61 protein-coding genes (2 of these 61 only partly in view) are annotated in these 54,496 nt (G+C 65.6%); 31 read left to right on the top strand and 30 right to left on the bottom strand.

The annotated features are described in order from the left end of the window. From M2339_RS10340 to M2339_RS10275, 14 genes are all read left to right on the top strand, one after another. Positions 1-518: the final stretch of a UDP-N-acetylmuramoyl-tripeptide--D-alanyl-D-alanine ligase gene (locus tag M2339_RS10340; RefSeq protein ID WP_264586676.1), read on the top strand. 862 nt of this gene lie to the left of the window's left edge; the window shows 518 of its 1,380 coding nt (coding positions 863-1,380); the start codon falls outside the window, past its left edge; the stop codon is at positions 516-518. Next, on the top strand, positions 518-1,588 hold the full coding sequence (gene mraY / locus M2339_RS10335; RefSeq protein ID WP_264576430.1) for a phospho-N-acetylmuramoyl-pentapeptide-transferase: 1,071 nt from the start codon (positions 518-520) through the stop codon (positions 1,586-1,588). The genes M2339_RS10340 and mraY overlap by 1 nt, the downstream gene beginning before the upstream one ends. Further along, the gene (gene murD, locus M2339_RS10330; protein ID WP_264586677.1) at positions 1,585-2,919 is read left to right on the top strand and encodes a UDP-N-acetylmuramoyl-L-alanine--D-glutamate ligase; all 1,335 of its coding nucleotides are present in this window, start codon (positions 1,585-1,587) and stop codon (positions 2,917-2,919) included. The genes mraY and murD overlap by 4 nt, the downstream gene beginning before the upstream one ends. 113 nt (positions 2,920-3,032) lie before the next feature. Continuing rightward, positions 3,033-4,193: a putative lipid II flippase FtsW gene (ftsW, locus tag M2339_RS10325; RefSeq protein ID WP_264572369.1), complete on the top strand. Its 1,161-nt coding sequence runs from the start codon at positions 3,033-3,035 to the stop codon at positions 4,191-4,193. Then, positions 4,190-5,356, top strand: a complete 1,167-nt coding sequence (gene murG / locus M2339_RS10320) for an undecaprenyldiphospho-muramoylpentapeptide beta-N-acetylglucosaminyltransferase (RefSeq protein ID WP_264586678.1) — start codon at positions 4,190-4,192, stop codon at positions 5,354-5,356. Before ftsW ends, murG begins: the two co-directional genes overlap by 4 nt. After that, positions 5,353-6,780 carry a UDP-N-acetylmuramate--L-alanine ligase gene (gene murC, locus M2339_RS10315; protein WP_264586679.1) on the top strand — a complete coding sequence of 476 codons (1,428 nt, stop codon included), beginning with the start codon at positions 5,353-5,355 and terminating at the stop codon, positions 6,778-6,780. The genes murG and murC overlap by 4 nt, the downstream gene beginning before the upstream one ends. After that, positions 6,780-7,013 (top strand): hypothetical protein, encoded by a 234-nt coding sequence (locus M2339_RS10310; protein ID WP_264586680.1) that lies wholly within the window; start codon positions 6,780-6,782, stop codon positions 7,011-7,013. The genes murC and M2339_RS10310 overlap by 1 nt, the downstream gene beginning before the upstream one ends. After that, positions 7,013-7,957 carry a UDP-N-acetylmuramate dehydrogenase gene (murB, locus tag M2339_RS10305; RefSeq protein WP_264586681.1) on the top strand — a complete coding sequence of 315 codons (945 nt, stop codon included), beginning with the start codon at positions 7,013-7,015 and terminating at the stop codon, positions 7,955-7,957. The genes M2339_RS10310 and murB overlap by 1 nt, the downstream gene beginning before the upstream one ends. Continuing rightward, a complete protein-coding gene (locus tag M2339_RS10300) occupies positions 7,954-8,916 on the top strand; it encodes a D-alanine--D-alanine ligase (protein ID WP_264586682.1) in 963 nt (320 codons plus the stop codon). The genes murB and M2339_RS10300 overlap by 4 nt, the downstream gene beginning before the upstream one ends. Beyond that, positions 8,913-9,875: a cell division protein FtsQ/DivIB gene (locus M2339_RS10295; protein ID WP_264586683.1), complete on the top strand. Its 963-nt coding sequence runs from the start codon at positions 8,913-8,915 to the stop codon at positions 9,873-9,875. Before M2339_RS10300 ends, M2339_RS10295 begins: the two co-directional genes overlap by 4 nt. A gap of 2 nt (positions 9,876-9,877) precedes the next feature. Continuing rightward, entirely contained in the window at positions 9,878-11,137 is a 1,260-nt protein-coding gene (gene ftsA, locus M2339_RS10290) for a cell division protein FtsA (RefSeq protein ID WP_181558870.1), read from the top strand. Between the two features lie 116 nt (positions 11,138-11,253). Further along, entirely contained in the window at positions 11,254-12,756 is a 1,503-nt protein-coding gene (gene ftsZ / locus M2339_RS10285; RefSeq protein ID WP_264586685.1) for a cell division protein FtsZ, read from the top strand. 52 nt (positions 12,757-12,808) lie between these two features. After that, positions 12,809-14,488 carry an SPOR domain-containing protein gene (locus tag M2339_RS10280; RefSeq protein ID WP_264586686.1) on the top strand — a complete coding sequence of 560 codons (1,680 nt, stop codon included), beginning with the start codon at positions 12,809-12,811 and terminating at the stop codon, positions 14,486-14,488. Further along, entirely contained in the window at positions 14,485-15,639 is a 1,155-nt protein-coding gene (locus M2339_RS10275) for a deoxyguanosinetriphosphate triphosphohydrolase (RefSeq protein WP_264606329.1), read from the top strand. The genes M2339_RS10280 and M2339_RS10275 overlap by 4 nt, the downstream gene beginning before the upstream one ends. Before the next feature lie 261 nt (positions 15,640-15,900). On the opposite strand, the gene recF is transcribed toward M2339_RS10275, so the two are convergent. Beyond that, positions 15,901-16,968: a DNA replication/repair protein RecF gene (gene recF / locus M2339_RS10270; RefSeq protein ID WP_264569599.1), complete on the bottom strand. Its 1,068-nt coding sequence runs from the start codon at positions 16,966-16,968 to the stop codon at positions 15,901-15,903. Between the two features lie 87 nt (positions 16,969-17,055). Between recF and M2339_RS10265 the strand changes: the two genes are divergently transcribed. The 3 genes from M2339_RS10265 to M2339_RS10255 all read left to right on the top strand — a co-directional run bounded on the left by M2339_RS10265 (position 17,056) and on the right by M2339_RS10255 (position 19,210). Next, entirely contained in the window at positions 17,056-17,619 is a 564-nt protein-coding gene (locus tag M2339_RS10265; RefSeq protein ID WP_264586688.1) for a peroxiredoxin, read from the top strand. A gap of 116 nt (positions 17,620-17,735) precedes the next feature. Further along, positions 17,736-18,200, top strand: a complete 465-nt coding sequence (locus tag M2339_RS10260) for a thermonuclease family protein (protein ID WP_264569601.1) — start codon at positions 17,736-17,738, stop codon at positions 18,198-18,200. A 143-nt stretch (positions 18,201-18,343) separates the two neighbouring features. After that, positions 18,344-19,210: an SDR family NAD(P)-dependent oxidoreductase gene (locus M2339_RS10255; RefSeq protein WP_264595009.1), complete on the top strand. Its 867-nt coding sequence runs from the start codon at positions 18,344-18,346 to the stop codon at positions 19,208-19,210. 60 nt (positions 19,211-19,270) lie between these two features. On the opposite strand, the gene M2339_RS10250 is transcribed toward M2339_RS10255, so the two are convergent. Both M2339_RS10250 and M2339_RS10245 read right to left on the bottom strand, forming a co-directional pair. Continuing rightward, positions 19,271-19,933, bottom strand: coding sequence for a hypothetical protein (locus M2339_RS10250; protein ID WP_264586690.1), 663 nt, complete (start codon positions 19,931-19,933; stop codon positions 19,271-19,273). A 185-nt stretch (positions 19,934-20,118) separates the two neighbouring features. After that, entirely contained in the window at positions 20,119-20,286 is a 168-nt protein-coding gene (locus tag M2339_RS10245) for a hypothetical protein (RefSeq protein WP_181558878.1), read from the bottom strand. A 209-nt stretch (positions 20,287-20,495) separates the two neighbouring features. On the opposite strand from M2339_RS10245, the gene M2339_RS10240 reads away from it, so the two are divergent. Then, positions 20,496-20,630 carry an entericidin A/B family lipoprotein gene (locus M2339_RS10240; protein ID WP_264586691.1) on the top strand — a complete coding sequence of 45 codons (135 nt, stop codon included), beginning with the start codon at positions 20,496-20,498 and terminating at the stop codon, positions 20,628-20,630. A 102-nt stretch (positions 20,631-20,732) separates the two neighbouring features. Here M2339_RS10240 and M2339_RS10235 read toward each other — a convergent pair whose 3' ends face one another. From M2339_RS10235 to M2339_RS10205, 7 genes are all read right to left on the bottom strand, one after another. Further along, positions 20,733-21,287, bottom strand: a complete 555-nt coding sequence (locus M2339_RS10235; protein ID WP_264586692.1) for a glycine zipper 2TM domain-containing protein — start codon at positions 21,285-21,287, stop codon at positions 20,733-20,735. Positions 21,288-21,483: 196 nt separating this feature from the next. Continuing rightward, entirely contained in the window at positions 21,484-21,864 is a 381-nt protein-coding gene (locus M2339_RS10230) for a hypothetical protein (RefSeq protein WP_264586693.1), read from the bottom strand. Position 21,865: 1 nt separating this feature from the next. Next, positions 21,866-22,384: a hypothetical protein gene (locus M2339_RS10225; protein WP_264586694.1), complete on the bottom strand. Its 519-nt coding sequence runs from the start codon at positions 22,382-22,384 to the stop codon at positions 21,866-21,868. Positions 22,385-22,402: 18 nt separating this feature from the next. Continuing rightward, positions 22,403-23,455, bottom strand: a complete 1,053-nt coding sequence (locus M2339_RS10220; protein WP_181558882.1) for a ribonucleotide-diphosphate reductase subunit beta — start codon at positions 23,453-23,455, stop codon at positions 22,403-22,405. A 164-nt stretch (positions 23,456-23,619) separates the two neighbouring features. Next, a complete protein-coding gene (locus M2339_RS10215; RefSeq protein ID WP_181558883.1) occupies positions 23,620-23,808 on the bottom strand; it encodes a hypothetical protein in 189 nt (62 codons plus the stop codon). Continuing rightward, positions 23,805-24,212: a PepSY domain-containing protein gene (locus tag M2339_RS10210; RefSeq protein WP_264586695.1), complete on the bottom strand. Its 408-nt coding sequence runs from the start codon at positions 24,210-24,212 to the stop codon at positions 23,805-23,807. The genes M2339_RS10215 and M2339_RS10210 overlap by 4 nt, the downstream gene beginning before the upstream one ends. Before the next feature lie 57 nt (positions 24,213-24,269). Beyond that, on the bottom strand, positions 24,270-24,596 hold the full coding sequence (locus tag M2339_RS10205; protein ID WP_264588322.1) for a hypothetical protein: 327 nt from the start codon (positions 24,594-24,596) through the stop codon (positions 24,270-24,272). Positions 24,597-24,843: 247 nt separating this feature from the next. Between M2339_RS10205 and M2339_RS10200 the strand changes: the two genes are divergently transcribed. Beyond that, positions 24,844-25,242, top strand: a complete 399-nt coding sequence (locus M2339_RS10200; RefSeq protein ID WP_264569609.1) for a DUF2171 domain-containing protein — start codon at positions 24,844-24,846, stop codon at positions 25,240-25,242. A 343-nt stretch (positions 25,243-25,585) separates the two neighbouring features. Here M2339_RS10200 and M2339_RS10195 read toward each other — a convergent pair whose 3' ends face one another. Beyond that, positions 25,586-26,557 carry an alpha/beta fold hydrolase gene (locus M2339_RS10195; protein ID WP_264586696.1) on the bottom strand — a complete coding sequence of 324 codons (972 nt, stop codon included), beginning with the start codon at positions 26,555-26,557 and terminating at the stop codon, positions 25,586-25,588. 86 nt (positions 26,558-26,643) lie between these two features. Then, positions 26,644-26,844 (bottom strand): hypothetical protein, encoded by a 201-nt coding sequence (locus M2339_RS10190; protein ID WP_264606328.1) that lies wholly within the window; start codon positions 26,842-26,844, stop codon positions 26,644-26,646. A gap of 238 nt (positions 26,845-27,082) precedes the next feature. Here M2339_RS10190 and M2339_RS10185 point away from each other — a divergent pair, with 238 nt between their 5' ends. Together M2339_RS10185 and M2339_RS10180 are read left to right on the top strand one after the other, a co-directional pair. Beyond that, positions 27,083-27,595: a Panacea domain-containing protein gene (locus M2339_RS10185; protein WP_264576410.1), complete on the top strand. Its 513-nt coding sequence runs from the start codon at positions 27,083-27,085 to the stop codon at positions 27,593-27,595. A gap of 31 nt (positions 27,596-27,626) precedes the next feature. Next, positions 27,627-28,355 (top strand): hypothetical protein, encoded by a 729-nt coding sequence (locus M2339_RS10180; RefSeq protein ID WP_264576409.1) that lies wholly within the window; start codon positions 27,627-27,629, stop codon positions 28,353-28,355. A gap of 102 nt (positions 28,356-28,457) precedes the next feature. Here the strand turns inward: M2339_RS10180 and M2339_RS10175 are convergent, their stop codons facing one another. From M2339_RS10175 to uvrA, 3 genes are all read right to left on the bottom strand, one after another. Beyond that, entirely contained in the window at positions 28,458-28,712 is a 255-nt protein-coding gene (locus M2339_RS10175; RefSeq protein ID WP_264576408.1) for a BrnA antitoxin family protein, read from the bottom strand. Next, the gene (locus M2339_RS10170; protein ID WP_264586699.1) at positions 28,666-28,944 is read right to left on the bottom strand and encodes a BrnT family toxin; all 279 of its coding nucleotides are present in this window, start codon (positions 28,942-28,944) and stop codon (positions 28,666-28,668) included. Before M2339_RS10170 ends, M2339_RS10175 begins: the two co-directional genes overlap by 47 nt. 109 nt (positions 28,945-29,053) lie before the next feature. Next, a complete protein-coding gene (gene uvrA / locus M2339_RS10165; RefSeq protein WP_264586700.1) occupies positions 29,054-32,086 on the bottom strand; it encodes an excinuclease ABC subunit UvrA in 3,033 nt (1,010 codons plus the stop codon). A 200-nt stretch (positions 32,087-32,286) separates the two neighbouring features. Here uvrA and M2339_RS10160 point away from each other — a divergent pair, with 200 nt between their 5' ends. Next, on the top strand, positions 32,287-32,649 hold the full coding sequence (locus M2339_RS10160) for a hypothetical protein (protein ID WP_264586701.1): 363 nt from the start codon (positions 32,287-32,289) through the stop codon (positions 32,647-32,649). A 35-nt stretch (positions 32,650-32,684) separates the two neighbouring features. On the opposite strand, the gene M2339_RS10155 is transcribed toward M2339_RS10160, so the two are convergent. Beyond that, positions 32,685-33,452 (bottom strand): Crp/Fnr family transcriptional regulator, encoded by a 768-nt coding sequence (locus M2339_RS10155; protein WP_264606327.1) that lies wholly within the window; start codon positions 33,450-33,452, stop codon positions 32,685-32,687. Between the two features lie 162 nt (positions 33,453-33,614). On the opposite strand from M2339_RS10155, the gene M2339_RS10150 reads away from it, so the two are divergent. From M2339_RS10150 to M2339_RS10140, 3 genes are all read left to right on the top strand, one after another. Then, a complete protein-coding gene (locus M2339_RS10150) occupies positions 33,615-33,989 on the top strand; it encodes a hypothetical protein (RefSeq protein ID WP_264569615.1) in 375 nt (124 codons plus the stop codon). A 121-nt stretch (positions 33,990-34,110) separates the two neighbouring features. Further along, the gene (locus tag M2339_RS10145; protein ID WP_181558891.1) at positions 34,111-35,028 is read left to right on the top strand and encodes a TauD/TfdA dioxygenase family protein; all 918 of its coding nucleotides are present in this window, start codon (positions 34,111-34,113) and stop codon (positions 35,026-35,028) included. A 379-nt stretch (positions 35,029-35,407) separates the two neighbouring features. Then, positions 35,408-35,959 carry a hypothetical protein gene (locus M2339_RS10140; protein WP_181558892.1) on the top strand — a complete coding sequence of 184 codons (552 nt, stop codon included), beginning with the start codon at positions 35,408-35,410 and terminating at the stop codon, positions 35,957-35,959. Positions 35,960-36,172: 213 nt separating this feature from the next. Here M2339_RS10140 and smc read toward each other — a convergent pair whose 3' ends face one another. The 4 genes from smc to M2339_RS10120 form a co-directional block, all read right to left on the bottom strand. Continuing rightward, the gene (gene smc, locus M2339_RS10135; protein ID WP_264586703.1) at positions 36,173-39,613 is read right to left on the bottom strand and encodes a chromosome segregation protein SMC; all 3,441 of its coding nucleotides are present in this window, start codon (positions 39,611-39,613) and stop codon (positions 36,173-36,175) included. A gap of 99 nt (positions 39,614-39,712) precedes the next feature. Next, positions 39,713-40,450 carry a DsbA family protein gene (locus M2339_RS10130; protein WP_264586704.1) on the bottom strand — a complete coding sequence of 246 codons (738 nt, stop codon included), beginning with the start codon at positions 40,448-40,450 and terminating at the stop codon, positions 39,713-39,715. Positions 40,451-40,508: 58 nt separating this feature from the next. Then, positions 40,509-41,264, bottom strand: a complete 756-nt coding sequence (locus tag M2339_RS10125; RefSeq protein WP_264586705.1) for a DsbA family protein — start codon at positions 41,262-41,264, stop codon at positions 40,509-40,511. A 28-nt stretch (positions 41,265-41,292) separates the two neighbouring features. Then, a complete protein-coding gene (locus M2339_RS10120) occupies positions 41,293-41,889 on the bottom strand; it encodes a DUF721 domain-containing protein (RefSeq protein WP_413714801.1) in 597 nt (198 codons plus the stop codon). A 26-nt stretch (positions 41,890-41,915) separates the two neighbouring features. Here M2339_RS10120 and mutY point away from each other — a divergent pair, with 26 nt between their 5' ends. Then, the gene (mutY, locus tag M2339_RS10115; protein ID WP_264586706.1) at positions 41,916-43,037 is read left to right on the top strand and encodes an A/G-specific adenine glycosylase; all 1,122 of its coding nucleotides are present in this window, start codon (positions 41,916-41,918) and stop codon (positions 43,035-43,037) included. Next, positions 43,024-43,950, top strand: a complete 927-nt coding sequence (gene nudC, locus M2339_RS10110; RefSeq protein WP_264606325.1) for an NAD(+) diphosphatase — start codon at positions 43,024-43,026, stop codon at positions 43,948-43,950. The genes mutY and nudC overlap by 14 nt, the downstream gene beginning before the upstream one ends. On the opposite strand, the gene M2339_RS10105 is transcribed toward nudC, so the two are convergent. Further along, positions 43,947-44,120 (bottom strand): hypothetical protein, encoded by a 174-nt coding sequence (locus M2339_RS10105; RefSeq protein ID WP_264606324.1) that lies wholly within the window; start codon positions 44,118-44,120, stop codon positions 43,947-43,949. The genes nudC and M2339_RS10105 overlap by 4 nt on opposite strands. Positions 44,121-44,153: 33 nt before the next feature. Further along, a complete protein-coding gene (locus M2339_RS10100; RefSeq protein ID WP_181558900.1) occupies positions 44,154-44,666 on the bottom strand; it encodes a hemerythrin domain-containing protein in 513 nt (170 codons plus the stop codon). Positions 44,667-44,865: 199 nt separating this feature from the next. On the opposite strand from M2339_RS10100, the gene M2339_RS10095 reads away from it, so the two are divergent. Then, the gene (locus M2339_RS10095) at positions 44,866-46,209 is read left to right on the top strand and encodes a TldD/PmbA family protein (protein WP_264586709.1); all 1,344 of its coding nucleotides are present in this window, start codon (positions 44,866-44,868) and stop codon (positions 46,207-46,209) included. Then, positions 46,196-47,020 (top strand): 3'(2'),5'-bisphosphate nucleotidase CysQ, encoded by an 825-nt coding sequence (locus M2339_RS10090; RefSeq protein WP_264586710.1) that lies wholly within the window; start codon positions 46,196-46,198, stop codon positions 47,018-47,020. The genes M2339_RS10095 and M2339_RS10090 overlap by 14 nt, the downstream gene beginning before the upstream one ends. Before the next feature lie 25 nt (positions 47,021-47,045). Here the strand turns inward: M2339_RS10090 and M2339_RS10085 are convergent, their stop codons facing one another. From M2339_RS10085 to crtY, 6 genes are read right to left on the bottom strand one after another with little or no spacing between them, the layout of a single operon-like run. Then, a complete protein-coding gene (locus M2339_RS10085) occupies positions 47,046-47,216 on the bottom strand; it encodes a hypothetical protein (protein ID WP_181558903.1) in 171 nt (56 codons plus the stop codon). A gap of 57 nt (positions 47,217-47,273) precedes the next feature. After that, positions 47,274-48,239 (bottom strand): phytoene/squalene synthase family protein, encoded by a 966-nt coding sequence (locus tag M2339_RS10080; protein ID WP_264586711.1) that lies wholly within the window; start codon positions 48,237-48,239, stop codon positions 47,274-47,276. Further along, positions 48,240-48,638: an endonuclease domain-containing protein gene (locus M2339_RS10075; RefSeq protein ID WP_264586713.1), complete on the bottom strand. Its 399-nt coding sequence runs from the start codon at positions 48,636-48,638 to the stop codon at positions 48,240-48,242. A gap of 53 nt (positions 48,639-48,691) precedes the next feature. Beyond that, complete coding sequence (locus M2339_RS10070; RefSeq protein ID WP_264586714.1) at positions 48,692-49,282, bottom strand: TIGR00730 family Rossman fold protein; 591 nt, start codon at positions 49,280-49,282, stop codon at positions 48,692-48,694. Further along, positions 49,279-50,757 carry a phytoene desaturase gene (locus M2339_RS10065; protein ID WP_181558906.1) on the bottom strand — a complete coding sequence of 493 codons (1,479 nt, stop codon included), beginning with the start codon at positions 50,755-50,757 and terminating at the stop codon, positions 49,279-49,281. The genes M2339_RS10070 and M2339_RS10065 overlap by 4 nt, the downstream gene beginning before the upstream one ends. Next, entirely contained in the window at positions 50,754-51,917 is a 1,164-nt protein-coding gene (gene crtY, locus M2339_RS10060; protein WP_264586715.1) for a lycopene beta-cyclase CrtY, read from the bottom strand. Before crtY ends, M2339_RS10065 begins: the two co-directional genes overlap by 4 nt. Positions 51,918-52,081: 164 nt before the next feature. On the opposite strand from crtY, the gene M2339_RS10055 reads away from it, so the two are divergent. Together M2339_RS10055 and M2339_RS10050 are read left to right on the top strand one after the other, a co-directional pair. Then, entirely contained in the window at positions 52,082-52,879 is a 798-nt protein-coding gene (locus tag M2339_RS10055; RefSeq protein WP_264606323.1) for a sterol desaturase family protein, read from the top strand. Beyond that, positions 52,876-53,427, top strand: coding sequence for a DUF2141 domain-containing protein (locus M2339_RS10050; RefSeq protein ID WP_264586717.1), 552 nt, complete (start codon positions 52,876-52,878; stop codon positions 53,425-53,427). Before M2339_RS10055 ends, M2339_RS10050 begins: the two co-directional genes overlap by 4 nt. Before the next feature lie 12 nt (positions 53,428-53,439). On the opposite strand, the gene M2339_RS10045 is transcribed toward M2339_RS10050, so the two are convergent. Together M2339_RS10045 and M2339_RS10040 are read right to left on the bottom strand one after the other, a co-directional pair. Next, on the bottom strand, positions 53,440-54,000 hold the full coding sequence (locus M2339_RS10045) for a hypothetical protein (RefSeq protein WP_264586718.1): 561 nt from the start codon (positions 53,998-54,000) through the stop codon (positions 53,440-53,442). A gap of 14 nt (positions 54,001-54,014) precedes the next feature. Beyond that, positions 54,015-54,496 carry the 3' portion of a demethoxyubiquinone hydroxylase family protein gene (locus tag M2339_RS10040; protein ID WP_264576392.1) on the bottom strand. Its footprint extends 70 nt past the window's final position, so 482 of the gene's 552 nt are visible here — the last part of the coding sequence; its start codon lies off the right edge, out of view; its stop codon occupies positions 54,015-54,017.

Raw genomic sequence — 54,496 nt, 5'->3', positions numbered from 1 at the left:
TGGGCGTACTGGCCGTGGTCGAGGCCGCCGGTGGCGATCTGGCGCAAGCCGGCCTTGCGCTGGCGGAAATGACCGGGCTGCCAGGCCGGGGCGCGCGCCGCCCCATCGCGACCGCGGACGGTGGCGAGGCCTTGATCGTCGATGAAGCCTATAATGCCAATCCCGCCTCCATGGCCGCGACATTGGCGCAGCTTGGCGAGGAGCGGGCGCAGCGGCGGATCGCGATATTGGGCGCGATGAAGGAGCTTGGCGACCAGTCCGCACCGCTTCATGCGGGGCTGGCGCAGGCCATTCGCGATGCGAAGGTGGATGTGGCGCTTCTGGTCGGCGAGGAAATGGCACCGCTCGCCGATGCTTTGGCCGGCGAAATTTCTGTCGAGCATGTCGCTAATGTCGATCAGGCCGTTGAATTCGCACGCTTAATAGTCAAAAGCGGCGATGTGGTGCTGGTCAAGGGGTCCAACAGTGTCGGACTTTCGCGACTTGTCGAACAGCTCGCAGCAAGCGAGGTGGCCTGATGCTTTATTGGCTCGCTGAACAACTGAATTTCCCAGGCATCTTCAACCTGGTCCGCTACCTCACATTCCGGGCCGGCGCCGCGATCATGACGGCGCTGATCATCGGGCTGGTGATCGGTCCCCGCTTCATCGGCTGGCTGCGTGTCCGCCAGGGCAAGGGGCAGCCGATCCGAGAGGATGGGCCGCAGACGCACTTCGTCAAGCGCGGCACGCCGACCATGGGCGGGTTGATGATCCTCACCGCCATGGCGAGCGCCGTGCTGCTGTGGATGAACGTCACCTCGGTCTATATCTGGGCCTGCCTCATCGTCACGCTGGGCTTTGGCGCCATCGGTTTCATGGACGATTATGACAAGGTGACCAAGGCGAGCCACAAGGGCCTCTCCGCCCGGGCGCGCCTGCTGGCGGAATTCGGCATCGCCGGTTTCGCTACCTGGCTGATCGTCAGCCAGAACGGCACCTTGCTGTATCTGCCCTTCTGGAGCGGCGGCGCGCTGGACCTTGGGCCGCTATATTATCTGTTCGGCGCCTTCGTCATCGTCGCCTTCGGTAATGCGGTGAACCTCACCGACGGGCTGGACGGGCTGGCCTCCATGCCGGTGATCGTGGCGTCGATGGCCTTCATGCTCATCGTCTATCTTGTCGGCCGCGCCGACTATGCGGCCTATCTCGGCATTCCCCATGTGCCGGGCGCGGGCGATCTGGTGATCCTGTGCGGCGCGATTGTCGGGGCATGCCTTGCCTTCCTGTGGTTCAATGCGCCGCCGGCGGCGGTGTTCATGGGCGATACCGGCAGCCTCGCGCTGGGCGGCACCATCGGCGTGATCGCCGTGGCGGCGCATCACGAGATCGTGCTGGCGGTCATCGGCGGCATCTTCGTGGTGGAGGCGATGTCGGTCGTCATTCAGGTGTTCTTCTACAAGCGCACCGGCAAAAGGGTGTTCCGCATGGCGCCCATCCATCATCATTTCGAGCAGCTTGGCTGGCCTGAATCCACCGTCGTAATCCGCTTCTGGATCGTCTCCTTCGTCCTCGCGCTCGCGGGCCTAGCGACTTTGAAGCTGCGATGATCATTTCCCCCGCCGTTGCCGGCAAGCGCTATGCCGTTCTGGGGCTGGCCCGCTCCGGCCTCGCCACGGTCGATGCCCTGGCCGCCAGCGGTGCCCATGTCATCGCCTGGGACCAGCGCGAGGATGCGCGGGCACTGGTGGCCGACAAGGCCGAGCTGGGCGATCCGATGGAGATGGATCTGGCCGGGCTGGACGCGCTGGTCGTCTCGCCGGGCGTGCCGCTCAACCGTCACCCGGTGACATGCCGTGCGCGCGCCGCCGGCGTGCCGATCATCGGCGACATCGAGCTGTTCGCGCTGGCACGGTCGAGCCTGCCGGCGCATCGCGTGGTCGGCATCACCGGCACCAATGGCAAGTCCACCACCACGGCGCTGATCGATCACATCGTGCGCACGGCGGGGCTGCCCTCGCGCATGGGCGGGAATATCGGCCTGCCCATTCTCGCGCAGGCCCCGCTGCCGGAGGGCGGCGTCTATGTGCTGGAGCTTTCCAGCTATCAGATCGACCTGACCTTCAGTCTCGATTGCGACGTGGCGGTGCTGCTCAACATCACGCCAGACCATCTCGACCGCTATGATGGCTTTGAGAGCTATGTCGCCTCCAAGCAGCGCCTCTTTGCCATGCAGTCGCCCGATCATCCGGCGATCATCGCGGTGGACGACGCGGTGACGCGGCGCATCGCCGATGCTCTGCCGCAGACCGTGCCCGTGACGGCCCAGTCGATTGCCGCCGAGGACCAGTCGCGCTGGCCGGCCTTGCAGGGGCCGCACAATGCGCAGAATGTCGCGGTCGCCAAGGCCGTGGCAAAGGCGCTGGGCATTGCATCCGAGACGACGGCGCAGGCGCTGGCGAGCTATGTCAGCCTGCCGCACCGCATGCAGCGCGTGGCCGAGATCGACGGCGTGCTGTTCGTCAACGACAGCAAGGCAACCAACGCCGCGTCGACCGCGCCGGCGCTCGCTGCCTGGCCGCCGGTCGACGGACGGCCGCGCATCCACTGGATTCTCGGCGGTCTCGCCAAGTCGGATTCGCTCGATGAGTGCGCGGCGGGCTTCCCCAACATTGCGCGCGGCTACACCATCGGCGAGGCGGGGCCGCTGTTCGCCCGTCTGCTCGGCGAGGCTTCCGTGCCCGTCACCGAATGCGAGCTGATGGTAACGGCGGTGGCCGAGGCTGCCGCGCATGCGCAGCCGGGCGATATCGTTCTGCTTTCGCCGGCCTGCGCGTCGTTCGATCAGTTCCGGGATTTCGAGGCGCGGGGCGATGCCTTTGCGGCCGCCGTGGCCGCGCTTCGCGATAAAGCAGGGGCAGAAACGGGGGCAGGGGCATGAGCGAGCGCGGGGACGAAGGCGTAGTCATGGTCGAAGGCGAGGCGGCGAAGCCGGTTACCGCGCCGCCGCTCGATGTCGCCTTGTCTCCTTTGCGCGCCCGCCCCGGCAAGCCCATGCCGCGCGAGCGGACCGCGCTGGCGATCTGGTTCTGGGAGATCGACCGAGTGCTGCTCGGCCTCATCGTGGTGCTGATCGCGATCGGGCTGGTGGCGGTCGCGGCGGCCTCGCCCGTGGCGGCGGCCAAGCTGTCGACCCATTCGGCCTCGCTCTCGCCCCTCTATTTCTTCTATCGCCAGCTCATGTGGATCGGCCTTGGTCTGCCGCTGATGATCGTGATTTCCATGCTCCCGCGCACCCAGGCGCGCCGCTTGGCGGTCGGTCTGGCGGCGCTGTTCGCGGTGATGCTGGTGCTGGTGCCGATCATCGGGACGAGCGTGAACGGTGCCTCGCGTTGGCTGGGCAGCGGCGCCTTCCGCTTCCAGCCCTCGGAGTTTCTCAAGCCCTTCTTCGTTGTCGCCATTGCCTGGCTGCTGTCGCTGCGCGCGCGTGATCCCTCGCTGCCGGTGATCCCGCTGACGGGCATGTTGACCGGCATCGTCGCCCTCCTGCTCATGCGGCAGCCGGACTTCGGCCAGACGGTCATTTTCGTGGCCTGCTGGGGGGCGCTGCTGCTGGTGGGCGGCGCCTCGATCAAGCTCCTCTCGGGCTTTGCGTGCGGCGGCCTCGGCCTGTTCGTGCTGACTTATCTCTTCTACGACAATGGTCGCGAGCGCATCGATTCCTTCCTTAACCCGGTCGTCGATCCGGCGGCGGGGCCGGATCAGGTGCAGCTGGCCTATGCGACCATCACGCGCGGCGGCCTGACCGGCGTCGGCCCCGGCGGCGGCACCGCCAAGTTCAATCTGCCCGAGGCCCATACCGACTATATCTTTTCGGTGATCGGGGAAGAGTTCGGCCTGATCGCCTGCATCGCCATTGCGCTCGTTTATCTCGCCATCATCGTGCGGGTGCTGCTGCGACTGCTGGATGAGGAAGATCCATTCATCGTCATGGCAACCTCCGGCCTTGTCTTCGTGATGGGCGTGCAGGCGGTTATCAATATGGGCGTGAACATTCACATCTTCCCCTCCAAGGGCATGACGCTGCCGTTCATCAGCTATGGCGGCTCCTCGATGATCGCCTTGTGCTCGGGCATCGGCCTGCTGCTGGCCTTCACTCGGCGGAACCCGTATATGTCGCGCTCCCCCTACGTCGTCACATGGAGCGGGCGATGAGCCTTTTTCGGCATTATGTTCTGGCTGCCGGTGGCACGGGTGGGCACATGATGCCGGCCCATGCCATCGCGCAGGAGCTTATGGCGCGGGGCCACCGCGTCGCCCTGATTACGGACGAGCGCGGCGCCAAGATTCCGGGCCTGTTCGAGGATGTGCAGACGCATGTGCTGCCGGCCGGCCGCATGTCCGGCGGTATTTCCGGCTGGATCAGGGGCTTTAAGGCCATTCTCGAAGGGCGCGCCATGGCCCGGCAGCTTTATTCGACCTTCGAGCCGGCCGCTGTGGTGGGCTTCGGCGGCTATCCCGCGCTGCCGGCGATGCTCGGCGCCTTTGCGGAAGGCATACCGGCGATCGTGCATGAGCAGAACGCGGTGCTCGGCCGCGTCAACCGGCTGGTGGCCCGCAAGGTGGCTGCGATTGCGACCGCTTATCCCGATGTGAAGCGCCTCGCCAAACGCCATGCGGACAAGACCTATCTGGTCGGCAATCCGGTGCGGGAGTCCGTCCTGGCCCTGCGCGACGAGCCGTTCCCGGTCTTCTCCGATGAGAGCGTGCTGCGCCTGCTGGTCACCGGCGGAAGCCAGGGCGCGTCGATCCTCTCGCAAGTCGTGCCGGCCGGGCTTGGCATGTTGCCGATCAGCCTGCGCCGCCGGCTGCAGGTCACGCAGCAATGCCGGCCCGAGGACATCGAGCAGGTCCGCGCGCTCTATGCCGAGATGGAAATTCCCGCCGATCTGGCGACCTATATCGAGGACATGCCGACCAAGCTCGCCTGGTCGCACCTCGTAATCGGGCGCGCCGGCGCCTCGACCATTGCCGAACTCACCGCCGCGGGGCGCCCCGCCATCCTCATACCTTTGCCGAGTGCCATGGATAACCACCAAGCCTATAATGTCCTCGAGATGGTGAAGGCGGGCGGCGCCCGCGCGATCGACCAGAGCAAGTTCACGCCCGCCGAGCTGGCCCGCCAGATGCAGAAACTGGCGATGGAACCGGGTGCGCTTCAAAACGCTGCCAAGCGCGCGCATCGTTGCGGCCGCCCGGATGCGGTGAAGGACATGTGCGATCTCATCGAGAGCTTCGGCCCCGCGCCGCAGACCATCGACACCGTGCGGGCCGCAGAAGCGCCGCGCATGGCTGGCCTCGCGGGAGCGGGCGCATGAAGGGCGTCGGCACGGATATCGGCACGATCCACTTCATCGGCATCGGCGGCATCGGCATGTCCGGCATCGCCGAGGTGATGCACAATATGGGCTACAGCGTGCAGGGCAGCGACATGTCGGAAGGCTATGTCATCCAGCATCTGCGCGATCTCGGCATCAAAGTGATGATCGGCCACAAGGCCGAGAATCTGGGTGATGCCGCCGTGGTGGTGACCTCCACCGCGATCAAGCGCGGCAATCCCGAGGTGGAACTGGCGCTGGAGAACCGCGTGCCGGTCATCCGCCGCGCCGAAATGCTGGCCGAACTGATGCGGCTCAAATCCACCGTCGCGGTGGCGGGCACGCACGGCAAGACCACGACCACCTCGATGATCGCGGCGCTGCTGGATGCCGGCGGCATCGACCCCACCGTCATCAACGGCGGCATCATCAACAGCTACGGTTCCAACGCGCGCCTCGGCAACAGCGACTGGATGGTGGTCGAGGCCGATGAGAGCGATGGCAGCTTCCTGCGGCTGGACGGCACCTATGCCGTCGTCACCAACATCGATCCCGAGCATCTCGATCATTATGGCTCGTTCGATGCGGTGAAGGATGCGTTCGTCGAGTTTGTCGAGAATGTGCCCTTCTATGGCGCGGCCATGCTCTGCCTGGATCACCCGGAGGTGCAGGCGATCCTGCCGCGCGTGCAGGATCGGCGGATCGTGACCTATGGCTTTTCCGCGCAGGCCGACCTGCGCGGCGAGAATGTCCGGCCCGTTCCCGGTGGCAATATGTTCGACGTGCAGATCCGCGAGCGTGATGGCTCGACGCGACGCATTGCCGACATCACCATGCCGATGCCGGGCCGGCACAATGTGCTGAATGCCATGGCCGCCATTGGCGTCGCCCTGCAGATGGGCATTGAGGATGCGACCATCCAGACCGGCTTCGCCAGCTTCGGCGGCGTCAAGCGGCGCTTCACCAAGGTGGGCGAGATCGAGACGGGCGGCGGCAGGGCCGTCGTCATCGATGATTATGGCCACCATCCGGTCGAAATCCGCGCGGTTCTCGCGGCGGCCCGCGAGGGCGCGCAGGGCCGGGTGATCGCCGTGGTGCAGCCGCACCGCTTCACGCGGCTGCGCGATCTGATGGACGAGTTCCAGCAATCCTTCAATGATGCCGACATGGTCTATGTCTCGCCCGTCTATCCGGCCGGCGAGCAACCGATCGAGGGCGTGGATGCCGATGCGCTGGTCGCCGGCCTCAAGCGTCGCGGCCATCGCGCGGCGCAGACCATCGGCGATGCCGATGCGCTCGCCGATGCGCTCGCCGCGGATCTGAAGGCCGATGACATGATCGTCTGCCTCGGCGCGGGCGACATCACCAAATGGGCGGCCGGTCTGGCGCCGGCCATCGCGGCATCGGGCGAGGGGCGCGGCTGATGTGGGAGCTGATGCGCATTGGCCTGGAGATGCAGGAGCGCATGATCGAGGTGCATGGCAAGAGCCTCGACATGGCGCGCGAGATGATCGACGCCGTCGAGAGCCATGCCGCCATGGGGCCGAAGGGCATGGGGCAGGCCGCGCTCGACATGGGTGAAGCTATGAACCGCGCCGGCAAGGCCCAGGCCGACTTGATCGGGCGTTGGTCCGGCTGGTGGAGCGGTCGCTCCTGATGAATCCTGCCGCTTCCGTGAATGTCGATCGACACCTGAACCCCGACGGTATTGCCGTGCGGGGCAAGCTGACGCGCGGTGCGCCGCTCGCGCCGTTGGTGTGGTTCAAGGCAGGCGGTGCGGCGGATTGGTTGTTCGAGCCGGCGGATGCGGATGACCTCGCGCAGTTCCTCTCGGCGCTGGATCTCTCGGTGCCGGTGATGGCGCTGGGCCTTGGATCCAACATGATCGTTCGCGATGGCGGCGTGCCCGGCGTGGTGGTGCGGCTCGGCAAAGCCTTCGCGCGCGTCGAGGAGAGCGCGCCGCAGACGCTGCGGTGCGGCGGGGGCGCCTCCGGCATTCTGGTCTCCTCCACCGCCCGCGATGCGGGTATTGGCGGACTTGAGTTCCTGCGTTCCATTCCCGGCACGGTCGGCGGCTTCGTGCGCATGAATGGCGGCGCTTATGGACGCGAGGTGAAGGACATTCTGGTCGAGGCCGAGGTCATCCTGCGCTCCGGCGAGCGTGTCGTGCTGCCGCTGGATGCGCTCGGCTTCACCTATCGACATTCGACGCTACCCGAAGGTGCGGTGGTGATTGCCGCCACCTTCCGCGGCGTGCCGGCTGAGCCGGCGACCATTCAGGCGGAAATGGACCGGATCGCGACCGCGCGGGAGGAATCGCAGCCGCTGCGCAGCAAGACGGGCGGATCGACCTTCAAGAACCCGCCGGGCGAAAAGGCCTGGGCGCTGGTCGACCGGGCCGGCTGCCGGGGCCTCAGTCTTGGTGGGGCGCAAGTGAGCGAGAAGCACACCAATTTCCTCATCAACACCGGCGGCGCGACCAGTGCGGACATCGAGTCCCTTGGCGAGGAAGTGCGCCGGCGCGTGCAGGCAGAAAGTGGCACAACCCTCGAATGGGAGATTCAGCGCGTGGGCCGTTCGGCGCAGGAGCAGGGGCAATGAGCATGAAGCGTCTCAAGGTCGCTGTCCTCATGGGTGGCTGGGCCGCCGAGCGGCATGTCTCGCTGTCGAGCGCGAAAGGCATCATCCAGGCGCTGGAAGCGCGCGGCCATGAGGTCGTGCCCATCGATCTGGGCGCGACCCGGGCGGAGGGCCGCGATTTTCCGGCCAAGCTCATCGCGGCCAATCCCGACATCGTGTTCAATGCCCTGCATGGCGTGCCGGGCGAAGACGGCACCGTGCAGGGGCTGATGGACATCATGGGGTTCGCCTACACCCATAGCGGTCTGGCAACCTCGGTCATCGCCATCGACAAGCAGCTCACCAAGCAGCATCTCGTGCCCCATGGCATCCCGATGCCCGGCGGCCATATCGTCGAATGCGAGAGCCTGTTCGCAGGCGATCCCCTGCCGCGCCCCTATGTGCTCAAGCCGGTCAATGAAGGCTCGTCGGTCGGCGTCGCCATCGTCACGGAAGAGGGCAATTACGGCAACCCGATCGCGCGCGATGCGGTGGGGCCGTGGCAGGATTTCGACCAACTGCTGGCCGAGCCGTTCATTCGCGGCCGTGAACTGACCGTCGCGGTGCTGGGTGACCGGGCGCTGGCGGTGACGGAGCTGCGTCCCAAGAGCGGCTTCTACGATTATGACGCAAAATATACCGACGGCCTGACCGACCATATCTGCCCGGCGCCCGTGCCGCCCGAGATGGCCGCCGCGATGATGGACATCGCGCTGCGGGCGCATCGTCTGCTGGGCTGCAAGGGCACGTCGCGCTCGGACTTCCGCTGGGATGACGAGCGCGGGCTCGATGGCCTGTATCTGCTGGAAGTGAACACCCAGCCCGGCATGACGGCGTTGAGCCTGGTGCCCGAGCAGGCGAAATATTTGGGCATGAGCTATGGTGAGCTGGTAGAGAGCATCATCGCCGAGGCTCTGGCGGACCGTGGGGGGAAGCAATGAACAGCGCGACGATTAAGCGCGGCTCGGCGAGCGGCGCGCGCGGCGGCCGGGCCGGCCGCAAGCCGCGGCGGGCGAGGAGCAATCTGGACAAGCTGCTCGACTATGTTCCGCTCAGTCCGGCGCAGATCAATCGGTTGATGACCTGGGGGATCGGCCTGGTCCTCTTCATCCTGCTGTGGGTCACCGCCAGCTTCATGGGCTTGCCGGCGATGCTGCGCGCCGAGGTGAACGATCTCGCCGGGCGCGCCGGCTTTGCCGTTGCCAAGATCGAGGTGCGCGGGCTCGAGCGCATGGACGAGATGCAGGTCTCCGACATCGCCGTGAAATATGTCGAGCGCTCGATGCTTGCTGTCGATCTCGACAATCTGCGCAACGAGGTCATGCGGCTGGGCTGGGTGAAGGAGGCGCGGATTTCCCGCCGTCTGCCCGATGCGCTGATCGTCGATGTGGTCGAGCGGCAACCGGCTGCGGTCTGGCAGAATGGCGGGCAATTGATGTTGGTGGACGCCGCCGGTGTCGCGCTCGGCCCGGTCGAGGCCAATGCCTTGCCCGATCTGCCGCTGGTGGTGGGGCCGGATGCCAACAAGCGGACCAAGGCGCTGGCCGAACTGATGAACGCCGCGCCAGCCCTCAAGCCGATGCTCGCCGGCGCGACCTGGGTTGGCGGCCGCCGCTGGGATCTGCGCTTTCAGTCGGGTGAGCAACTGATGCTCCCCGAGGGCGATGCGGATGCTGCGGCCGCACTGGTCAACTTCGCGCGCATGGATGGCGTGGACCGGCTGCTGGGGCGCGGTGTGCTGCGGTTCGACATGCGCGATCCCGCACGGTTCGTGCTGCGCCTGCCGCCGGGCAAGAAAGAGGATGAAGCGCCGGCGGTGACGTCGGCGAAGAATTCGGCGGTCGTGACGTCCGGGGAGAAGGATCGATCGACGACCTCTGCATCGGGTGGGGAGGGCTAAGCATGGCAGCGCGCAATGATGGGCTGATTACCGCGATCGACATCGGCACCTGGAAGGTGTCGGCGCTGATCGCGCGCAAGCAGGAGGATGGCACGCTGGCGGTGCTGGGCACCGGTCAGCGCGAGAGCCGGGGCGTGCGTCGGGGCTTCGTGGTCGACATGGAGCGCACCGAACTGGCCGTGCGCGAGACCGTCGAGCAGGCCGAGAAGGTCGCCGGCACCAATATCGAGAAGGTCATTCTGAGCTTCTCCGGCGGCAGCATCGAGAGCAAGGTCGAGCCAGTAGAAATCAATGTCGGCGGTCGGCGGATCGAGCAGGCCGATATCGAGAGCCTGTACGATCAGGCGCGCGAGCGGATCGACCCGGGTGGCCGGGTCATCCTGCAGGCGCAGCCGACGCTCTACACCATCGATGGCATGCGCGGCGTCGCGCGGCCGATGGGGCTTCATGCCGATCAGCTCGGTGTGGATATTCATGTGGTGCTGGCCGATGGCGCGCCACTGCGCAATCTCGAAACAAGCGTGCGCGGGGCCTATCTCGATGTGCAGAGCATCATCGCTGCGCCGGTCGCCACCGCGGCGGCCTGCCTCTCCGACGAAGAGCGCGATCTCGGCGTTGCGCTGGTCGAGCTCGGGGCGGGCGTCACCAATGTCTCGCTGCACATCGGCGGCATGCTGGTGGGCTTCAAATCCATTCCCATCGGCGCGGCCGACGTGACTGACGATATCGCCTCGGCCTTCGGCATTCGCCGCAGCCAGGCCGAGCGCATGAAGTGCTTTTACGGCTCGGCCATGCAGTCGCGCCGGGACTTTCGCGAGATCATCGAAATCGCGCCCGCCGCCAGCAGCGCTGAGCAGACCGAAGCGCGCCGCGTGACTCGCGCCGAATTGGTCGGCGTCATCTGCGAGCGGCTGAACCGGCTGATGGCTGAGGTCAACAAGGCGCTGGGCGAGATGGGCTTCCACTCGCCGGTCGGGCGTCAGGTGGTGCTGACCGGCGGTGGCGCGGAGCTCAAGGGCATGGCGGACTACGCCCAGACCGCGCTCGGTCGCGCCGTTCGGATCGGCCGCCCCAAGCTGCTTGATGCCATGCCCGAGGCGCATCGTGGCCCGGCTTTCGCGACGCTCGCCGGCCTCGCGCTCTATGCGTCGAAGGAGCGGCAGGATCTGCTGCAGCGGCCTTTGCGCGAGCAGCGCGTCCACACGACGCGCGGCGGAGCGGTCGTCCAGCGGCTGATCGCGGCGTTGCGCGCAGGCTATTAGGGTCAGGCCGCAACATATTGTGGATGAGCGGTTAAAAAGAACGTGAATTGGCGGCTCATCTGGTGCATGAATCCCGACAAGGTGACGGTGCGGTTTGCACCCGGAGGAGATAGTTGATGAGCATTGAAATCGGTCCGCCCCATGTGGACGAGCTGAAGCCGCGGATTACCGTTATCGGCGTCGGCGGGGCGGGCGGAAATGCGATTGCCAACATGATTGGCGCGTCCGTGGATGGGGTCGACTTCATTGTCGCCAACACGGATGCTCAAGCGCTCAATGCCTCTCCCGCGGAACGCCGCATCCAGCTCGGCCCGCGCATTACCGAGGGTCTCGGCGCCGGTTCGCGCCCCGATATCGGCCGCGCCGCCGCAGAAGAAACCATTGCGGAAGTGCAGGAGGCGCTTGAGGGCGTCCACATGTGCTTCATCGCTGCCGGCATGGGCGGCGGCACGGGCACCGGCGCGGCGCCGGTCATCGCCAAGGCCGCGCGTGAAAAGGGCATTCTCACGGTCGGCGTGGTCACCAAGCCGTTCACCTTTGAAGGCTCGCGCCGGATGCGCTCGGCAGACTCGGGCATCGAGGAGCTGCAGAAGCACGTCGATACGCTGATCGTCATTCCGAACCAGAATCTGTTCCTGATCGCCAATCCGAACACGACCTTCAAGGAAGCGTTCGAGATGGCCGACGAAGTGCTCCAGCAGGGCGTGCGCGGCATCACCGATCTCATGGTCATGCCTGGCCTCATCAACCTCGACTTTGCTGACGTCCGTTCCGTGATGGAAGAGATGGGCAAGGCGATGATGGGCACCGGCGAGGCCGAAGGCGACGGGCGCGCGCTCGAAGCCGCCGAGAAGGCGATCGCCAACCCGCTGCTGGATGGCGTCTCGATGCGTGGCGCCAAGGGCGTCATCGTCTCCATCGTGGGCGGCGAGGACATGCGCCTGATGGAAGTCGACGAGGCGGCCAACCACATCCGCGAGCTGGTCGATCCCGATGCGAACATCATCTGGGGTTCGGCATTCAACGAGCAGTTGAACGGCAAGATCCGGGTCTCCGTCGTCGCGACGGGCATCGACAATGAAGCGAGCGCCGCGGCGCAGGCCCGCAGCCAGCCGTTCAAGCTGGGCGATGTGGGTGTCGCTGCCGCGCCGCGTCAGGCCGCTCCTGCCGTGTCGGCGCCGGCCAATCTCGTGCGCCCGGAGGCTGCCCCCGCGCCGCGCTATGACGAAGGGCTGGACCTTGGCGGCGTCGCACCCGCGCGCAACGAGTCGTTCAACCCGGCCCCGACCAGCGAGGCACCTGCCAGCTTCCAGGCGCCCAAGCCGGAAGAGCCCAAGCCCGCCCCGCGTTTCGCGGCGTCGACCTTCGACGACATCACCGGCGAGGATGAGCTGGTGCTCGACAACAGCGTCTCGCCCGAGCCGCCGCTTCGGGTAGAGCCGCCGCAGCCCGCCGAGGAGCCGGCCAGCAAGGGTACGAGCGGCGGCACGCTGTTCGAGCGCATGTCGCAGCTGGCCCGTGGGCAGGCACGGCAGGGCAATGCCGAGGAGAGCGAGAGCGAGCGGGATCGCACCGAATTTGAGGTGCCACGCTTCCTCAATCGCCAGAACAACCAGTAAAACTGTGCACGGCGGGACGCGACCCGTCCCGCCGGACAGAAGAGGTGTATCCGTGAAGTCGACCAGCTGCATTCTGGCCCTCTCTCTGGCCATCGCAGCGCCTGTGTTCGCGCAAAGCGGCGGGATGGTTCAGGCCACGCCACCAGCCGAGGCGGTAGCCGCGCTCAACCGCCATCTCGCCTCACTGTCCCGTAATCCTCAGGATGTGAATGCCCTGTTGGGCGCCGGCCAGGCCGCGCTCGATCTGGGGGACATTCAGGCGGCCAATGGCTTCTTCACGCGCGCCAATATGGTCGACGGGCGCAACGGCCGCGCCCGGCTGGGTCTGGCGGTCGTGCAGATTGCCCTCAAGCAGCCCGCCGATGCCGCCGCGAACTTCGATGCTGCCTCGGCCTTGGGTGTCAGCGCCCAAGCGCATCTGCCCGAGCGCGCGCTGGCTTATGATCTCACGGGGCAGCAGGCCAAGGCGCAACAGGATTATCGCGCCGTCCTGCAGGCCAATCCCAATGATAACACCGCGCGGCTTAATTATGCGGTCTCGCTGGGCGTCTCCGGCAATCTCGCGGAATCCGAGCAGCAGCTGAAGCCCGCCCTGACCAGCGGCGACCGTGAGGCGTGGCGTATCCGCGCCTTCGTCCTGGCGATGAACGGCCAGATGGCCGAGGCGCGCTCCATTGCGCAGACGACGCTGCCGAAGGGCCTTGCCGACGCGCTCGAACCCTATCTGCAGCGCCTGCCGCTGCTGACCGCGAGCCAGAAGGTCTCCGCGGTCCATTATGGCGAGTATCCGGCGGATGTCCTCCGCTTGGCTGCACCCGAGCCGGCGCGGAACCGCGATACGCAGGTTGCCGCTACCACCGAGCGCGAGCGGGGCGGCCGGCGTCAGACGGCGGCAGAACGACGGGCCGCGCAGCAGGCCGCGCGCCGCGCGTCGCAGGCTCAGGCTCAGCAACCAGCACCCACGGCGGCAGCGGCCCAGCCGCTTCCACCGCCGCCACCGCCTGCTCCGGCAGCATCCCCACCGCCGCAACAGCCGGTGCAGACCGCCGCGCGCGCCCCCGCGCCGCAGTCGACGCGCCCGGCTCCATCATCCGCTCCCGCCACACAGCCGGCCAGTCGCGTAACCAATCCTGCGCCGACGACGGTCGCTGCCGTGGCGCCGGCGGCACCCAGCACGCCGGCCCCGGTGGCGTCTGCGCCGACACCGGCACCCGCACCTGCGCCCGTGCCGCAGCCGGTGCGATCGCTTGGCGACACGCTGCAGGCGCTCGAAGTGCCGGAAGGCGAGCGCCGACAGGTCGCCGTCGCGGATCTGAGCGCTGTCGCGCGGATTCAGGAGCAGCGCCGGGTCGCGGCAGCCGCGCAGCAGGCCAAGGCCAAAGCGGATGCCGAGGCGCGCGCCAAGGCGGAGGCCGAACGCAAGGCCGAGGCCGAGCGCAAGGCCAAGCTGGCGGCCAATCCCTCGCGCAACTGGGTGCAATTGGCGGCAGGTCGTGACCCGGCTGCGCTGGCCTTCGATCTGCGCCGTTTGCGCCGGACCTATGGCGATACGATTGCCGGGCAGGATGGCTGGACGGCCACCTGGGGCGAGACGCGCCGCCTGCTGATCGGCCCCTTCCGTCGCCCCGAGGATGCGCGGGCGGTGGTCACCGAATTGCGCAAGGCGGGTGGCGATGCGTTCTTCTGGCAAAGCGAAGCCGGCGAGGAAGTCAGCAAGATCGGCACGCAGTGAGCGTGCTCGCCCCCTATGCCTGTGACCCGGCGCGCAGCCGGGGTCGTCAACATGCCGAGCCGGGTGGCGAGGCGCGCGGACCACGCGACATTTTCCAGCGCGACCGCGACCGGATCATTCACTCGATCAGCTTTCGTCGCCTGCGCCACAAGACGCAGGTGTTCGTCGCACCCGATGGCGACCATTATCGCGTCCGCCTGACGCACAGCCTTGAGGTCGCGCAGATCGGGCGGACGATCGCACGGGTGCTGGGCCTCAATGAGGATCTGACCGAGGCGCTCTGCCTCGCTCACGATATCGGCCATCCCCCGTTCGGCCATGCCGGGGAGGATGCGCTGGAAGAGGCGCTGGCCGGGCAGGGCGGCTTCGATCATAACGCCCATTGCCTGCGCACGCTGGCTTTGCTGGAAAATGCCTATCCCCGCTTCCCCGGCCTCAATCTGAGCTGGGAGATGATGGAGGGGCTGGCCAAGCATAACGGCCCGGTGCTGGCCCCCAACTGGGCAATGCAGCAGATCGATGCCGCCTTTCCGCTGGAACTCGAAAGCTGGCCGTCGCTGGAAGCGCAGGTCGCGGCCCTTGCCGACGATATCGCCTATGACAATCATGATATCGACGATGGCCTGCGCGCCGGCATTCTAACGCTCGAACAGCTTCTGGAAGCGCCGTTCGTCCGCCGCTGCTGGGAGCAGGTCACCGCGCGCTATCCCGATCTGCCGGCCGAGCAGCTGTTGCGGGAACTGATCCGCGACCAGATTGGCATCATGGTCAACGATCTCATCATGACCACGCGCGAAAACCTGCGCCTGCATGGGCTGGAGCAGGCCGATGTCTCAGCCGTGCGGGGCGCCGGACAGGCCATGGTCGCCTTCTCGGATGCGATGCGGGAGGACGAGCGCCAGCTCAAGCGCTTCATGTACGCCAATCTCTATCATCATCCGACGCAGTTTGCCGCCGCCGGGCGGGCGCGGGTGATCGTCACCGACCTGTTTCGCGCCTATCAGGCCGATCCTGCGCTGATGGGGACCGCCTGGGATGCCAGTTGCGGCGCCGCCGAGCCCGAGCGCAGCCGCCATATCGCGGACTATATCGCTGGCATGACCGATCGCTTCGCCGAGCGTGCGCATCAGGAGATTTTCGGGGTCTCCTAAACGAGGACAGAGTTCGCGAGGGCGTTGTCCACTATCGACTTGGTCAGAGCGCACGACCATCGGCTCATGTGGGGGGAAGCCGACTTCGCCACCCTCCACCGTATCGAAGCATCTCAGTCATGGACTGCACCTTCGATACGCCGCTTCGACAGGCTCAGCAGCTACTCAGGACGAACGGAGGGCGGTCAGCAATGATGCCGTGTCTGAAAAGTCCGCTTGCGGGAAAAGGCGTAATAGCCGCGCTTCGCCCACGCCGCTTGATCACCCCGGAATGACCTGCCCCGCCTCCACCCGCAAATAGGTCGCCTGTTCCAGCCCGTTGAACAGATCGGCCTCCGTCCCGGTCATCCACACCTGCCCGCCGCTGGCGCGCAACCGCTCGAACAGGGCATGGCGGCGCGTCGGATCGAGATGGGCGGCCACCTCGTCCAGCAGGATGATGAGCGGTCGCCCGCTCTGTGTACCGACCAATTGGGCGTGGGCCAGCATGATGCTGAGCAGCAGCGCCTTTTGCTCCCCTGTCGAGCACAGCGCCGCATCCTGCTGCTTGGCTTCATGCGTGACCAGCAGATCGGCGCGATGCGGGCCGACAAGTGTCCGCCCCGCTGCCCGGTCTCCCGTCCGCGCCGAGCGCAGCCGAGCGGCAAGGGCGCCCTCCTCGAATGGCTCGCCGGTCAGCCTCAAGGTCGGCCGGGCGAAGAGATGCTGCGCGCTGCGGGCGATCTCTTCTTCCAGTTCGGCGATCAGCGCCCGCCGCGCGGCATCGATCACGGCGCCATGCTCCGCCATGCGGGCTTCCAGCGCGGCGAGCCAGTCCGGGTCGGCCGGCCCGTCTTCTCCCAGCAGGGCATTGCGCGCGCGCATCGCGGCCTCGTAGCGTGCGCTGTGATGGGCGTGCGATGGCGCCTGGGCCAGCACCAGCCGGTCCAGGAACCGGCGGCGTCCACCGGGGCTGTCCAGAAACAGGCGGTCCATCGCCGGCGTCAGCCAGCTCAGCGCCACGCGGGTCGAGAGCGCATTGGCCGGTGAGGCGCGCCCGTCGATCCGCACTTGCCGCTTGTCCGGCGCATCAGGGTCGGTGCCGGTCCCCAAGGCGGCATCGCCCAATCGCGCGGCGACCGCGAAGCCGCCCGGCCCGCTCTGCCGCGCCATGTCGCGCAGGGCCGCGCCGCGCAGGCCGCGCCCCGGCGCCAGCAGCGAAATCGCCTCGAGGATGTTGGTCTTCCCCGCGCCATTCTCGCCGGTCAGGACGATCATCGGCGCGGCGGGCACAATCAGGGCGTCGGCATGATTGCGGAAATTGGTGAGGGCAAGGCGGTCGATCGCCATGGCTGCTCGTAACCGGTGAGGGCTGGCACGCCAAGGGCTTCTATGGCAGATTGTGCGGATCGTGAGTCAGCAGACGGGAATGGGCATATGTTCGGCAAAGCATCGAAGGCAGTCATGGTTGCGATGCTGGGCGGCGCCCTGCTCGGCAGCGGCGCGCAGGCGGCGCTGCCGGTCGGCGCCAAGGCGCCGGATTTCGAGACGCGCGGTGCGCTCGCCGGCAAGGTGTTCAGCGTCAAGCTTTCTGATGCGCTGAAGAAAGGCCCGGTCGTGCTCTACTTCTTCCCCGCAGCCTTCACCAAGGGCTGCACGGCGGAAACCAAGGAGTTTGCCGATCAGGCGGATGCGTTCAAGAAGGCCGGCGCCACGGTGATCGGCATGTCCGCCGACCCGGTCGACGTTCTGCAGCGTTTCTCCACAGAGGCGTGCGGGAGCAAGTTCGCGGTGGCCTCGGCCGGGCCGCGTCTCATCACCAATTACGACGTGGCGCTCAAGGCGGACAATCCCGCCTTTGCGGGCAAGACGGACCGCACCTCCTATGTTATCAGCCCGGCGGGCCGGATCGTCTATGTGCATAGCGCACTCGACTATCGCGACCATGTGAAGAACACGCTGGCCGCCGTGCAGTCCATGGCCAGCGATCACAAGCACTGATCATCCGCACCAGACCTGCCCGACGGCGCAGGGGTTTCCAGGGATTAGCCGGCAGGCCGGGCCGACGATGGCTTGCGCGGCTTGGTTCGCTGGCTCTTCTGGCGTTTCTGCTGATCGTGCTGGCCCTGCTCCGTGCGCCGCCCGAATGGATCGAGGCCGCCGATGGCACGCGCGTGCATGTGATGGATGGCGATAGCCTGCGGATCGGCCCGCGGATCGTGCGCATCGCGGACATTGACGCGGTCGAACTGAACCAGCGTTGCCAGGATGCGGCCGGCCAGCCCTGGGACTGTGGCACGCAGGCGCGCGACGCGCTGCTGGCGCTGGTGCGCGGCGGTGGGCTCAGCTGCGAGTCCCGGACGACGGACCAATATGGCCGCGCCGTGGCGACCTGCGCCACCACCCGGATCGCGGACATCGGCGTGATCATGGTGGCGCGTGGCTGGGCGATCAGCAACCTCGGGCGCGGCCCCGGCACCTATCGGCAGGAAGAGGAGGCTGCCCGTTCCGCCCGGCGCGGCATCTGGCGTGGCACGTTCGAGACGCCCTCGGTCTGGCGCGCCGCGCATCCGCGATCCTGACCGGCCAGCGACCCCGCAGGCGACGGCCACTGTTGACTCTGTCCGGATTTGCTGGATGAGATTGGAGGAGCGGCCGGGCGCAGCATCGGCCGATGGATCAGTTTGAGCAAGCCGGCGAGGCGCCGGGTTTGGAGAGGAAAGCCATGGAGATTGCGGGCACGACGGCGTTCATCACGGGCGGAGCGAGCGGGATCGGCTTCGGCATTGCCCAGCAGCTGCTCGCCAATGGCGCCAGGCTGGTGCTGGCCGATATCCGCCAGGACCATCTCGATGAAGCCAAGGCATTTTTCGAGGAACGCCAGCAGGGCCGCAATGTCCACACCATGCGGCTCGACGTGTCCGACCGCGACCAGATGCGCGAGGCCGCCAAGGAATGCGAGGCCGTGATGGGCGGACCGGAAATCCTGATCAACAATGCCGGCATCGATCCGTCCGGCCCGTTCGATCAGGCCACCTATGCCGATTGGGACTATGGCATCGGCGTCAATCTCATGGGGCCGATCAACGGCATCATGGAATTTACGCCCGGCATGCGCCGGCGGGGCAAGGGTGGCCACATCGTCAACACCGCGTCGCTGGCCGGGCTGACGCCGATGCCGAGCTTCATGGCCATTTATGCGGTGGCGAAGGCGGGGGTCATCACCCTGTCTGAATCGATCCGCGACAGCATGGCGCAGGACAATATCGGCGTGACCGTGCTGATGCCCGGCCCGATCAAGAGCCGCATCCATGAATCCGGCCAGAACCGGCCGGAGCGTTTCCGCTCGGGCAGCGGCCTCGCGCAGACGGAGGATCAGCTCGCCAAGCGCGTCGTGTCCGACACCTGGATGGAACCGACGGAAGTGGGCGACATGATCGTCGACGCGATCCGCAACAATACGCTGTACGTGGCGACGCACGGTAATTGGAAAGACAATGTGGAAGAGCGCTTCAAGGCCCTGATGGCCGCGATGCCGGAGGCCAAGCCGTTCGATTTCGGCGCGACCCTGGCCGTACCGGACGAAGACTGAGGATAGATCGGACCCGGAGCGCGCCTGCCTCTTACGCAGGCCGCGCGTCCGGGGCGCCGCTTAGCGCTGCGTGGTCGTCTGGCTGGTCGTCGCCTGGACGGTCTGCACCAGACCCGGCGTGCTGTTCGCGGCGGCAGCGCGCGCGAGCGATCCGTCCGGATCGGGCAGGCTGGCGGCCTTGTTCAGCTCCCACAGCAGGAACGTCGCCTTCTCGCTGAACGCAATGGGGGTCTGGTTCGCGACTTCGGCGAGCTGCGCCTTGGCCTTGGCGCAGAACTTGTCGCGCGTCGATGTGTTGGAATAGCGATTGTAGAGCTTGGTCATATGGTCGTCATGGGCATCCTGCCACTTGCGACCGCCCTTGGCCTTGAACAGATCGACCTGCATCTGCGCGGCTTCCGAGAGCAGGCCCTTATGCACCGAGAGCATCCGGTTGTAGTCGGAGACCATCGCGGCATTGTCCGGCCCCTGGCAGAGCAGCACGGCGACGTTGAGGCCCGAGCGCAGGTGCCACATGTCCTGCCCCTTGTTCTCACCGATCAGAATCGGCGGCGGCGGCGGCACTTCGATCAGCGGAACATTCTGGGGAATGGGAACGGGAATGTTCTGCAGCGGCGCTTCGGCAACCTGCTTGGCGGTGCATCCGGCCAAGGCCAGCAGCGGCAGAGCGGACAGTGCGACTGCGGCCTTGATCCGCCGGCCCCCGATCATGCTCAGTGCCATAACATTCTTCCTCCCGAGGGGGCGCCATGGGTGGCGGCCCTGTTCCCATCAAGAGGCGCTTATCCTCCTCTGATTCCACCAAGGCAAGACCCTTATGGACTCGATTCGTCGCACCGGTGGGAACCCGCGACTCGCCGAGATTCAGAGCTTTGCGGCGATGCGGTTCATCGCCGTTGAAAGTGGAATCAATGTCGGGTGCCGGGGTGGGTGCGGGCTGCCTGTGCGCCGACCATATGCTGCAACACGATCACGCGCTGCCGCTCACGGTGCCAGTCGCGCGAGGGGTTGGCCTGAATTTGCGCAAGCAGGCTCTGCAGCTCCTGACGGCGATGCTCGATGGTGACCGGATCCATGCGGAAATCTCCTTCGATTGTACCGCTAGGAATACGTGCGCGCTCGCGACCGGTTCCCGCTCTGAAGCGCCTTCCGGCAGCAATGCATCGCACATGTGCGCCTTTTCATCCGGGCCGGGATCACCAGCAGGCGGATTGCGCCGGATCGCATTTTTTCGGATAGTCGAGGGCGTTGGAAAACATCCGATAATCGGAAAGGGATCGAGGACATGAAAACAAGAAGGTCGGCGCTGCTTTTCGCGGTCGTGAGCGCATCCCTGCTCCTGTCTGCTTGCGCGACGGTGAAGGGCCTTGGCCGGGACATCGAGTCCGTGGGGCAGGCAGGTCAGGACGCGATCAACTGATGCTTGGCAACTGATCCCTGGCAACTGACCCTTGGCTGACAAAAGCCCGGCCCGCTGAGGTCAGCGCGCCGGGCTAATGCTGCAGATCTGTGTCGGCCGGGCTTAGCGGCAGACGACATCGCCCCGATCGATCGACCGTCCGATCATCGCCCCGGCACCCGCGCCCAGCACGGCCCCCAGGATCGAGGAACGGCCGCGATCGAGCTGATCGCCAAGCAAGCCGCCCAGCGCCGCACCGACGATCAGGCCGGTGGTGCCGTCCGACCGGCGGCAATAATAGCGATCGTCATAGCCCCGATACACGCGGGTATCGCGGTAGACGCGCACCGGCGCATAGCCGCCGCGATAGTATCGGTCCGCATAATAGCCGCGATAGCGCGGGTCCGGCCGGTTATAGTCATAGGCATAGACGACACGCGGGGCAGGGCGCACGACAGGGCGGCGATCGATCACCACAACCCGGTCACGGCCCCGGCGGTCGTCCCGGTCCCAACGGCGATTGTCATGACGGTAATCGCGCCGGTCGTCGCGATCGCGCTGCCAATGCCGGTCATGCCCGCGACCCGGGTCGGCAAAAGCGGGGGTGGCGGCCAGACCGCCCATGGTCACCGCACCAAGCGCCAGCGCCGCGATGCTGTTCTTCAGAGCCTTGTACATCTGTCTCACTCCGATCCTTATTCTGTCTCTCCCGGCAGCGGGAGATCGGATCGGACTGTATCGCGAGTCGCCTGAACGGGTGGCGACGGGCGGTTCATTTGAGGGAAAGGGTCTTTGAGGTGAGATGCATTGTGCAAATCGACGGCTGTACCGCCGGTTGAACAATCCTAAGTGGCTAGGGCGTTAATCTTTTCTCTTAAAAATCCTGATCATTATTCAAATTTCTAAGGATATTCTCGATTGCCTCATCCGACTTTTTTGACTTGCGATGAGCCAAATGATGAATACGCTTCATTAGAAGCCAATAGTTATCATATCCATCGACTCCGGTTTCTTCGCCAGACAACTCGTTATCGTTGAATGAGTCTACGATTTGATTTGACGCGTTTAGAATATAAATTATTTCAACTGGCGTTCCGTCCGATTCTTCTCCCGTATCAATTTCGACTCTATAGTTTCCAATATTTACTGATAGCCTATTGGTCCAAGGACTATTTTTCCAATCCAAAGACTTAGATATACTCTTATTGTATAAGAGATTAACTAAATTTCTATAGCGATCAACTTCGTCGGACATTTTAAGCGCTCTCACTCAAAAATTTTCTCAGCGAAATCAGAATGGTGTAATTATTCCGAATTGCTGCATTTAGTTTTTGAGAATCGGGAAATGCTGCTTGATTCGAAATAGCTTTCTCAATTCGACCACACATATTAACGATCTGCGCCGCCATTTTCTTAAGTTCATCGACCTTGTCGAAATCCGATGCCTCTAAAAAAACTACGATCCGAACCACCGCTCTCTGAGCGTCGTCATAACTGTCGACGACATCTTTCCAAGCTGTGTTGCGAAGATGCTTTCGTGCTTGATTTAGTGCATACTCCGCTTCTGCAATATCGCGAGCTGCATCATGTCTGTCGATGCGAAACCGGAAGTCCTTTACTGCTTGAGTGGCTGCGGCGGCAGCTGAGCTAGCTTTCTTAGCTTGCAGGTATGTAATTAAAAGTCCCACAAGCGTAAGCGCTGTTCCTACAACAGATGTCGCTAATCCGATTCCGCCGACTACTGACGAGTTGGCAGGGTCAGTCAGCCAATTCATCGTCTGTAGTCCTTCAATTTACTCCGCCGCCACGCCTGCCCGCGAGAACATGTCCTCGCCGCTGTCGCTTTCGGCCTCGCCGTCATTGGCGCGCATTTTCTTGCGGCGGTCGAAGCTGTCCCACACTTCGTTCCAGTTGCCGCGCGTGGCGCCCTTGGAATATTCGGTGGCGCGCGTTTCGAAGAAGTTGGCGTGCTCCACGCCGTTGAGCAGCGGGGTGAGCCAGGGGAGCGGGTGCTCCTCGATCATGTAGATCGGCTGGAAGCCGAGCTGGCCCAGCCGCCAGTCGGCGATGTAGCGGATGTAGCGCTTGATCTCCTTGGCGGTCATGCCGGGCACCGGGCCTTGCTCGAAGGCGAGGTCGATGAAGGCATCCTCCAGCCGCACGGTCTTCTGGCAGCAGTCGATAATGTCTTCCTTCACCGCCTTGGTCAGGCAGTCGCGCTCCTTCACGAACTCGTGGAACAGGCGCACGATGCCCTCGCAGTGCAGGCTCTCGTCGCGCACCGACCAGGTGACGATCTGGCCCATGCCCTTCATCTTGTTGAAGCGCGGGAAGTTCATCAGCATCGCGAAGCTGGCGAAGAGCTGCATGCCCTCGGTAAAGCCGCCGAACATGGCGAGGGTGCGGGCAATGTCCTCATCGCTGTCCACGCCGAACTGCTGCATGTAATCATGCTTGGCGCGCATCTCGTCATATTCGAGGAACATCGAATATTCGCTCTCGGGCATGCCGATGGTGTCGAGCAGGTGCGAGTAGGCCGCGATGTGGATCGTCTCCATGTTGCTGAACGCGGTCAGCATCATCTTGATCTCGGTCGGCTTGAACACGCGGCCATATTTGTCGTGGTAGCAATCCTGCACTTCCACGTCCGCCTGGGTGAAGAAGCGGAAGATCTGCGTCAGCAGGTTGCGCTCATGGTCGGAGAGCTTCTGCGCCCAGTCGCGGCAATCCTCGCCCAGAGGCACTTCCTCGGGCATCCAGTGGACCTGCTGCTGGCGCTTCCAATAGTCATAGGCCCAGGGATATTCGAAGGGCTTGTAGACCTTGGAGGCTTGGAGAAGCGACATTTTTCCGGGCTCCGCAATTGGGATGGCTGTAGCGCACAAATAACTAGATGAAGGGGGATGCTAGTCCAATCCACCACAATGTCTAGCGGTGTTGTGGCGTTCATCCACAGTAAATTTTGTGTCCCCGGCCTTGACTTTCGCCAGCGCCGCAGGCCGCCGTCGGTTCAGCCGGCCATGCGCTCCAGCCCCCAGGCGAACAGGGCGAGGATGAGCGCGAAGGAGAGCGCCATGGTGCCGGCGATGCGCTTGCCATAGACACCCTGCGGGGTCCGCGCCTTGCGCGCGAGGATGAGCGCACCGCAGAGCGCCGCAGTGCCCGAGACGCCGGCCATGATGAGCGCCGGGAGGGTCATTTCCAGAAGATGTCGCGCCGTCCCCGGCTGAGGCGGTTGCGGAACATCTGCACATACATCCACATGCCGGAAATCGCGAAGAAGACGAGCGCGAAGCCGGAGAGCAGGGAGATGATCACGCCGACGGGACCGAAAAACTCGCCCGAATGGAGATGATGAAACAGGCCGACCAACTTGCGGGCGGGGTTCGGCGCGGCTTGCTGGGCGGCGGGCGCACCCGCAGACGGGCCAGCCTTCTGTACCGCGGCCGGCGTCTGCGCGGCCGGCGGGGCACCGCGCTCCTCGGTCTCGAACACGCTCCCCCGCGCGACCATCGCGGCGAAATGGCTGCCGAGGCCGGTCAGGGCGATGAACAACATGAACAGGCCGATGAAGACGGTGGTCCAGCGATGCCATTTACGCATGGGTGCATCCTTTCTTGCGGAAGGCAGGTGCAGCAGCGGAAGGATGGGCGCTCGTCATCACCGGCCGCGCCACCGATCGACATAGACGGTCACCGTCTTGGTCTTGCGCGCGCCCACGCCGAAGACGACGATGCCGAGGAAATAGCCGAAATCATACCATCCGCCATTATTGGGCACGGCATAGACGGCGACATCGTCCGCGATCAGCGAGAGCGCCCAGGCGAAGGGAAAGATGAAGCCGTGCCACAGGCCGAGCAGGAAGCCGGGCGTATCCGGCGCGCTGCTCACCGCCGCGGCGCTCTGCCGGGCGCATCCGCCAAGGATCAGCAGCAGGCCCGCCGGCAAGGCGAGCGCGGCGCCGGTGCCGGCGGAGGGGCGGGGCATGGGGTGCTTGGTCATCGCGTCGGTCATCCGCTGCTGTGTGACCGCTCAGGCGGCCGGACGCATTGACCCGTATCAAAAGCGGCGCGCGCCGTCTCGCGCCGGATTGCGCTCGGCGCCGGCTGTGAACGGCCCAGTCGTGGCTGCGATGCGCTGGATGGGGCGGGGTTTTCGGAACGCTCCGCCGCCTCGGCCGTTCTCTCTTCAATACCATCTAGTTCATTGTATCTGCAGAGAAAAGGAGTGAGCCATGTTCGAGAAGTGGCGCATCAAGGAGCATATGGAAGTCGCGGACGCGAGCGGCCGCCATGTCGGCACCGTCGACAAGGTGGACGGCGATCTGCTGGTCCTCACCCGCACGGATTCGGCGGACAGCCGCCATCACCAGATCAACCTCGATTATGTCGACAGCATCCATGACGATCGCGTCACGCTCAAGCCCGATACGCCGATGCCCGAGGGCCTGACGATTGGCGGCGGCTATGCCGATGGCACGCGCCCCGGCGTCCAGTCCGGCGGCGTGAAGACGGACAGCTATGCCGGCAGCGCGGCGACCACCAGCACGACCGGCACCAACGAGAATTCGCAGATCTTCGGCACCAGCGGCCTTGGCACCGGCATGGGCGGCTCCGGCACGCCCTCGACCTGAGGCACATTCGCCCGAACAAGTCCGGTGGCCGGGTCCCTCCCGCCCGGCCACCAACATATGGCTGCGACGAAAGAGCGCCTGCACGCGTCCGTCCGATGCAGCGGGACGGCCCAACGTGCGTCAGGCGCGATTGATCGCGCAGCCCTTGTTCCCTGGCCTGTCGACCCTATCTGATAGGGAGCAGGTTCAGTGAATGCTGCACCCAAAGGGGTAGAAAGTCGCTTCGGCGGTGATCTCCCACACACAGCCGAGCGGCTGAAAAGGGTCCGGTCTCCCATCCCCCCACCCCCCGGGAGGCCGGACTTCTTTTCCGCTCACATCTTCCGAAAAATTGGTCCCGAGATCAGTCGCGCAGGAAGGCCTGCAGCGCCGTGAGCGTCCCCTGCGGGTCACTTTCCTGCAGATTGTGCGTGGCATTGGGCAGCGCATGGCCTCGCACGTCCGTCGCCTCGGCCTGCCACACGCCCAATATGTCATCGAACAGGCGCGGATAGAGCCCCTTGCCGGCCCAGATGGCGAGCAGCGGGCAGGTGATCTTCTTGCCTGCGGCCAGATCGGCATGGTCCAGATCCAGATCGACCGAGGCCGAGGCACGATAATCCTCGCACATCGCATGGAGCATGGCCGGGTCGAGCCGGTGGCGATCATATTCCCGTTCGATCTCGCTGGACGCCTCGCCCGCTCGCGCCTGGTAGCGCGCCAGCGTCTCCTCCTCCGGAATGGGCGCGGGGCGCAGGAAGCTGAACCAGTGATAATAGCCGCGCACGAAGCCGAGCGTGACATGGCTGTAGAGATAATGCTCCGGCAAGATGTCCAGCACGGCGAGCTTGCGGACCTTCTCGGGATGATCCAGCGCCATCCGCCGCCCGACCCGCGCGCCGCGATCATGCCCGACGAGCAGAAAGCGCTCATGGCCCAGCTGCGCCATCACCTCCACGCCATCCTGCGCCATCGCCCGCTTGGAATAAGCCGAATGATCCGCGCCGCCCTCCGGCTTGCTGCTATCCCCATAACCGCGCAGATCGGCCAGCACGACGGTATAATCCCGCGCCAGTGCCGGGGCGACCAGATGCCAGGTGACAAGCGATTCCGGCGCGCCATGGAGCATGAGCAACGGCGGCCCCGATCCGCCCGTGACAACATTGATCTCCGCGCCACTGGTCTTGATCCGCAGGTTGCGAAAGCCGGGGTAGAGCTTCTGCCAGAGCGGCGGGGCAGGGGACTGCGCCTGCGCGGCGGCGGGCGCGATATTGGGGGCGAGGCTTGCGGCGCCGACGGCGGCGGTTTGCTTGATGAAGTCGCGTCGGCTGTTCATGGGGCGGGCCTCTCCGGTTTTGCTGCGAACTATGCGCGCTCTCAGAGTGAGGGGCCGGCGGGAGGCGGTCAAGCGTGTCGGCGGCCTTACCAGTTGCCCCCAACGTCCCTGATGGCCTTGAGCAATGCCTTCTTGCTGTCCGTGCGGCGGGCGCCGCTGTTGCGGGGGATGTCGGCGTCCGTAATGCCGAGTTCCGCGCGGCGGCGGGCAATGCGCGCGCCGAGTTCTTCGAGCGGGATCGGCTCAGTCTTGGAGATCTTCGACGCCATAATCACCTGCCGTTTCATAGCGGATGCGCTTTTTCATATACGGCAGATCAAGCCCTTCTGAAAGGCGATAGAGCGCGCGGGCCTGTGAATTTAGCGGGGTTTGTCGTTCCAAGATAGGGAACGGGCTATTCTTGCATTCGCCGTTTGTTCGCTATATGTTCTTGCGATAGACTCCTTCCGAAGGTGCCTGCAATTCTATAGACGCATTGACCACTACCGGATTGAGCGCATCCTTTAGAAAAAACGGCGGATTTGTTTGTCTAAGAACGTCCATGTTGATGCCAAAGAGTTGGCCAATCTTCTCTTAGATTGGGCAGATGAAATGAATGTGCCGGTTACTCCAATGAAGCTTCAAAAACTTCTTTACTATTGCCATTCTGATTTTCTTCTCCTGACGGGAGGTGAGTTGCTCTCAGAAGAATTCGAAGCTTGGCAATATGGTCCGGTATTGGGTGAGGTATTTCAAGAGTTTAAGATTTTTTCTTCTCATCCTATCACTAAACGTGCCTCACGCTTTGACCCAATTTCCGCCACGAGGGTACAGTCAAAGGCTGCTGACCTCGGGCCAAACCGTGACGTTGTTAAGGCAATATTTCACTCGTATGCTCACCTTTCGGCGTCTGCCTTGTCGAGAATGTCCCACATCGAAAGCGGGCCGTGGCAGGAAGCTCTTAATCTGTTCGAGCGCGGCCGTAATATGGGTAAGCGAATAGGCAACGATTTGATCCGCTCCCATCATCGCCTAGAGAGAATTTCGATCGCACATTGACTTTGTGATCACGTTCTGTTCCATTTTGAGAATGGTTAATCAGATTCGATCCAATGCGCCCCTCGCTCTTTCTGTCGCTTCAATGACAGTACCCGGCAACGTGCTTGCAACGGTTTCAAATATAATGGAATTCGATGGCGCGAGCATCGGGTTCACGCATCATAAGACGTGGGAAGCACTCCCTGTTGCACTCAGAGGGGTTATCAGGCCCGAGTCTTCAAACATTGTCTTCCCCGGGACTCATCCACGGGTGGAAGCTTGCGTGATGGCTTTATTTCGGCTGGGACAGCAGAACCCAGTCGAAACGCGTCGATTTGTTGATTTTCCTGATGCAAAGTTAAAAACAGTCAATGATATTGAATGGGGCCCCAACATATTCATCAAGGTAAAGGGTGTCTGCTGGTACGTGCGGGATGGGAATGCAGTGATTCCACTGTTGCAACCCAGAAAGAAGCCTCTACCGGAAAGTGGAATGGCATTTTATGCCAGTCTTGGTCGCCAAGCTTTCTGTAAAGGTGATTGGCGAGAGGCAGTGATAGATTTGATCGATCTATCAGGTGACGATGATGAAGTCGTAGCGCAACCAATCTATCAATCCGATCTCTCAAAGCTTGATGATCGAATGATTGCGCAATACGTGACTACATTTATGGCAGCCAAGGAACGTGCAGACGCCTTGCGTGCTAGTAAGACTAAAAATCCACCTAAGTCAAAGCAAAGAGGGCTTTTCGATCCTCCTGAGCCTAATAGTCCAGAGTAGTTAAGCGGTGATTGGGCTCTCAGTCCTTCTTACGAGAAACCTGAAACCAGATCCCGCCGGCATGGCAGGGCGTATCGTTCACAACTTATGCGAAGGTTCACTTTACAACCCTGCAGCCTTCCGCAGTGCCTCATTGATCCGCGACTGCCAGCCCGGCCCATCGGCGCGGAAGCGGTCGATGACGGCTTCGTCGAGGCGCAGGGAGACGAGGCGTTTGGTTGAGCCGGCGGGGCGGCCGCGACGGATGAGTTTTTCGCCGATGCGGATTTCGGCGCGGTCCCACTGATCCTGCGTCCATTCGGGCGCGTCGTCAGGGTCTACCCAATTGCTCTGCGAACCTGTTTTGCTCTCGCTCATTGCACTTCCTCATCGATATCACGTGCCGGCCCTCGCCGCGCTGCGTCCAGACCAGCATCACCAGGCGATCATCAAGCAGCCCGTAGGTCTGAAAGCGATCCTCGCCATAGTCCTGGCGCAGATCGGGCAGCGTGAACGTCGGTCCAGCGAAGACTTGGCCGGCATCAGCAAAGTCGAGGCCGCGTTCGGCGAGCGTTTTATCGCGCTTTGCCGGATCGAAGCTGATCTTCACGGATTTATGTAGCTACAGAAAATGCATTGGTCAAGATCCACTGCGCTACATCCCCCATGGGTTGCCCTCAAGCTCATACGCCGCGCGGCGGCCCCGATATGCGAGGGGGTTACTCCGCCGCCTCGCTCACCGCATTCTTCCCCAGCAACGGCGCCAGATACCGCCCCGTATAGCTCCGCTTCTCCTTCACCACCTGCTCGGGCGTGCCGGTCGCGACGATTTCGCCGCCCTTCACGCCGCCTTCCGGCCCCAGGTCGATGATCCAGTCGGCGGTCTTGATGACATCGAGATTATGCTCGATCACCACGACGCTGTTGCCCTGCTCGACCAGCGCGTGGAGCACTTCGAGCAGTTTGCGCACATCCTCGAAATGCAGCCCGGTGGTGGGCTCATCGAGAATGTAGAGCGTGTTGCCGGTGGCGCGGCGGCTCAGCTCCTTGGCAAGCTTCACGCGCTGGGCCTCGCCGCCTGAAAGCGTCGTCGCCTGCTGGCCGACCTTCACATAGCCCAGGCCCACTTCCGCGAGCATGGCCATGCGGTCGCGGATCGGCGGCACGGCCTTGAAGAACTCGACGGCGTCTTCCACCGTCATGTCCAGCACGTCGGCGATGCTGTGGCCCTTGAACTTCACCTCCAGCGTCTCGCGATTGTAGCGCTTGCCGTGGCATTCCTCGCAGGTGACGTAGACGTCCGGCAGGAAGTGCATCTCGATCTTGATGACGCCATCGCCCTGGCAGGCCTCGCAGCGGCCGCCCTTCACGTTGAAGGAGAAGCGGCCGGGCTTGTAGCCGCGCGCCTGGCTTTCCGGCAGGCCGGCGAACCAGTCGCGGATGTTAGTGAAGGCGCCGGTATAGGTCGCCGGGTTTGAGCGCGGGGTGCGGCCGATGGGCGACTGATCGATGTCGATCACCTTGTCGAGATGCTCCAGCCCCTCGATCTTGTCATGCGCGCCGGCGATGACGCGGGCGCCATTCAGCGCGCGGGCGCTGGCGGCATAGAGCGTATCGATGGTGAAGCTCGACTTGCCCGAGCCGGAGACGCCGGTGATGCAGGTGAAGGTGCCGAGCGGGATGGACGCGCTGACGCCCTTGAGATTGTTCGCGCGGGCATTCTTGACGGTCAGCTTCTTGCCGCTGCCCTTGCGGCGCTTGGCGGCGACGGGGATTTCGCGCGTGCCGTTGAGATAATCGGCGGTGAGCGAGCCCTGCGTCGCCAGCACATCGGCCAGGGTGCCCTGCGCGACGATCTCGCCGCCATGCACGCCGGCGCCCGGCCCCATGTCCACGATATGGTCGGCGGCGCGGATCGCGTCCTCATCATGCTCCACGACGATGACGGTGTTGCCGAGATCGCGCAGGCGCTTGAGCGTCACGAGCAGCATATCGTTGTCGCGCTGGTGGAGGCCGATGCTCGGCTCATCCAGCACATAGAGCACGCCGGAGAGGCCCGAGCCGATCTGGCTGGCGAGGCGGATGCGCTGGCTCTCGCCGCCCGACAGGGTGCCGCTGGTGCGGTCCAGATTGAGATAATCGAGGCCGACATTGTTGAGGAAGCCGAGGCGCTCGATGATCTCTTTGAGGATGGCCTTGGCGATCTGGTTCTGCTGGTCCGTCAGCTGCTGGGGCAGGGCAGTGAACCAGGCCAGCGCATCGACCACGCTCATGCGAGTGGGGGTGGCGATGTCCTGCATCGCGACCTTCACGGCCAGCGCCTCGGGCTTGAGGCGCGCGCCGCCGCAGGTCTCGCAGGGCTGCGCGGTCTGGAACTTGCCCAGCTCCTCGCGCATCCAGGCGCTGTCCGTCTGCAGCATCCGGCGGTTGAGATTGCCGATCACGCCCTCGAACGGCTTGGAGACGCTGTAGCTCTTGCGCCCATCCTGGAAGGTGAGGGTGACCGGCTTGCCGCCCGTGCCGTGCAGGATGATGAGGCGCACCTCGCCCGGCAGCTCGCTCCACGGCGTCTCCAGGCTGAAGCCGAAGGCCTTTGCGAGGGAGGCGAGCACCTGCATGTAATAAGGGCTCGGCGGATTGGACTTGGCCCAGGGCACGATCGCGCCCTTTTTGAGGGTCAGCGCCTCATTGGGGACGACGAGCTGCTCGTCGAACTCCAGCTTCTCGCCCAGGCCATCGCAGGCCGGGCAGGCGCCCTGCGGCGCGTTGAACGAGAACAGGCGCGGCTCGATCTCCTGAATGGTGAAGCCGCTGACCGGGCATGCGAATTTTTCGCTGAAGATGATGCGGTTGGCCGGGATGCCGGCGTTTTTCATACCTTTTTTCAGCCCCTCCCCTTCAGGGGAGGGGTTGGGGTGGGGCTGCTGCGTCGCGCCCGTGACTTCCGATGACGGCATTGAGCCGCCATCTCCAGCACCCACCCCTTGCCCCTCCCTTGAAAGGGAGGGGTTAAGGAGAGACGCCACCGTCCCCTCAGCCAAATCCACATAAGCCAGCCCCTCGGCCAGCTTGAGCGCCGTCTCGAAGCTCTCAGCGAGCCGCTGCGCCATATCCTCGCGGACCACCACGCGGTCCACCACCACCTCGATGTCGTGCTTGTACTTCTTGTCGAGCGCGGGGGCTTCCTCGATGGGGTAGAATTCGCCATCGATGCGCACGCGGGTGAAGCCGGCCCGCTGCCATTCGGCCAGTTCCTTGCGATACTCGCCCTTGCGGCCCCGCACGACCGGGGCGAGCAGATAGACCCGCGTCCCCTCCGGCAGCGCCAGTACGCGGTCGACCATCTGGCTGACCGTCTGCGCGCTGATCGGTAGGCCGGTGGCGGGGGAGTAAGGCACGCCCACGCGCGCCCAAAGGAGCCGCATATAGTCGTAGATCTCGGTCACGGTCGCGACCGTGGAGCGCGGGTTGCGGCTCGTGGTCTTCTGCTCGATCGAGATGGCCGGCGAGAGGCCGTCGATATGCTCGACATCCGGCTTCTGCATCATCTCCAGGAACTGGCGCGCATAAGCGGAGAGGGACTCCACATAGCGCCGCTGCCCCTCGGCATAGATGGTGTCGAAGGCGAGGCTCGACTTGCCGCTGCCCGAGAGGCCCGTGATGACGACCAGCGCATCGCGCGGCAGATCCACGTCAATGCCCTTGAGATTGTGCTCGCGCGCGCCGCGCACCGAAATATGGGTAAGGCTCATGGGCGGTGTTCTATCTCTGTTCCTGAAGGGAATCCAGCGGCAAGGTTCAGCCAGAGGCACAGATAGGATCGCCCGAGGCCAGATGCGAGATGGCCCGACGGACATTCGCGCGATTGCGCGTGCATCGAGTCTTGATCTTAATCATTGTACCAGCAGGCCGTGGCGTGGAATGCCCGGCCTGACAGACGACGGAGAACGACATGACCCTGGCACGTTACGCACGACTGGCGACCCTTGCAGGCACCATGATGGTCTCAGCCACCGTCGCGCTGGCGCAGGACACGCCGCAGGAGCAGGAAGAGCGGCGTGTGCTCCATGCCGAGCAGGCAAAGCTGGCTGCGCAGCAGATGAGCGATTTCGAAGCGCAGAAGAAAGCCATTGCCGACGAGCAGGCCGCGCGGGAACAGACCTATCGCGACGCGCTGGCGGCGCGGGATGCAGAAATCGCCGCCGAACAGGCGCAGGCCGCCGAGGCGCGGGCGAAGTGGGAAGCGGATGTCGCGGCCTGTCTGGCCGGCGACAAGACCAAATGCGCGCCACTTCCGCCGAAGACCAGAAAGTAGGAGGCCATCTCCTGCGCGACAGCTCCTGGCAAACGTTAGGGGCTGACGTTGTGGACCAGATGCTCAAGCTCGGCGGGGTCTGGATAGACGCCCGCCAGCACGTGATCGAAATGGGTGCGCACCATGTCGTTGCATGAACAGGCGCGCTGACGCAGCCGATCCGCATCCAGCACGACGAGCGAGCCGCGCCGGGTCTGGACGAGCCCGTCGGTCTTGAAACTCTTGATCAGGCGGCTGGCATAGCTGCGCGCAATGCCGAGAAGGGACCCGAATTCCTCCTGCGTCATCATCACTTGATTGTTGCCAGTGCGATCGACAGCGGCCGTCAGCCATTTGGCCGCCCGCATCTCCAGGCTGTGGACCGCGTTACACGCGACCGACTGGAAAATCTGGGCGAGCAGACAGTCCGCATAGCGGCTGAGCAGATCGCGAATGGCGGGAGAACTCGCTTTCAGCGTCTCCAGCGTCGCAGAATCGAACCGGGCGAAATAGCCGCCATGCATCACGCATGACCGGGAGTAAGCCGCCAGCCGCCCACTGCTGACGATGCCGCCCACAGCGCCCTCACGGCCGACCATCGCGATCTCGACCGACGAACCGTCGTCCATCAGCACGTGGAAAGTCGCGACCCCATCGCCAAGGGGGAAATAAGCGGCCACCACGGTATCGCCGGGGTCGTAAAGGGTCGTGCCCGTGGGGAGGCGCACGACGCGCGCCACTTTGGCCATCAGCGCCAGATCGGCAGGGTTCAGCGCTGCCACCAGATTGTTATGATCGATGCCGGGCGAGACAATGTCGTGCATGCGATGCATAACGATCAGCCCCCGCCGCAGTTCCCATCTATGTTCAAAAGTGAACAGACATCCATCAACTCACCGCGCATAGAGGCACCGCAGAGCCGCGTTCATGATAGTAAACGGGCCGCAAAGGGTCAGTAGCAGGGGCAGGCCGGCGCCTCTCGTTGAATGTTCGAGGAACCGGGGATGCTGAATGTTCTTTTGCTTGAAGATGAAATGCTTATCGCGCTCGACCTTGAGTTGACGTTGCGCGAATTGGGGGCGGATGAAGTCTATCCCGTCGCCACAGTGAGCCAGGCGATTACAGCTCTGGAAAGCGGCAATATCACCGGCGCGATTGTCGATTATAATCTGGGCGGCGAAACCTCGGAGCCGGTTTTGATGGAACTGGAGGCGCGCAAAATCCCGTTCGTGGTGATGAGCGGCTATCCGGACAGCAGCTATCTGGGCGATGGCACCAGGGATTGGCCAATGCTTCCCAAGCCGGCGGGGCTGAGCGCCCTGCGCGAGGTTCTCGCCAGCATGAAAGCCTCGAAAAGCTAGGCGGAACGCGCTATCGCCGTGACGCGAGGCTGGCGAAGCAGGGCGCATTCCGAGCGTGGCGAATACTTGACCATGCTAATGATTGTGCTACTATCGGCCTCCTCAGGAGCAGGATAGACTGATGACGATCACGGCCACACCCATCACCCCCCGTTTCGGCGCCGAAATTTCCGGCGTGGACATCAGCAAGCCGCTGGATGCGGATACGATCGCCGAGCTGATCGCTCAGCAGGATCGCTGGGGCGTGACCGTCTACCGGAACACCGGGCTGGACGATGAGGGGCAGATCGCCTTCGCACGCAATTTCGGCCATCTGGAGAGCCTGCCGCCCCGCGAGGGCCGGCCGCGCATCTTCCTGTTCAACGCCGGCAATCTGAATGCGCAGGGCGAGATCAATTGGGATCCGGGCGCCACGACCTATCGCAAGGGCGACCAGATCTGGCACACGGACAGCAGCTTCATGGATCTGCGCACGTCCTATTCCATGCTCCGCGCCGTGGAAGTGCCGCCGTCGGGCGGGCCGACCTGGTTTGCCGATGCACGCTCGGCTTATGACGACCTGCCGCAGGACGTGAAGGACAAGATCGAAAATCTGGAATGCGAGCACAGCCTCTGGTGGTCGCGCAAGCAGGGCGGCGCCGAAATCAGCCGCGAGGATATCGAGGCGCGTCACCGGCCAGTCCACAAGCTGGTGCATGTTCACAAGGGTTCGGGTCGCAAGATGATCTACGCCGGCGCGCATTGCTATCGCGTCGTCGGCTGGGGCTGGGAAGAGAGCCGCGAGCTGATCGATTATCTCAACAATTTCGCGACGCAGGACCAATATGCGATCAGCGTCGACTATGCCGTCGGCGACATGGTGATCTGGGACAATCTCGCCGTGTTCCATAAGGGCGGCCAGTTCGACTGGAACGAGCGTCGCGACATGCGCCGCGCCACCGTGCGGGAAGCGCCGGCACCGGAGGTCGAGGACGATCCGTTCGGCGAGCTGTTCCGGACTGCGCCCCCGATTTCGCCGAAGGGCGCCGCAGCGGCCTGATCTCCATTTGCGGGCCTTCCCGCAGCCGTGGGCATTCGTTGCACGCGTCGGTCTGCTTGCCTTGTGGCGCCAAGCGGCTACTATCGGGGGAACGAGGGCAAAGAAACACAGGCCGGTGGCTGGCGGGGGCCGCGACCGGACTCTAGCTTCTTCGTTTCATGTTGCGATGCAACATCATTTGTTCCGCCGATGCTTCGCGAAATAGATACAGAATTACAACGGATTTCCGAATTTTTCGGCAAACTGAATGCCGCTGCGGAAAAATCCTGTTGCGTCGCACAAGATAATCTGATTCCATGTGAACGTTGCACAACGGAGGCTTAAGCTGCCGGTAACCAGGCAGGGCATAGTCTCCGAAACGTAAATGATGGAGGCAGCATTGGGTCAGCATTCCAAGCCGACTGACGGGGCCGTAACCCTCGCGGAACTGCGCGAGTTCGCCTCCTTCCCGGCTGCAACGCAGCGTTACATCCGCCGCTCTCTCGATGTCGCCTTCCATCGCGGCGCGCCCATGGAAACCTGGGGGCGCGACGTTGTCGAGGCCGCGAGCATCAAGGCACAGAGCCGCCTCTATGGCCGGCTGGACGAGATCAAGGCGCGGGTGCCCGATGATAGCGGGCTGGATCAGGTCGAGCCGTTCATGGCACCGCTGGTCACCGTCTCCGCTTTCGACCTTGGCCAAAACCGGCTGAACAGTTTCTCGGCCTATCGCTTCCTCTACGAGCGTCTCATCGGCGCAGGGTCACGCCCCTGGCTGCCCGGCGCCTTCTGCGCCGCCGCCAGCCTGCCGCACCTCCACCCCGAACGTCGGCGGGCCCTGCTCCAGTCGATCAGCGAAGCCGCCGCCACGGCTGCGGGCTGGTCGAGCCGCGAGCCGAGCTTCTACCCGGAATGGGTGGAAAAGGTGGATGTGAGCAAGGAGCCGCATTGAGGGCTGGCGTGCCGCTGGTTCAGGCGACCTGACGGTGCATTCAAAAACGTCGTCACCCCGGACTTGATCCGGGGTCCCGCTCCCTTCTGGACTTAAGGCGGCAAATGCGTTCTGGCAGTCCCAACCCACGTATCACAAGAAGCTGGACCCCGGATCAAGTCCGGGGTGACGAAGTGGGGGGCGGCCTTCTTCACCGACGTGGGCAGTGTCCTCTCACTCCGCCGCCAGCAAATCCTCAGCCGCCTGCAAGTCCACCGACACCAGCCGGCTCACACCCTGCTCGATCATCGTCACCCCGAAAAGCCGGTGCATCCGGCTCATGGTAACGGCATTGTGCGTCACGATCAGATAGCGGGTCGCAGTATCCTGCACCATCCGCTCCAACAGTCCGCAGAAGCGCTCGATATTGGCGTCATCCAGCGGTGCATCGACCTCGTCGAGCACGCAAATCGGTGCCGGATTGGTTAGAAAGAGTCCGAAAATAAGCGCGACTGCGGTGAGAGCCTGCTCGCCACCCGAAAGCAGGGTAAGCGTCGTCAGCCGCTTGCCCGGCGGCTGCGCCAAGATTTCAAGGCCAGCCTCCAGCGGGTCATCGCTCTCGATCAATTCCAGATGCGCGCTGCCGCCCTGGAAGAGCGTGCTGAACAGCCGCTGGAAATGACCGTTCACGGCCTCGAAGGCCGCGAGCAGCCGTTGCCGTCCCTCGCGATTGAGATGGCCGATGGAGCCGCGCAGCTGGTTGATCGCGGTGGTCAGTTCCTCGCTTTCGGCGCGACTTCTGGTCTGCGTCTCCTCCAGCTCGGCCAGTTCCGAGGCGGCGACGAGATTGACTGGGCCGATCCGCTCGCGGTCCAGCACCAGCTTGTCATAGCGGGCCTGCTCTTCGGATGCGGTGACGACCTCCTCGCTCGCGAAGCCGAGTTTGCTCGGCAGCACGGGCGGCGGGCAGGAGAAGCGCTCGCCGCAGGCCTGGCCGATTTCGCGGCGGCGCGCGACGGCATGTTCGGCGCGCGCCTGCGCTCCGGCTCGCGCTTCGCGGGCGGTGGAGAGAGCCTCATTGGCATTGGCGAGCGCCTTCTCGGCGGTGGCCAATGTGGCCTCGGCGGCGGCTTCCTCGCTGCGGCTCTGCTCGACAGCGGCCTGATGGTCGCGAGCGGCCTGCGTCAGGGCGTCGAGTTCCGTCGCCAGCGCTGATGGCCGATCGCGCAGCCCGTCCAGTTCGCTGGCCTGTGCTTCGGCGCGGGTCTTCATCTCGGCGACGCGGCGCACGGCATCGCCAGCGCGCGCCTTCCAGCCCGCCACGTCGCTGCGGATCGCCTTCACGCGCTCCTCATCGGCAGCCAATGCTCGCTCGGCCATGGCCCGCTCGGCCTGCACCTGGCCGATTGCGGCCCGGCACCGTTCCGCGCCGGACTTGAGCAGATCGACGCGCGCAGCGGTGTCGTCACCGGCCGGGAGCGCATCATGGGCGGCCTGCGCGCTCTCCAGCTCGCGCTCGGCGGTGGTGAGATCGGCAGAGGCTTCCTGGTGGCGCCGGTCGAGGTCCGCCCGTTGTCCGGCAAGGCGCTCCAATGCGGTCGCCACTTCGCCGAGCGTGCGCTCCGCCCCGCGCAGGGCCGTGTCGGCTGCGCTCATCGCCTCGCGGGCAGCGCGCTCGTCGGTGCCGGCCGCGCGCAGCGATGCCTCGGCGGTCCCCAAGGCCTGCTCGGCAGCGCTGACCGTGGCGGCGACGGCAGGCCGCTCCTGCTCGATGGCGGCAAGGCGGTTGATGCGGATCAGCCGCTCGGCTGCCGCGCCGCCGCCCTCCTGCGCCACGAAGCCGTCCCAGCGGCGCAATTGTCCGTCGCGTGTCACAAGGCGCTGGCCCACCGCAAGCGGCTGGCCGTCATCCTGCTCGACCACGGCGATCTGCGCGAGACGGCGCGCCAGCGCCTCGGGCGCGCGGACATGGGCAGCGAGCGGCGCGCATCCATCCGGCAAAGCGGGATCGCGCGCATCGATAGCGGCGCCGCTCCAGCGAGCCAGACCTTGCGCCCCGAGCGCGGCCTGCAGATCATCGCCCAGCGCGGCGGCGAGCGCGTGCTCATAGCCGGGGTCGACGCGCAGGGCATCGATGGCGCGATCACCGCTGCCCTGCGTCTCCAGCCCGCGGGCCAGTGCCTTGGCTTCGCTATCCAGCGCGGCGACGGTGGCGCGGGCGGCGGCGAGCGCGCGCTGTTGCTCGGCGACCGCCTGCGTATGCGTCTCGCGCGCCTGCGCAGCGGCGGCGATGCGCGCCTCGGCATCGGTGCGCCGGGTGAGGGCATCGGCCTTGGCTTGCTCGGCCGCGCGCTGGCGGGTGGCGAGCGGCGCGGCATCGGGCAGGGCGGTGAGGGCAGAGGCGATCCGCTCCGCTTCGCTGCGGGCGCGGGCGAGCTTCTGCCGCGCGGCATTCAGCCCAGCCTCGGCAACCCGGCGCTCGGCCTGCTCACCGGCCAGTCGCGCCATGGCCTGCGCCAGCGCCACCTCGGCATCGCGGCTGGCCGTCTCGGCCTCCGCGAGGCGCGTGACGAAGGCCGGCAGTGTCGTCTTGGCCGCCTTGATCCGCTCGGCAAGCGTCGCATCCTCGCCCTGCAGCGCCTCGATGGCATTGGCGGCATCCGCGGCAAGCGCACCCTCACGTTGCTGGTCTTCGCTCACGCGGGCGAGCTGGCTTTCCAGCTCGGCGATCCGGCGCAGCAGGGTATCGCGTTCGCCTGTCAGCCGCTCCAGCGCGAAGCGGGCCTCGGTCGCGGCCTCCCGGGCCTCGTTGGCGGCCGTGCGTGCGCGCGCCAGTGTCTCGATGGCGGACTGCTGATGAGCGGCGGCGCCCAGCTGCGCCTCCTGCGCCACCCGCACCAGCGCCTCGGCCTTCTCCGCATCCTGCGCGGCACGGTCGGCTTCGGTCGCGGCCTCGCGATGGCGGGCGAAGAACACGCGGCCCTCGGCCAGTACGATCTTTTCGCTCAATTCCGTATAGCGCTCGGCGGCCCGCGCTTGTCGACGAAGCGCATTGGCGCGGACGTCCATTTCGGCAAGGATTTCATCCAGCCGGGCGAGATTGGCCGCGCTCGCGCGCAATTTCTGCTCGGCATCCTTGCGGCGCACATGCAGGCCGGCGATGCCCGCCGCTTCCTCCAGCATCGCGCGGCGTTCGGCTGGCTTGGCGGCGATGACCGCGGCGATCTTGCCCTGGCTGACCAGCGCAGGACTGTGCGGACCGGTCGCAGCATCGGCGAAGAGCAATGCGACATCCTTGGCGCGCACGTCCCGCCCGTTGGCGCGATAGGCGCTGCCCGCGCCGCGCTCGATGCGCCGCATGACTTCCAGCTCGCCATCGCTGCCCATGTCGATCGCCGGCAACACAGTGCCAGGCGGCACGCTGGCGAACAGGCCGACTTCCGCGAAATCGCGCGCCGGACGGGTGGCAGTTCCGGCGAAGATCACATCGTCCATGCCGCCGCCGCGCATGGATTTGGGGCTGGATTCGCCCATCACCCAGCGGATTGCCTCCAGCAGATTGGATTTGCCGCAGCCATTCGGCCCGACAATGCCGGTCAGCCCCGGCTCGATCCGCAACTCGGTCGGCTCGACGAAGCTCTTGAAGCCGGTCAGCTTGAGGCGGCGAATCTGCATGGCTTAGCGGGCAGGGCGGCCCAACCGGACTGACCCAGCCCGCGAGGCGCTGCGCCGTCCGACGCCTCCCCCGATGCTATGGCCCCCCAGCCTCGCCAATCAGGCGCCTGCGTTCTTCAGCTGCTCGACGAGCTGCGGCCAGGTCGACACATTGTCGAGCTTGCTGCCGTTCATGATGAAGCTCGGCGTGCCGGTGATGGAATATTGCGCCGTGTCGCGCTCCACATTGGCGGCGAGCGTTTCGGCCGTCTTGGGGTCGGCCAGGCACTGGCGGGCCTTGGCCTCGGGCACGCCGCGCTCCATGGCGAACTCGATCAGCCCGGCCGCCTCGGCCATGCGCTGGAAGCGCTGATCCGGCGCGGCCGACATCGCGTTCTTATACGCATCCTCGCCGGCGGACTGGAGCTTCTCGATGATCGCCTGCTGATTGGTGAAGAACTGGTGGGTCAGCGGGAAGAAGGCTTCCGGCCCGGTGCAGCGGGCCAACATGGCCATGCTGATGTCCAGCGGGTTCATCACGAAGTTGCGGAACTCGAAGCTGACCTTGCCCGTGTTCACATAATCGCGCTCGAGCACATCCTTGGATTCCTCGGAGAAGTGCGCGCAGTGCGGGCAGGTGTTGGATGCGAACTCGATGATCTTGATCGGCGCATCCGGGTTGCCCATGCGGATGCCGCCCTCGGGCGTCGCGACGACCTGCTGCGCCCATGTGGTCCCCGCCGGGGCGGCCTTGCCCTCCACCTTGCCGATGGGCGCGCTCGAATTGCCATCTTGGGAGCCGCAGGCAGCGAGAGCAAGCAGAGCGAGGGCGAGCGGGGCGGTAGCAAGGCGTTTCATGGGACGGATGGGCCTCATCGATCGGGGGACGGAAAGTGGCTGTGCAGGCCGGTCTAGCTCACTTGCCGGACGCGGGCAATGGCGGCAGCAGGGGGCGCAGCGCGTCCCATGTATGCACATTCTCCAGCGGTTTGCCGTTGAGCAGGAAGAAGGGCGTGCCGGTGAATTCCTTGAAGGTGCCGGCGCTGGAGGTCAGCCCGAGCACGGTCTTGAGCATCGCCTCGTCGGCCAGGCATTTGCCCTGGCCCGCCGGCGTCAGGCCGCGCTTGGCGAGCAGCGGGCCGAGCCCGGTGCCGTCGGCAATGGCGGTCAGCTGCGCGGCGCGATTGGCGGCCGGCGGCTTGCCTTCCTGCGCCTGGGCAAAGCTCTGCGCGCGAGTCATCCAGGCCTGATAATCGGCGAACATCGCCTCATGATTGCCAACGAACCGCGTCGCGCCGCCGCAGCGCGCGAGCAGCGCCGCCGTCAGGTCGAAGGGATCGCGCACGAAATTGCGCAGCTCCAGCGAGACCAGGCCGCGCCGGATCCACTGGGCCTTGAGCGCGGGCGTTCCGGTCGCCTGAAAATCCGCGCAATGCGAGCAGGTGTAGCTCAGATATTCGACCAGCTTGGTGGGCGCCGCCGGATTGCCGACCACGAAGGCGCCGTTTGCACCCAGCGTCACCGTCTGGCTCCAGTCGCGCGCCGCGCTGCGCTGCGCACTGGCGGGGGCTGGCAGCAGCAGGGCGAGGGCAAGCGTCAGGGCCGCAAGGCACAGGGCACCCAATGCGGCGATCTGTCGGGAGACGGACGAAGCGGACGAGATGACGGTCATGGGCATGGTCCCGTGGTGGAAATTTGGCTTAGCTGATCTTGGGGGGGCGCACAGGGTTGGAGAAGCTGCGCGCCATCGATTCGAGCACGGTGCGCAGTTCCGGGTCGCTCACTTCGCGCAGGCCCTCGCCCAGCTCCTGGGGGATCGGGCGCAGCATGGTGGGCGGCGGGCGATGCACCGGCTCGCGCGGGATGACCTGGCCCTGCTTGATGGCGACGCGGGAGACGGCCTCATAGCCGAAGAAGCGGTTCACCCGCTCGATGATCTCCGGCACGATATGCTGGACCATCGGCGCATGGCCGCTGGCGACGGTCAGCTGCAGTGTCCCGCCCGAGCGCTTGCCGGTGGGGAAGCGGATCGAGTCGGGGCTGGTCAGCTCCGCATAGCGCTTGCCGACAATCTCGGCCCAGCGCGTGACGATGCTCGATTGGATGAAGCCGAATTTGCGGAAGGCGGCCCGGCCAATGTCCGGCATGAGATCGGAAATCGCGCGGGGCGCGTTGATTCGCGGCCGTTCCTGCGGCGGCATCTCGGCCTTGCCGGCCCCATTGGCCTTGCGCGCGGCCGGGCGTTTGGCCCGGCTGGCCTTTGTGGGCGCCTGCGCATCTGGGGTGGCTTCTGTCATGGCTGCGTCCATGCCATAGGCACGCCATGGCCGTCGATGGATTAATCGCAACGCGGGGGATGGAAGAGGCGGTCGCGCCGGCGTTGCTGGCCCATTATCGCCGCCATGCGCGCGCGCTGCCCTGGCGCAGCCCGCCCGGCGCGCCGCCGCCGGACCCGTACCGCGTCTGGCTCTCCGAAATCATGCTCCAGCAGACGACGGTGGCGGCCGTCGCGCCTTATTATGAGCGCTTTCTGGCGCGCTGGCCCACGGTCGAGGCGCTGGCGGCTGCCGAGGATGGCGATCTGATGGCCGCTTGGGCAGGTCTTGGCTATTATGCCCGCGCCCGCAATCTGCTGGCCTGCGCGCGCTATGTCGCAGGGGCGCTGGGCGGGCGTTTCCCCTCGGACGAAGCGGGATTGCGTGCGCTGCCGGGAGTCGGGGCCTATACGGCGGCGGCCGTCGCTGCCATTGCCTTCGAGCAGCGCGCCGTCGTGGTGGATGGCAATGTCGAGCGCGTGGTGAGCCGGCTGTTCGCGGTGGAGACGGCTCTGCCGGCCGCAAAGCCGATCCTGCGCGCGCTGGCCGACCGCATCACGCCACAGGATCATGCCGGCGATTTCGCGCAGGCCATGATGGATCTGGGCGCCACGGTCTGCACCCCGCGCAATCCCGCCTGCCTCGCCTGTCCGCTCCCGGAGCTTTGTGCCGCGCGGGCGACGGGCGATCCGGCGCGCTATCCGCTCAAGGCCGCGAAGAAGGCGCGCCCGACGCGCAGCGGCACCGCCTGGTGGGTGGAGGCCGGCGATGCGGTCTGGCTCGTCCGGCGGCCGGACAAGGGCCTGCTCGGCGGAATGCTCGCGCTGCCGACCAGCGATTGGAGCGAGGCGCCAGAGGCTCTCCCGCATGCGCCGCTGGCGGGCGGGTGGCGCGTGCTCAACCAGCCGGTGCGCCATGTGTTCACCCATTTCGCGCTCGATCTGCGCGTGGCCATGCTGCGGATCGAGAATGGGGCCGATCCCGCCGTGCTTGCCAGCGCCCTGGGGCCGGGCCAATTGTGGCCCCTCGACACGCTGGCCGATGCGGGGCTGCCCACCGTCTTTGCCCGGGCGGCGCAAGCGGCACTGGACGCCAGAGAGCAGGAGAATGCGCATCATGACCCGGCCTGATCTGCCCGCACGGCAGGCAATCACCTTCACCGGCGGCACGCTCGACCGCGCCGATCAGCTGCGCGTGCACCCCGACCGGCTGGCCGGGGCCTGGGCCGATCCGCGCGCGCGCATCGTGCAACTCGATGGGCTGGACCCGGTGATCGAGGCAGACGGCACGCTCGCCAGCGAGCTGGTGCCGCCCGGTGCTGTGCTGGCCGACCACGCCCTGCTCGGGCTGCGCGAGGATGGCACGCCGGTCTTTGTGTCGCTGCTCGTCGAGCACAGCGTCGAGCCCCCGAGCTTTCCCGCGAAAGTGTGGGACATCATCCCGCAGCTCACCATGGCCGAAGCCGCGCATTATGCGGCGGCGCGCAGCCTGGTCGACTGGCATGATCGCCACCGTTTCTGCGCACGCTGCGGCGGCGATACCCATCCGATCAAGGCAGGCTGGGCGCGCCAGTGCAGCCGGTGCAGCGCGGAGCATTTTCCGCGCACCGATCCGGTGGTCATCATGCTGGCCGAATATCGCGGCAAGGTGCTGATCGGGCGCAATCCGCGCTTTCCGGCCGGCCGCTTTTCCGCACTGGCCGGCTTTGTCGAGCCGGGCGAAACCATCGAGGAAGCCGTGCGGCGGGAGCTGTGGGAAGAATGCGGCGTGCGCACCGGGCAGGTCGACTATCTGTTCAGCCAACCCTGGCCGTTCCCCTCCCAGCTCATGGTCGCCTGCATCGCGCAGGCCGATGATGACGCGTTGACGCTTGACGAGGAAGAAATCGCCGAAGCCGTCTGGGTGAGCGTCGATGAGGTCCGCGCCGCTCTGGCCGGGGAGGAGGGCGCTAGGTTCCTGCCGCCGTCCCCCATCGCGGTCGCCCATCACATGCTGCGCTACTGGTTGGAGAGCAGGCAGACGGAACAGCCGCCCGCTGCCTAATCGCGGTGCCGAAGCATCCAGTCGCCGGATTGCTCGCTTTGCGCCTGTCGCAAGGCCGCGTCTCGGCCCAATCCGCCAAAGCGCGGCAAAATGATGCCGAGGCGGGTGCGCTCGGCATCATTGCGGTGCTGCGCCGGCGCGGCGGCGTCCTTATCGGAAGATTCGAACAATGAAAACGCCGCCGACATGCCGTCTTGTCCGGGTCAGACGGCCGAAACGCTGAGCGTGCGCGGCTCTGCCGGGGGCAGGCCTTCGCTCTTCGCCTGCGCCAGCAGCTCTTTCTTGCGGGCGAGCATCCGGTCGCGCAGTTCCACCAGGTCGACGTCGGTCTTGCGGCACTGGGCGAACATGCCCTTGGAGGGCTGTTCCTCCTCCTTCACGTGATGCTCGATCTCTTCCGAGAGCACCTTCACCTTGGCATCGTAGAAATCTTCCTGCGGAGAGCCGGCTTCGATCTCGTTGATCAGCACCTTGGCGCCGTCATGCTCGACATAGGCCTCGTCCATGAGATCATCTTCGATCTTGCCGCGAAAGGCCGGATAGAAGATCTCTTCTTCCAGCATGGTGTGGATCTTGAGTTCGGTGCAGATTTCCCGGGCCAGCGATTCCTTGCGGCCAGCCGCATTGGCCTTCTCGAACTTCTCGAACAGATCCTCGACCGTGCGATGATCCGCTTTGAGCAGGGCAATCGCGTCGGTGAATGTTTCAGTCGCCATGAGATGCTCCTGTGGGTTGATGTTATCAACAAAAGGATCGGCGAGGCCTGGTGGTTCCCTATAAAAAATGTTGCTGTCCTCGGTTCGTCGCAAAGCGGGGCGGCTGGTCGGAAGGCACCTGACGCAGCCGCATTGCGTCGCCTCGCCGCGGGAGCTAAAGCGCGGCCTTTCATCAGACATCATTCGGACCGCGTCTTTCATGCTCAGCCTTAACGAAGCTCTCGATCGCGCCCGGTCGCTGGTCACCGCGGCCCGCAAGGCGGGCGCGGATGCGGCCGACGCCGTCTATGGCTGCGATGCCTCGTCCGGCGTGACGGTGCGGCTGGGCGCGCTGGAGGATGTCGAGCAATCCGAGTCCGAGCATTTCGGCCTGCGCGTGTTTGTCGGCCAACGCTCGGCCAGCGTCTCTTCATCGGACCTGACGCCCCGCACGCTCGAAACGCTGGTCGAGCGCGCCGTCGCCATGGCCCGCGAGGCGCCGGAAGATGCCTATGCGGGTCTCGCGCCCGAGCAGATGCTGATGCGGCGCCGCCTGCCCTCGCTCGATATCGAGGATGATGAGGAGCCGACGCCGGCCCAACTGCGCGAGAGGGCGCTGGCGGCGGAGGATTCGGCGCGCAGCGTGCTGGGCGTCACCAACAGCGAAGGCGCCGGCGCAGGCTTCTCCCGCGCGCAGGCGGCTCTGGCCACCAGCCACGGTTTTTCGGGCGCTTATGCCGGGACCAGCCATTCGCTCTACGCCAGCGTGCTGGCGGGCGAGGGCGCCACGATGCAGCGCGACTTTGCCAGCCACAGTGCCCGGCATCTCGATGATCTGGAAGGGCCGGACAGCATCGGCCAGCGCGCCGGCGCGCGCGCGGTCTCGCGGCTCAACGCGCGCCGGGTGCCGAGCGGTACGATGCCGGTGATCTTCGATCCGCGCGTGGGTAACAGCCTGATCGGGCATCTGCTCGGCGCCATCGCCGGGCCATCCGTCACCCGCAAGGCGACATTCCTGCTCGACAGCCTTGGCCAGCGCATTCTGCCCGAGGGGCTGAGCGTCATTGATGATCCGCTGCGCGAGCGGGGCCTGCGCTCGCGGCCGTTCGACGGCGAAGGGCTGCCAACTGGGCGGCGGCGCCTCATTGATGACGGCGTGCTGACCGGCTGGATGCTCGACAGCGCCTCGGCCCGCCAGCTCGGGCTCGATCCCACCGGCCATGCCACGCGGGGCGGCGGCTCGCCGGGCGTGGGTGCGAGCAATGTGCATCTGGAAGGCGGCACGGCCAGCGTGCGCGATCTGTTCGCGGACGTGAAGCGCGGCGTGTTCATCACGGAACTGATCGGCCAGGGCGTCAACGGCGTCACCGGCGATTACAGTCGGGGCGCCTCCGGCTTCCTGATCGAGAACGGCACGGTGAGCCACGCCGTGTCTGAAATCACCATCGCGGGCAATCTCAAGGAGATGTTCGGGCGGATCATCGCTGCGAACGATCTCACCTTCCGCCGCGCGATTAACGTGCCCACCCTGCGCATCGACGGGATGACCGTTGCCGGGGAGTGAGCCCCCCTCTCTGGATCTTCTGGCCGATATTCTGGCCATAGCCGACGCTGCCGGCCTGCTGGCCATGCGTTTCTGGGAAGCCGGCGCACCCATGCACGGCCATTGGGAGAAGCGGCCCGGCGAGCCGGTGAGCGAGGCCGATCTCGCCGCCGATGCGCTGCTGCGCACACAGCTTGGCGCGCTTCTGCCGGATGCCGCCTGGCTCTCCGAGGAAAGCGCGGAGACGGCCGGACGCGCTGAGGCTCGGCGAGCGTGGATCATCGACCCCATCGACGGCACCCGCGATTTCGTGCGGGGCCGGGCCGGGTGGGCGGTTTCGGTCGCGCTGGTCGAGGATGGCGTCCCGACTGTCGCGGTGCTGAGCGCGCCGGCGCGTAACGAGCGCTGGTGGGCGGTGCGGGGCGCTGGTGCGTGGCGGGAGCGCACGGGGGCACAGCCGGAGCGGCTCGCCGTGGGCGACCACGCCACGCTCTCGGGCGCCCGCGTGCCGCTCGATCATCTGGGCGGCATCGATATCGACTACCGCATGGTCGCCAAGCCCAACAGCATTGCCCTGCGCATGGCGATGGTAGCCGCGAATGAAGCCGATCTTGTGGCCGGCCTGCGACGCGGGGCGGAATGGGATCTGGCGGCCGCGACCCTCATCGCGCAGGAAGCCGGCGCCCGCGTTACCGATGCGCTGGGCGAACCCATCATCTTCAACAAGCCCGACCCCTATGTGACGGGGATGCTCTGCGCCGTTCCCGCCTTGCACGATGCGGGCCTTGGGCGGCTGCGCGCGCGGGCGCTCAGGCTGCTCAAGCAGGGATGATCGGCTTGTCTGGGCGCGGCTGCGCTCAGGCCTTGAGCCGGACGACCTGCCGCAGCCGCGATTCGCGCGCCAGACCCAGATAGGCCTCCACCAGACGATCGTGCATCAGGCGCTGTGCGGGTTCCGCGGCGACTTGCGCCAGACGGCGATGTTCATTGGCGCGGTTGCGATAATAAGCGTGACGTGACGGAATCATGCATGTCCTCCCGCCTGCCTCTTCAGCAGATCGCGCCCATGCAGAAATTGATCGGGATCAAGCCTCCGAAATGCGCGCGCCTTGGCGAGGCCGGTTCCAGAGCGATGGATCACGCGGCGCTGGCGGGTAGAGGCTGGTGCGCCGACCAGCCTGTGTGCCGGCGCGCAGCAGCCAGCCCAGCTTCTCCGCCTTGCGGGTGAACAGGCGCCGACGCAGCGCCTCCTGCGGGTCGGCGGCGACCTTCCGGGCAATGCCGCCATAGATGCCCGCGGCAGCCAGCACCGCCCATGCCGAGCGGAACGGCAGCTTTGGGGTGCCATGCCGGGCGCTGTCCTCATAGCGCGCCGCCATCGCCGCCACGCGCCCCGTGACCGCCGCGAGGGCTGGGCGCTGCTCCGCCGCCATAGGGTCGGCCGGGTCGATGCCAGCCTCGATGAGCCAGTCCGCGGGTAGATAGCAGCGCCCGCCTGCCGCATCCTCGGCGACATCGCGGGAGATATTGGCGAGCTGGAAGGCCAGCCCCAGATCGCAGGCGCGGTCCAGCGTCGCCTCGTCATCGGGCGCGACGCCCATCACAATGGCCATCATGCAGCCGACCGCGCCCGCGACATGATAGCAATAGCGCAGCAGATCGTCCTCGGTCTGCGGTCGCCAGCCCTGCGCATCGAGCGCGAAGCCTTCGATGAGATCGTCCATATAGCGGCGCGGAATGGCACATTCGGCCGCGACCAGCGCCCCGCCGGCAAAGGCAGGATCGTCCAGCCCGGCCCGCCCCGCGAGAGCGCGCTCGGTTCGCGCGCGAATGTCCGCCAGCCGGGCCATGGGGTCGCCGGTCGCCTGCATGGTCCCGCCATGATCCTGCCCGTCGGCAATGTCATCGCAGGCGCGGCACCAACCATAGAGCAACCACGCCCGCTCGCGCGTCTCCCGGTCGAACAGCCGCGAGGCCGTGCGAAAACTCTTCGACCCGCGCGCAATGCTCTCCTGCGCGAGACCGACAAGGGCAGGGCGTTGCTCCAGCATCTAGCCCCTCCCCTTCAGGGGAGGGGATGGGGTGGGGGACGGCGCTGCCCAACGGGCTGGTGCTGAATTCAAACGCGTCAGTATTGCCTCCAGAACCTCGGTGAGATTGGTGCGCACATCTTCGTTAGTGAACCGCAGAACGTAATGACCTTCCGCGGTTAACGCAGCATCCCTGCGCGCATCTTCTTTCGGATCATGCGTATCGCCATCCACCTCGACGATCAGCTTTTTGGCGGGGCAGAAGAAATCCACAATGAACGGCCCCAGCACATGCTGCCGACGAAATTTGTGCCCGCCAAGCTGGGACCGACTCAGATGTCGCCAGAGAATGATCTCGCATGGCGTCGCCTCGTGCCGCATCGCTTTTGCGTGGATCAGAAGGCGTGCACCTTGCGTCACGGGCGCTCCCCACCCCAACCCCTCCCCTGAAGGGGAGGGGCTCATGTTTCCCCTCAAAGCCGGTCGACCTTCATCGCGAAGATCGTTTCATGGGGCGTATAGGCGGCCATCGCGTCCAGCAGGTCGTCCAGCGTCTCGCGGGCGATGAGGATGTTGGCGTGGGGCGGGCGGATGAAGCCGGTTTCGATCATCTGGCGGTTGAAGCCGATCAGCTGATCGTAAAATCCGCCGGCGTTTAGCAGCCCGACCGGCTTGTCATGATAACCAAGCTGCGCCCAACTCACGGCTTCCCACAGCTCGTCCATCGTGCCGACGCCGCCCGGCAGGGTCACGAACCCATCGGAAAGCGTGGTGAACAGCGCCTTGCGGCTGTGCATGTCCGGCACGACGTGCAGTTCGGTGAGGCCGCGATGGGCAACCTCGGCATTCACCAGAGCCTCGGGGATCACGCCGATCACTTCGCCGCCGGCGGCCAGCGCGGAATCCGCAATGGCGCCCATCAGCCCGACCTTGCCGCCGCCATAGACGACGCCGATGCCGCGCCGGGCCAGCCCGGTGCCGACGGCGCGCGCGGTCTCCATGTAGATCGGGTCGGGTGGGGTGGCGGAGCCGCAATAGACGGCCAGCCGGTTGAAGGATGTCATGCCAGATCCTCGAGCATCAGGGCCGCCGTCGCGCGGGCCGAGCCGACGACGCCGGGAATGCCGGCGCCCGGATGGGTGCCCGCGCCGACAAAATAGAGATTGTTGATCACATCATCGCGATTGTGGGTGCGGAACCAGGCGCTCTGGGTGAGCAGCGGCTCCAGGCTGAAGGCGCTGCCCAGATGCGCGTTGAGATCATGGGTGAAGTCGCTCGGTGCATAGGAGAACTGCACCTTGATGCGCGAGCGGATGTCCGGGATCAGCCGGCGCTCGATCTCGTCGAGAATGCGCCCGGTGAGGATCGGCCCCACCTCGTTCCAGTCCACCGGCAGCTTGCCCTGATGCGGCACCGGCGCCAGCGCATAGAAGGTCGAGTGGCCCGGCGGCGCCAGATCGGGGTCGGTGACGGTCGGGTGATGCAGGTACAGCGAGAAATCCTGCGACAGTACGCCATGGTCGAAGATGTCGGTCAGCAGCTCCTTATAGCGCGGGCCGAACAGGATCATGTGGTGCGGGATGCCCGGCCAGGTCCCCTCGATGCCGAAGTGGACGACGAACAGGCTGGGGCTCCAGCGCTTGCGGAACAGCTTGGCGCCCTGCCGCTGGCCGCGCGGATGGTCGGCCAGCAGGTCGGCATAGCTGTGCATGATGTCCGCGTTGCTCGCCACCGCATCGGCCTCGATATGCAGGCCCGAGCGGGTCACCACGCCGGTCGCGCGATCACCCACCGTCTCGATCTTGGCGACCGGATCGCCGAGGATCAGCGTGCCGCCCAGCCGCTCGAAATGCGTAACCATGCCGCGCACCAGCGCATGGGTGCCGCCCTTGGCGAACCAGACGCCGCCCTGCTTCTCCAGCTTGTGGATCAGCGCGTAGATGGCGCTGGTCGTCATCGGGTTGCCGCCGACCAGCAGCGTGTGGAAGCTCAGCGCCTGGCGCAGCTTCTCGTTCTTCACGAAGCTCGAAACCATGGAATAGACCGAGCGCCAGGCCTGATGCTGGGCGAGGTCCGGCGCGGCCTTGAGCATCGACTTGAAGTCGAGGAAGGCGACATGCCCCAGCTTCTCATAGCCCTCGCGATAGACCTCGGCGCTATAGGCGAGGAAGCGCTGGTAGCCGGCGATGTCGGCGGGATCGAGCTTGGCGATCTCGCGATTCAGCGCGGCATCGTCATTGCCATAATCGAAGGTCGTGCCGTCCTGCCAGTGCAGGCGGTAGAAGGGGCTGACCGGCAGCAGCGTCACGTCCTGCGCCATATCGTGGCCGGTCAGGCGCCACAGCTGGGCAAGGCAATCCGGGTCGGTGATGACGGTCGGCCCGGCATCGAAGGTGAAGCCCTCCTTCTGCCACATATAGGCGCGGCCGCCGGGCAGTTCGCGCCCTTCGACGATGGTGGTGGCGATGCCCGCCGATTGCAGGCGCAGGCCGAGGGCAAGGCCCGCAAAACCGGCGCCGATGACGATGGCTGTCTTCATCCGCGTGTCGCTCCAAGGGCTGAAATGGCTCGGCTGACGGGAACAGGAGGCTTCCCGGTCAGAACGCGCAGCTTGTCGAAAAGGGTGCTCTGCCCGGCATAAAAGCGGGCGATGAGGGATGGGTCAAGCCGGTAGAAGCGCGCCAGCACCCGCCAGCGCTCCTGCGGCTCGGCGGCGCGGAAGAGCAGCCGCGAGAGCATCCGGTAATAAGCCTGCCCGCGCCAGTGCGCGGCGCCGCGCGCGCGCATCGCCTGATGCAGGGCCGGGCCGGAGAGATCGTCCATCGCCGCGATGGCGAGTGCATTGCGCACCGCGTCCGGCAGCGAATAGCCGGTGAGCGCGTGGAAAAAGCCGCCGCGCAGTCCGGCCTTGGCGACGCCGGGGGATTCGGCCTCCCACAGCCGCGCGAAATCGCCGCCCATGCACACGGGCAGCACGCCGGTCTCGCTATGGCCGCGCGCCGCGCCCTCCCAGCCCTGCGCCTGGGCATAAGCCGCAATTCTCGCCGCGAGCACGGGCTCATCCAGCGCCGGGCCATCGGCATAATAAGTGTCTTCGATGAACAGCTCGGTGGGGGAGAGGGGCAGGGTGTAGACGAAGCGATAGCCGTCCTGCTGATCGACGGTTGCGTCCATGATGATCGGTTCGGCAAGGCCGTGGGGGGTATGACACAGCCAACTCGCCCCGACGAATTTCTGATAGCCTAGCTCCAGCGCGCTCATGTCGCCCGGTCCGCGCGCATCGATGACGCCGCGCGCCTCGATCACGCGTCCATCGGCCAAAGTGACGCTGTTCGGCGTGAGTGCGGTTGCCGCCCGGTCGAACAGCAGGTCACCCTCCGGCATGGCGCGGTGCAGGCGCATCCCCAGCCGCTCGCTGGTCAGCGTCGCATAGCTGCTCGGCAGGCGCCGCTCCTGACCCGGGAAGCGCACGTCATAGCCGCCCCAGCCATGCACGATCAGCGGCTCGATCAGCCAGCGATCGGCGGGCGCGACATCCTCGGCAAAGCAGGACCAGAGCTGATTGCCGCCGGCGCGCGCGGCTTCCTCGATCACCACGACGCGCAGCTCAGGTCGCCGCGCGCGCAGGGCCAGCGCGATCAGGCTGCCGGCAAGGCCGCCGCCGACAATGGCCAGATCGATAGGTCGTGCGCCTGTCATCCGCGCAGCCCTAGCCGAGGGGGAGGCGCTTGGCTATCGGCCAGTGACGCGTGAACGATGCCCGAAGGGGCGGGGGAACTTATCCCTGCGCTTGGCGAGCGACCGGCGCGAACGCTTTACCGATTATCGTTTCCCTCTCAGGCGGGGCTCCCTATAGCATCGCCATGCAGCCCGCGATGCTGATCCTTGCGTCCATTCTGGCGATGTCCGGCATCATCGCGGTGCGTTACCTGCTTTCCAGTGGCGGGTTCGCGCTGGCGACCCGGATGACACGCCCCGGCCATTATGCCGGGCTGCGCCGGCAGATCGGTGCGGAAATCCGCTGGTCGCTCCTCTCGGCGCTGATCTTCGGCCTGCCGGCGGGGATTGTCGCCTGGGGCTGGCAGAGCCACGGCTGGACGCTGATCTACACGGATGTCGATGCCTACCCGCTCTGGTATCTGCCGATCTCCGTGCTGCTCTATCTCGCTGCGCACGATACCTGGTTCTACTGGACGCATCGGCTGCTCCACCGCCCGGCCTGGTTTCGCGTCGCCCATGCCGTGCATCACGCCAGCCGGCCGCCCACGGCCTGGGCGGCGATGAGCTTCCATCCGTGGGAAGCTGTGACCGGTGCAGTCGTCATCCCGTTTCTCGTCTTCGTCATTCCCATTCATGTTGCGGCACTGGGGGTGGTGCTAACGGTGATGACTGTCATGGGTGTCACCAATCATATGGGCTGGGAGATGTTCCCGCGCTGGCTGGTCAACGGCCCGGCCGGGCGCTGGCTGATCACCGCGTCTCACCATGAGAAGCATCATGAGCAATATCGCTGCAATTACGGCCTCTATTTCCGCGTGTGGGACCGGCTGTGCGGCACGGACCGCGGCCTGTCCCCCCGGTTCGCGCCGACGCCGGCGGGAGGCTCCGCCACCATGCCGCACAATGATGACCCCGCGCCGGCAAGGGATAATGCTGCATGATGTTCTTTGACGGTGCCGACCATGGTCTGGCGCGTCGTGTCGCACGGCCGCTGATGCTGACCGGCCTGCTGCTCTCGCTCGGCGCGCCGACCCTGGCGCTGGGTGAAGATGGCGCGGCCACCGTGCGCACCGCCGATGCGGTCGTTCCGGCAGCGGCGGGCCTTGCACCGGCCACCGGCCAGATCGATGTGCGGTTCGAGGGCTTGCGGTCCAGTCGCGGCATGTTGCGTGCCTGTCTCACCAAAGACCGCTCCCATTTCCCCAAATGCGAGAAGGACCCACTCGCCCTCACGGCCAGCGTTGCGGCGGGCGACCATGCCGAACTTCTCTTCGCACGCGTGCCGCCCGGCGACTATGCGCTGCTCGTCTTCCACGATGAGAACAGCAACAGCCGGCTGGACACGATGCTGGGCATCCCGCGCGAGGGGGTCGGCTTTTCGCGCAACCCCCGCCTGCGCTTCGGCGCGCCGGGCTTTGAGGCCGTCGTCCTCACCGTCACCCCTGGCGCGGCGAAGCAGACGGCGGTGAAGCTGCAATATTTCCTGTAACGCCTCGCGCGATCAGGGCGTGACGGTCGGGCCCTGCTGCTGGGCCTCACGCTGCGCCTTGAGCCGCGCGGCTTCCTCATCGGCCTTGGCTTGCGCTTCGATCTGCGCGGATTCCGCATCGAGATTGCCGAGCCGCTCCTCGCGCGCCTTGGCGACGGCATCGGCCCAGGTGCCGGACCCGAGCATCTTCTGGCGCTCCTCGCGCGCCGCACGCGCGATCTGCGTGAAGCAGCCGGTGAAGCCAGCCGAGCCGGTGGGCGAGCAACTGTCGGTCCCGGACGCGCCGACATATTCGATCGACCTAGCCCGATTGGCCCAGCTTTGCACGGCCGGGCTGTTGGGATCGGTGCGCAGTTCCTTGGGGATGCGGTAGCGATCATTGTCGGGCATCCGCGCGCAGACGACGATCTCGTCGCCCTCGCTCGCCGGGCACGGGTCTTCGCCATAGACGAACACCTGCTTCACCTTCGCGACGTCCTCCGGCCCGGCGGCTGGAGCGGCCGGGGCCGCCTGCGCGAAGGCGGGTGCCGCAAGAGCGAGGCTGAGGGGGAGTGCAAGGACGAGGGCACGCATCGACAGGTTCCTTCTTAAATCCGCTTCGAGAGGGCAATGGCAGCGCGGCAGCCAAGCCGGATCGCCCCGAAAAGCAAGGGATAGGCAGGCGCGGATTCTGCGCCATGGGCAATCGCGGCATCGCGATGCTCGACTTCTTCGGCCTGGAAGTCCGTGATCGCTTCGGTCAGCGCCGGGTCATCCTCGCCGATCTCCTTGAGCTGCTGCCCGTAATGATCGTCGATCTCGGTTTCGATGGCGGCGGTGCAGGCCATCGCCGCGCGCGGGCCGATAAGCGCCGTCGCGGCGCCGAGCGCAAAGCCGGCGACATGCCAGAAGGGCTGCATCAGCGTGGGGCGCACGCCGCGCTCCACCATCATCGCATCGAAATGCGCGCGGTGCCGCTCTTCCTGCGCCGCCATGCCGGCAATCTCGCGGCTGATCGGATGACGGTCGCCCAGCACGGCGAGCTGGCCGGCATAAATCCGCACCGCGCCATATTCGCCGGCCTGATCGA

Source organism: Sphingobium sp. B2D3C (assembly GCF_025961835.1).
In the GTDB taxonomy this organism is placed as follows: domain Bacteria; phylum Pseudomonadota; class Alphaproteobacteria; order Sphingomonadales; family Sphingomonadaceae; genus Sphingobium.
This window is presented reverse-complemented; position numbering and strand designations above follow the sequence as displayed.

Bases quoted from the DNA above. Each gene is read 5' to 3' on its own strand.
- mraY (WP_264576430.1), top strand. From the start codon at position 518: ATGCTTTATTGGCTCGCTGAACAACTGAATTTCCCAGGCATCTTCAAC.
- murD (WP_264586677.1), top strand. From the start codon at position 1,585: ATGATCATTTCCCCCGCCGTTGCCGGCAAGCGCTATGCCGTTCTGGGG.
- ftsW (WP_264572369.1), top strand. From the start codon at position 3,033: ATGCCGCGCGAGCGGACCGCGCTGGCGATCTGGTTCTGGGAGATCGAC.
- murG (WP_264586678.1), top strand. From the start codon at position 4,190: ATGAGCCTTTTTCGGCATTATGTTCTGGCTGCCGGTGGCACGGGTGGG.
- murC (WP_264586679.1), top strand. From the start codon at position 5,353: ATGAAGGGCGTCGGCACGGATATCGGCACGATCCACTTCATCGGCATC.
- M2339_RS10310 (WP_264586680.1), top strand. From the start codon at position 6,780: ATGTGGGAGCTGATGCGCATTGGCCTGGAGATGCAGGAGCGCATGATC.
- murB (WP_264586681.1), top strand. From the start codon at position 7,013: ATGAATCCTGCCGCTTCCGTGAATGTCGATCGACACCTGAACCCCGAC.
- M2339_RS10300 (WP_264586682.1), top strand. From the start codon at position 7,954: ATGAGCATGAAGCGTCTCAAGGTCGCTGTCCTCATGGGTGGCTGGGCC.
- M2339_RS10295 (WP_264586683.1), top strand. From the start codon at position 8,913: ATGAACAGCGCGACGATTAAGCGCGGCTCGGCGAGCGGCGCGCGCGGC.
- ftsA (WP_181558870.1), top strand. From the start codon at position 9,878: ATGGCAGCGCGCAATGATGGGCTGATTACCGCGATCGACATCGGCACC.
- ftsZ (WP_264586685.1), top strand. From the start codon at position 11,254: ATGAGCATTGAAATCGGTCCGCCCCATGTGGACGAGCTGAAGCCGCGG.
- recF (WP_264569599.1), bottom strand. From the start codon at position 16,968: ATGGCGATCGACCGCCTTGCCCTCACCAATTTCCGCAATCATGCCGAC.
- M2339_RS10265 (WP_264586688.1), top strand. From the start codon at position 17,056: ATGTTCGGCAAAGCATCGAAGGCAGTCATGGTTGCGATGCTGGGCGGC.
- M2339_RS10255 (WP_264595009.1), top strand. From the start codon at position 18,344: ATGGAGATTGCGGGCACGACGGCGTTCATCACGGGCGGAGCGAGCGGG.
- M2339_RS10250 (WP_264586690.1), bottom strand. From the start codon at position 19,933: ATGGCACTGAGCATGATCGGGGGCCGGCGGATCAAGGCCGCAGTCGCA.
- M2339_RS10245 (WP_181558878.1), bottom strand. From the start codon at position 20,286: ATGGATCCGGTCACCATCGAGCATCGCCGTCAGGAGCTGCAGAGCCTG.
- M2339_RS10240 (WP_264586691.1), top strand. From the start codon at position 20,496: ATGAAAACAAGAAGGTCGGCGCTGCTTTTCGCGGTCGTGAGCGCATCC.
- M2339_RS10235 (WP_264586692.1), bottom strand. From the start codon at position 21,287: ATGTACAAGGCTCTGAAGAACAGCATCGCGGCGCTGGCGCTTGGTGCG.
- M2339_RS10230 (WP_264586693.1), bottom strand. From the start codon at position 21,864: ATGTCCGACGAAGTTGATCGCTATAGAAATTTAGTTAATCTCTTATAC.
- M2339_RS10225 (WP_264586694.1), bottom strand. From the start codon at position 22,384: ATGAATTGGCTGACTGACCCTGCCAACTCGTCAGTAGTCGGCGGAATC.
- M2339_RS10220 (WP_181558882.1), bottom strand. From the start codon at position 23,455: ATGTCGCTTCTCCAAGCCTCCAAGGTCTACAAGCCCTTCGAATATCCC.
- M2339_RS10215 (WP_181558883.1), bottom strand. From the start codon at position 23,808: ATGACCCTCCCGGCGCTCATCATGGCCGGCGTCTCGGGCACTGCGGCG.
- M2339_RS10210 (WP_264586695.1), bottom strand. From the start codon at position 24,212: ATGCGTAAATGGCATCGCTGGACCACCGTCTTCATCGGCCTGTTCATG.
- M2339_RS10205 (WP_264588322.1), bottom strand. From the start codon at position 24,596: ATGCCCCGCCCCTCCGCCGGCACCGGCGCCGCGCTCGCCTTGCCGGCG.
- M2339_RS10200 (WP_264569609.1), top strand. From the start codon at position 24,844: ATGTTCGAGAAGTGGCGCATCAAGGAGCATATGGAAGTCGCGGACGCG.
- M2339_RS10195 (WP_264586696.1), bottom strand. From the start codon at position 26,557: ATGAACAGCCGACGCGACTTCATCAAGCAAACCGCCGCCGTCGGCGCC.
- M2339_RS10190 (WP_264606328.1), bottom strand. From the start codon at position 26,844: ATGAAACGGCAGGTGATTATGGCGTCGAAGATCTCCAAGACTGAGCCG.
- M2339_RS10180 (WP_264576409.1), top strand. From the start codon at position 27,627: ATGGTTAATCAGATTCGATCCAATGCGCCCCTCGCTCTTTCTGTCGCT.
- M2339_RS10175 (WP_264576408.1), bottom strand. From the start codon at position 28,712: ATGAGCGAGAGCAAAACAGGTTCGCAGAGCAATTGGGTAGACCCTGAC.
- uvrA (WP_264586700.1), bottom strand. From the start codon at position 32,086: ATGAGCCTTACCCATATTTCGGTGCGCGGCGCGCGCGAGCACAATCTC.
- M2339_RS10160 (WP_264586701.1), top strand. From the start codon at position 32,287: ATGACCCTGGCACGTTACGCACGACTGGCGACCCTTGCAGGCACCATG.
- M2339_RS10155 (WP_264606327.1), bottom strand. From the start codon at position 33,452: ATGCACGACATTGTCTCGCCCGGCATCGATCATAACAATCTGGTGGCA.
- M2339_RS10150 (WP_264569615.1), top strand. From the start codon at position 33,615: ATGTTCGAGGAACCGGGGATGCTGAATGTTCTTTTGCTTGAAGATGAA.
- M2339_RS10145 (WP_181558891.1), top strand. From the start codon at position 34,111: ATGACGATCACGGCCACACCCATCACCCCCCGTTTCGGCGCCGAAATT.
- smc (WP_264586703.1), bottom strand. From the start codon at position 39,613: ATGCAGATTCGCCGCCTCAAGCTGACCGGCTTCAAGAGCTTCGTCGAG.
- M2339_RS10130 (WP_264586704.1), bottom strand. From the start codon at position 40,450: ATGAAACGCCTTGCTACCGCCCCGCTCGCCCTCGCTCTGCTTGCTCTC.
- M2339_RS10125 (WP_264586705.1), bottom strand. From the start codon at position 41,264: ATGACCGTCATCTCGTCCGCTTCGTCCGTCTCCCGACAGATCGCCGCA.
- M2339_RS10120 (WP_413714801.1), bottom strand. From the start codon at position 41,889: ATGACAGAAGCCACCCCAGATGCGCAGGCGCCCACAAAGGCCAGCCGG.
- mutY (WP_264586706.1), top strand. From the start codon at position 41,916: ATGGCCGTCGATGGATTAATCGCAACGCGGGGGATGGAAGAGGCGGTC.
- nudC (WP_264606325.1), top strand. From the start codon at position 43,024: ATGACCCGGCCTGATCTGCCCGCACGGCAGGCAATCACCTTCACCGGC.
- M2339_RS10100 (WP_181558900.1), bottom strand. From the start codon at position 44,666: ATGGCGACTGAAACATTCACCGACGCGATTGCCCTGCTCAAAGCGGAT.
- M2339_RS10095 (WP_264586709.1), top strand. From the start codon at position 44,866: ATGCTCAGCCTTAACGAAGCTCTCGATCGCGCCCGGTCGCTGGTCACC.
- M2339_RS10085 (WP_181558903.1), bottom strand. From the start codon at position 47,216: ATGATTCCGTCACGTCACGCTTATTATCGCAACCGCGCCAATGAACAT.
- M2339_RS10080 (WP_264586711.1), bottom strand. From the start codon at position 48,239: ATGCTGGAGCAACGCCCTGCCCTTGTCGGTCTCGCGCAGGAGAGCATT.
- M2339_RS10070 (WP_264586714.1), bottom strand. From the start codon at position 49,282: ATGACATCCTTCAACCGGCTGGCCGTCTATTGCGGCTCCGCCACCCCA.
- M2339_RS10065 (WP_181558906.1), bottom strand. From the start codon at position 50,757: ATGAAGACAGCCATCGTCATCGGCGCCGGTTTTGCGGGCCTTGCCCTC.
- crtY (WP_264586715.1), bottom strand. From the start codon at position 51,917: ATGACAGGCGCACGACCTATCGATCTGGCCATTGTCGGCGGCGGCCTT.
- M2339_RS10055 (WP_264606323.1), top strand. From the start codon at position 52,082: ATGCAGCCCGCGATGCTGATCCTTGCGTCCATTCTGGCGATGTCCGGC.
- M2339_RS10050 (WP_264586717.1), top strand. From the start codon at position 52,876: ATGATGTTCTTTGACGGTGCCGACCATGGTCTGGCGCGTCGTGTCGCA.
- M2339_RS10045 (WP_264586718.1), bottom strand. From the start codon at position 54,000: ATGCGTGCCCTCGTCCTTGCACTCCCCCTCAGCCTCGCTCTTGCGGCA.